We start from the raw sequence: 44,120 nt of genomic DNA on the forward strand, positions 1-44,120 counted from the left end.
CAGCGTCAAGCGGATGTCGAGAATGTCCTCCGCCAGCCACTCGCCGATCGCATCGCGCAGCAGCTCGAGCCCCTGGCCGTCACGTGCCGAGAGCCACACCACCTGCGGACGCCCCTGGCCGTCGCGCTCGATGCGCGGCGCGGTGTCCATCAGATCGATCTTGTTCATCACCAGCAGGCGCGGCACCGCTTCGGCATCGATCTCGGCCAGCACGCTGTCGACCTGGGCCACGTTGAGCTCGCGGTCGGGGTCGGCGGCATCAATCACATGCACCAGCAGGCTCGCCTCGGTGGCCTCCTGCAGGGTGGCCTGGAACGCCTCGACCAGCTTGTGCGGCAGGTGACGGATGAAGCCCACGGTATCGGCCAGCACCACCTCGCCCACATCGGGCACGTCGAGACGCCGCAGGGTCGGATCGAGGGTGGCGAAGAGCTGATCGGCAGCGTAGACCTCGGCCGCGGTGATGGCATTGAACAGCGTCGACTTGCCGGCGTTGGTGTAGCCCACCAGAGAGACGCTGGGCACCTCGGCCCGGGCCCGCGCACGGCGGTTCTGATCGCGCTGCTTGCGCACTTTCTCGAGGCGCTTGTGAATCGACTTGATGCGCGCGCGCAGCAGCCGGCGGTCGGTCTCGAGCTGGGTCTCACCCGGACCGCGCAGACCGATACCGCCCTTCTGCCGCTCCAGGTGGGTCCAGCCGCGCACCAGCCGGGTCGACATGTACTCGAGCTGAGCCAGTTCGACCTGCAGTTTGCCTTCGTGGGTCCGCGCGCGCTGCGCGAAGATATCCAGGATCAGCCCCGTGCGATCGAGCACACGGCAGTTGAGGCTGCGCTCGAGGTTGCGCTCCTGGGAGGGAGACAGGGCGTGGTTGAAGATGACCAGTTCGGCGTGGTGGGCTGCGAGAGCATGCTTGACCTCGTCGAGCTTGCCACTGCCGATGAAGGAACGAGGGTCGGGACGACGCCGGCTGCCCTGAATCAGGGTTGCCGGCACCGCACCAGCGGATCGCACCAGTTCCAGGAGTTCACCCGGATCTTCGCGATCCTGCTCGTCCTGAAAGTCCACATGGACCAGAATCGCCGTTTCGCCGGCGTCGGGACGTTCGAAAAACAATCACTACCTCTCGATCAATTGTCGAGCCCGGGCGCTGCATTGGGGTCCTGCGGCGGCAACCGGACGTTACGGGAGGGCACGACCGTGGAGATGGCGTGCTTGTAGACCATCTGACTCACGGTGTTGCGCAGCAGGATGACGAACTGATCGAAGGACTCGATCTGACCCTGCAGCTTGATGCCGTTGACGAGGAAGATGGAAACCGGGATGCGCTCCTTGCGCAGGATGTTCAGGTACGGGTCCTGAAGGGACTGCCCTTTGGACATGTTGCTCTCCCATAATGTGAAAACTCATCGCTTGGCGAGATGAGCCATACTGTTTTTGACTTGCTTTTCTGTTGTCGGCGACGCTGCGCTCGGTTCCGGCATCGTGGCGCGGCAGCGACCGCTGCTCGCCATCGTCGTGACGAAGCCTGCTATTTTACGCTAACTCCCATGGGCACGCACGATTTTCACGACCTGCTCGAGGGCATCGGGCGCGCTGCTGTCGACCCACTCAAGCCCGGGCCAGCGCCGCAACCAGGTCAGCTGACGCTTGGCCAGCTGGCGGGTGGCGGCCACCCCACGGGCCCGCAGGCCGTCGCGATCGTAGACGCCGTCGATATGCTCCCACGCCTGGCGATAACCGACACTGCGCATGGCGGGCAGATCGAGGTGCAGGTCACCACGCTGTTTCAATGTAGCCACTTCCTCGATGAATCCGCCATCCAGCATCGCCTCGAATCGCGTCGCGATGCGCCGGTGAAGGTCGGCACGATCAGCGGGCGCGAGAGCAATGGACAACAGCCGCCACGGAAAGTTTGCGCGCTGCTGCCGACGCCAGTGCTCACTCAGCGCGATCCCGCTCACCCGCTGCACCTCCAGCGCCCGGATCAGGCGCTGGCGGTTGTGCGGGTGGATCGCCGCCGCGGCCTCGGGGTCGACCGCCGCCAGCTCGGCGTGCAGCGCCGCGTAGCCGTGCGACTCACCGCGCTGGCGCAGCGCCTCGCGCAGCTCAGGGTCCGCCCCTGGCATCTCGGCCACGCCCTCTATCAGACGCTTGGCGTACATCATGGTGCCGCCGACCAGCAGCGGCGTTTTGCCGCAGGCGGAGATCGACGCCATGGCGGCCAGGGCATCCTCACGAAAGTCCGCCGCCGAGTAGCGCTCGGCCGGATCGCGGATATCGATCAGCCGGTGCGGCGCGCGCGCCAGCTCCTCGACACTGGGCTTGGCGGTACCGATATCCATGCCGCGATAGATCATTGCCGAGTCGACGCTGATCAACTCGCAGCCGCAGCGCTCGTGGAGCGCGATCGCGGTATCGGTCTTGCCGGCGGCGGTGGGCCCCAGCAGCAGGATCGCCGTCGGGCGGTCATCTCGGGTCACGTGTGTTCTCTACAAGGGTGTCTCACTGGCCGCGCAAGAACAGCTTGTCCAACTGCGCCATCGACATCTCGGTCCAGGTCGGGCGTCCGTGGTTGCACTGGCCACTGCGCTCGGTGCGCTCCATGTCACGCAGCAGCGCATTCATCTCCGGCAGGGTCAGCGCGCGGTTGGCGCGCACGCTGCCGTGGCAGGCCATGGTACCGAGCAGCTGGTTGATGTGTGTCTCGAAGCGGTCGGAGCGCCCGTAGCGCTCGAGATCGCCGAGCATGTCGCGGATCAGCGGCTCGATATCGGCATCGGCGAGCAACGCCGGCACCTGACGCACCAGCAGCGTCTCCGGCCCGGCGGCATCGAGCTCGACACCGAGCCGCGAAAACGCCTCGCGCTCGCGCTCGGCGGTCTCCGCCTCGGCCGCGCCGACCGCGATCGAGACCGGTACCAGCAGCGGCTGGGCGTCCAGTGCGCCGGCATGAATCTGCTGTTTCATGCGCTCATAGACGATGCGCTCGTGGGCGGCGTGCATGTCGACGACCACCATGCCGCGCTCGCTCTGGGCCAGGATATAGACCCCGTGCAGCTGCGCCACCGCATAGCCCAGCGGTGGCGCCTGGGTATCGTCGGGGGCGCCCAGCGTGGTGACATCCGGCGCCGGACGCTCGCGACTGGCGACCGCGGCGGCGCTGCCACCGGGCCCCTCTGCGACCGGTGTTGTCTCTACCCCACTACCATCCGCCGCCTGGCGCGGTGTCAGCAGGGTCGACTCATGATCCGGGTGCAGGGCGTGGTAGCCGGCCATGAACTCGCGGATACGCTGGGCCGGCGGCCGCGGGGCGCCGTCCTGACGGGGGGCGTAACCGCCGCCCGCGCCGCCGCGCTCGTGCTGGCCGGAGAGTGGCATGCGCTGCTGCTGCCACGCCGACGCCGCGGTGTCATCGGCCACCGGGGCCACGCTTTCCGGACTCGGAGTCTGCACCTCCCGGTCGTCTGCACTGCCCGACGCTTGCGCGTCGCCATCGGCCGCGCCCTGATGATTGGGCCGTACCTCGGCCAACGCCCGGTGCAGACTCGAGAACAGAAAGTCGTGGACCAGACGCCCGTCGCGGAAGCGTACCTCGTGCTTGGTCGGGTGGACGTTGACGTCGACCACCCGGGGGTCGAGTTCGAGATAGAGCACGAATACCGGGTGGCGGCCATGGAACAGCACGTCGCGGTAGGCTTGGCGGATGGCGTGGGCGACCAGGCGGTCGCGCACCACGCGCCCATTGACGAAGAAGTACTGCTGATCGGCCTGGGCACGCGAGTGGGTGGGCAGCCCCACCCAGCCCCACAGGCGCAGGCCGGAGGCCTCGATATCGAGATGCAGCGACTCGTCGATGAAGCGCTTGCCCAGCAGCGCGGCGATACGTCGCTCGTGGCCACGCTGATCGTCCGCCGCCGCCGGCAGCTGGTGAACCACTTTCTGGTTGTGGCGCAGCAGCCAGGTGATATCGAAGCGCGACAGCGCCAGACGCCGGAAGGCCTCCTCGACATGTCCGAACTCGGTCTTCTCGGTGCGCAGGAACTTGCGCCGCGCCGGGGTATTGAAGAACAGATCGCGCACCAGCACCGAGGTACCCCGGGGATGCGGCGCCGGAGTCACCCTCGGCGCCATCTCGCGCCCCTCGGCGACCACGCGCCAGCCGCCACTGGGGTCATCGGCGGCGTTGGAGATCAGCTCCAGTCGCGACACCGCGCTGATCGAGGCCAGCGCCTCGCCGCGGAAGCCCAGGCTGGCGACATCCTCGAGGTCGTCGAGCGAGGCGATCTTGCTGGTGGCATGGCGCGACAGCGCCAGCGGCAGATCCGTCTCGCCGATGCCGCTGCCGTCGTCGCGCACCCGGATCAGCCGCGTGCCGCCGGACTCCAGCTCGATCTCGATGCGCCGCCCACCGGCATCGATGGCGTTCTCGACGATCTCCTTGACCACCGAGGCGGGGCGCTCGACCACCTCCCCCGCCGCGATCTGGTTGGCCAGGCGTGGGTCGAGCACACGGATACGTGACGCCTCGCTCATCTCTCTGCTCTCCTCGTCGGATATGGCCGGCTCACGGAATCGTCAACACCTGACCCACGCGCAGGATGTCGCTGTCGAGGCCATTGGCCTGCTTCAGCGCCTGCATGCTGATACCGTGCCCCGCCGCCACCTGCGACAGGGTATCGCCGGCGCGCACGCGATACTCGTTGCTGGCACTGCCACGGCCCTGGTCGCGCTGCCACGCCAGCAGGCTGGCGGGCGGCGGATGCTGACGGAAGTGCGCCACGATCCCGGCATAGATCGCCTGGGCGAGCTCGGCCTGATGCCGCGGCGAACGCAGCTCCGCCTCCTCCTTGGGGTTGGAGATGAAGCCGGTCTCCACCAGCAGCGAGGGAATGTCCGGCGACTTCAGCACCACGAAACCGGCCTGCTCCACCTTGGACTTGTGCAACTTGTTGATCCGCCCCAGCTTGTCGAGCACCTGGCCGCCGGTGGCCAGCGAGTCGTTCATGGTCGCGGTCATGGTCAGGTCGAGCAGCACGCCGCGCAGCACCTCGTCCTTGTCGTCGAGGCTGAGATTGCCGTCGACACCACCGATCAGGTCCGACTGGTTCTCGCTCGCCGCCAGCCAGCGCGCCGTCTCGGAGGTCGCCCCGCCCTGGGAGAGCGCATACACCGAGCTGCCCGAGGGCTGCCGGCTGCGCACCGCATCGGCGTGGATCGAGACGAAGAAGTCCGCCTTCTGCTGACGCGCCAGCAGGGTGCGCTGGCGCAGGCCGACATAGTAGTCACCGTCGCGGGTCATGAAGGCCTTGAACCCCGGGGTCTGATCGAAGCGCTGCTTCAGCTTGCGCGCGATGCCCAGCACCACATCCTTCTCGCGCGTGCCGTGGGGGCCGGTCGCCCCCGGGTCCTCGCCGCCGTGCCCCGGGTCGACGGCGATGATGATGTCGCGCTTGGGATGCGGCTGCGCCTCCACCGTGGCGGCGACCGCATCGGCCTGCTCCGGCTTGCCTTCGGCCACGGCTTCCTTCTGCGCCCGCTGCGCGGCGATCTCCTGATCGCGGATCATCGCCTCGATCGGATCGATGGGATCGGCCACGGCACTGGCGCCGGGATAGTCGAGATCGACCACCAGACGATCGCTGTACTGCTCGTTGGGCGGCAGGGTGAAGCTCTTGGGCACCACCGCCCGATTGACGTCGAGCACCACGCGCAGCCCGCCGCTCTCGCGCACGCCGGTACGCACCTTGTCGATGGCGCTGGCGTCAAGATCGAGCTTGTCGATGTCGACATCGAGCTTGGTGCTGTCGAGATCGATCACCACCCGGCGCGGATTATCCAGGGTGAAGACATTGGCGCGTGCCGGCCCCGAGAGATCGAACACCAGGCGCACATGGTCCGGGGCCGACCACAGGCGCAGGTTGTTGACCGTGGCCGCCTGCGCCGCGGTCGTCAGCACCAGGCAGCAGAGTGCCACCAGCGCCAGCGCCACACTGGCGAACCGGCGCCGCCAGGCTCCGCCGATGAGGCTCTGTCCGGCCCCGGCACGCGGCCCGCGCGCTGCCATGTCCCTGTGTGCCACGTCTGTCAGCATGCATCTTCCTTGTCGCTCAACGCTGCCGGCAGCGAGGCCAGCACGTCACGTCCATGTTGGGTGTGTGCCACCGCGGCGATCCGGCGGCCCGCCTCGGCCAGGCTCAGGTGCAGCTCGAGATCGGGACGCGGCAGCCATCCTGCGCCGCGGCTGGGCCACTCGATCACGCTGAGGACGCTATCGTCCAGCATGTCGCGCGCGCCCATGAACTCGAGCTCTTCGGGATCGCCGAGGCGGTAGAGATCGAAATGGTAGACACGGTAACGGCCCAGATCGTAGGGCTCGACCAGCGTATAGGTGGGGCTCTTGACCGCTCCCGCGTGACCATAAGCGCGCAGAATGCCCCGCGTCAGCGTGGTCTTGCCGGCGCCCAGCTCACCGATCAGATGGATCTGGCCGCGCCCGGCGAGGGCGTGTCCCAGGGTTTCGCCGAAGGCCACCTGGGCGGCTTCGTCTTGCAGTAGGATCGGCATGATTGCACTAGCTTCATCAAAGGTCGGCCTGTATGACAGATCGGCCTCAAGTCAAAAAGCAGCCGCTGCCCCTATAACGGCACCGGCGCGGCCACGACGGATCGGCGGCAGCGTGGCCGTCACGGCTCGCGCTACCGGCCGTCAGGGGTTGGCCAAGCGTCGCGCATAGGATGCCAGATCGCTCGCCAGCAGACCACGCTGACCGCCGTCGGCGGCCGCCGCGTCCGCGGCCAGGGCATGGATCAGCACCCCCAGCCGCGCCGCTCGGGCGGGGTCACCGAGCTGACCCAGCAGGCCGGCGACGATTCCGGTCAGGGCATCGCCCATTCCGCCACTGGCCATTCCCGGGTTGCCGTAGGGGCACAGGTCGAGTCTTTCGCCGTCATAGATCAGCGTACCGGGACCCTTGAGCACCACGCAGCCGCCCCAGCGCTGTTGCAGCGCGATCACCGCACCACGCCGATCACGCTGCACCGCCGCCGTGGTCCAGCCGAGCAGTCGCCCGGCCTCGCCAGGATGCGGCGTCAGCACCCAGTCGTCACGCCGGGTCTCTGCCGCGTGGCTGGCAAGCAGATTGAGACCATCGGCATCGACCACGCAGGGCTTGCCGACGGCCAGTACCTGCTGCAGCGCGGCCTGTCCCCAGGCGCCGGTACCGATACCCGGCCCCACCGCGAGCACATCGGCGGCCGTCACCAGCGAGGCGAGATCGGCGCCACCGCGCACGCCGTGGGCCATGATCTCGGGAAAGCGGGTGAGACTCGCCGCCACGTGGGCGGCATCGGTCGCCAGGCTCACCTTGCCGGCACCGACCCGCGCCACCATTTCGCTGGTCATCAGCGCCGCCCCGCCCATGCCCGGCGCGCCCGCGACCACCAGCACGTGGCCCTGGGTGCCCTTGTGGGCGCTGGGCCGACGCCGCGGCAGGGATGCCGCCAGCTGCTGCGCATCCTGACGCCACCCCATCGGGACCAGATCGGTGAAGGCGCTTGCCTCGACCCCCAGGTCGGCCAGGGTCAGCTCCCCCACATGATCCAGCGCGGCGCCGGTATGCAGGCCGAGCTTGTCGGCGATGAAGGTGAGCGTGAGCGTGGCGTGCACTGCCGCCGCCTCGACGTGGCCGCTGTCGACATCGACCCCGGAGGGGACGTCCAGCGCCATCACCGGCTTGCCGGCGGCGTTGAGCTGCGCGATCGCCGTGGCGACGTCGCCGCGAGGTGCCCCGTGGGCCCCGGTCCCGAGCATCGCATCGACCATGATCTCGCCATCCAGGGTCAGCTCGTCGGCCCAGCCGAGCGCCTCGATCCCGGCTTCCGCGGCGAGCTCGAAGGCCCGCCTTGCATCGCCTTCGAGCCTCTCCGGCGGGGTGAGCGCGATCAGCTCCACGGCAACACCATCGGCGGCGGCCAGCGCCGCCAGCACATAACCGTCACCGCCGTTGTTGCCCCCGCCGCACAGCACGCACAACCGCCGCACTTCGGGCCAACGCGCCCGCAGCAGCGCATAGGCCGCCTCGCCCGCCTGGCGCATCAGCCAGAACCCCTCCCCTGCCGCGGCAATCACGCGGCGGTCCATCTCGCGTACCTGGGCCGCGAGGTAGAGCGGCCTCGCCTCGATCTGTGTCTGCATGTCGACTCCTGATGGGGGCCGTGGCCTGCCGTTGATCTCCAATCTGGTGTAGGGTAGCGCACCCGAGCACCGCTCGCGGCCCGAGCCCACCCGAGACGAGCAGGAAGACGCATGAGCGAGCAGCGCCCGTGCTCCGCGCGCACCCCGTCCGCCGAGATCGACCCCGCCGCCCTCGCCACCCAGATCAAGCAGTGGGGGCGCGAACTCGGTTTCCAGGCAGTGGGGATCACCGATACCGATCTCGCCACCCATGAGCGCTATCTGGCGCGCTGGCTAGAGGCCGGACACCACGGCGAGATGGCCTACATGGCCAAGCACGGTACCAAGCGCACCCGACCCGCCGAACTGGTCCCCGGCACCCTGCGGGTGATCAGCGCGCGCATGGACTATCTACCGCCGGAGGTTGAGACCACCCGCGTGCTGGGCCAGCCGCAGCGGGCCTATATCTCGCGCTACGCCCTCGGCCGCGACTATCACAAGCTGATCCGCAAGCGCCTCGACCAGCTGGCGCGGCTGATCGAGGCGGCGGTGGGACCCTTCGGCTATCGCGCCTTCGTCGACTCGGCCCCGGTGATGGAGCGCGCCCTGGCGCAGAAGGCCGGCATTGGCTGGTTCGGCAAGAACGCCATGCTGCTCGACCCCAAGGCCGGCTCGCTGTTCTTCCTCGGCGAGCTCTACACCGACCTGCCGCTACCGGTCGATGCGCCCTTCGAACGCGAGCACTGCGGCTCCTGCTCGAGCTGCCAGACCGCCTGCCCCACCGACGCCATCGTCGAGGACAAGGTGATCGATGCACGGCGCTGCATCTCGTATCTGACCATCGAACTGCATGGCGCCATTCCCGTCGAGTACCGCCGCGCCATGGGCAATCGCGTCTACGGCTGCGACGACTGCCAGCTGTTCTGCCCCTTCACCCGCTTCACCCGTGCCAGCCACGAGCCCGACTTCGCTCCGCGCCACGACCTCGATCGTGCCGAGCTGGTGACGCTGTTCGCCTGGAGCGAGACGGAGTTTCTCAAACGCACAGAAGGCAGTCCGATCCGACGGATCGGCTACGAACGCTGGCTACGCAATCTCGCCGTGGGACTGGGCAACGCGCCCTGGAGCGAGCGTGTCGAAAGCGCCCTGCGCGCACGGCTGGCCTACCCCTCGGATCTGGTGCGCGAGCACGTGCGCTGGGCGCTCGAGGAGCAACGCCACAAGCGTCAGACGCGGATCGCAAGCGCCTAGGTTTTGTACGAAAACTACCTGCGCTCGGCAATACGGCGTTAAAAATCGGCTGGATCGCCAGCCCGGTCCGTTTTCGCCGATTTTTGCCTTGGCTACGCGCCCCGGTCTGGCCTTCGCTCGCTGACTTTTCGTACAAACCCTTGTGTCTCTCCGGGCCTGTTGATTAGCTCCGGCGCTGGCTCACTCGGCCAGCTTGAGGAAGGTCTCGCGATAGTGCTTGAGCTCGGCCAGGGATTCGCGGATGTCATCCAGCGCCTGGTGGGTATTGCGCTTGCTGAAACCGCTGGCCGCGGCCGGATTCCAGCGCTTGGCCAGCTCCTTGAGCGTCGACACGTCGAGATTGCGGTAGTGGAAGAAGTCGTTGAGCGCCGGCATCTCGCGCTCGAGGAAACGGCGATCCTGATGGATGCTGTTGCCACACACCGGCGAGGTGCCCGGCGCCACATAGCGGCGAAGGAAGTCAAGGGTACGCTGCTCTGCCTCGGTGGTGTCGATCTCGCTGCGCTTCACCCGCTCGATCAGCCCGGAGTCGCCATGGGTCTTCTGATTCCAGGCATCCATGCCGTCGAGCAGTGCCTCGGGCTGGTGCACGGCGAGTACCGGGCCCTCGGCGATCAGTTCGAGGTCGCCATCGGTGATCAGCGTCGCCACCTCGATGATGCGCTCGCGGTTGGGATCGAGCCCGGTCATCTCGAGATCGATCCAGACCAGCAGATCGCTACGGGGGGAGGCTTCGGGGGTCGCCGACATGACTATCTCCAGTGGGGTACCGCCCTGGTGCCGACCGAGATGGGCGGACACGACGGATAGGGATGGCTACAATGCCGACCATTGTAAGCCCGCGCCGCCCGAGCGGCCATGACCCAAGGACCGACGCCACCGATGAGCCGACGCAAACTGACCCGCCAGCAACGCTGGCGCGTAGAGAAGGTCCAGGCCGAACGCGCCGCCCGCGTCGATCGCCGCGCGGCGCGCGATGAGCGCGCCCTCGAGGGCGGCGAATACGGCCCCGAACGCCCGGGCCGCGTGGCTGCCCACTTCGGCCGTACCCTGGAGGTCGAGGCAGTTGAAGGCGAGCAGACCTCGCGTCACCGCTGCCATCTGCGCGCCAACCTCGAAGGGCTGGTCACCGGTGACCGCGTGATATGGCGCGAGGCCCAGGACGGCAGTGGCGTAGTGGTCGCCCGCGGCGAACGGATCAGCGTGCTCGAGCGCCCCGACGCCCAGGGCCAGCTGCGCCCGGTGGCCGCCAACATCGATCAGATCCTGGTGGTGATCGCCGCCGAGCCCACGCCCTACGCCAACCTGGTCGACCGCTATCTGGTCGCCGCGGAGAGCACCGGCATCGCCCCGGTACTGGTGCTCAACAAGAGCGACCTGCTGCCGCCCAAGGCGGGCCCGGTGCGCGCGCTGCTGGCACGCTATGTCGACCTCGGCTACCCGCTGATCGAAGCCTCGGCCAAGCGCGATCACGGCCTGGCTGCCCTGCACGCCCGTCTCAAGGGACGCACGTCGGTCTTCGTCGGCCAGAGCGGCGTGGGCAAGTCATCGTTGATCGACCGCCTGCTGCCGGACGAGACCCTGCGCATCGGCGCCCTCTCGGAAGAGACCCGCAAGGGCAAGCACACCACCACCACCGCACGCCTCTACCCGCTGCCGGAGGATGGCGAGAGCGGCCGGCCACGCGAAGGCGACCTGATCGACTCGCCGGGCATCCGCGAATTCGGCCTCTGGCACCTCGACGAACGCGAGCTGGCCGAGGGCTTCATCGAGTTCCGCCCGCTGCTCGGCCGCTGCCGCTTCCGGGACTGCCGGCATCGCGAGGAGCCGGGCTGTGCGCTGCTCGGCGCCGTCGAGCGCGGCGAGATCCACCCCGAGCGCTTCGCCAGCTTTCAGCGTATCCGCGACGACATCGCCGCGGCCCGATGATGGGGTTGTCGATGCGTCCTTCGAACCGCTTGTTAACTTAACCAAGCGGGATCGAGCGCAGGCAGTCTGGATCAGCCCTCGAACAGCATCAGAATCGAGAGCAGGAACAGCACCCACATCGCCGGACGCACTTCGCGCGCTTTACCCACGCCGACCTTGACCACCACATAGGTGAGGAAGCCGAACACCACCCCGTGGGTGATCGAGTAGGTGAGCGGAATCAGCATCATCGCCACGAACGCCGGGATGGCATCGTCATACTGCTGCCAGTCGATGGTGCGGATCGGCGAGAGCATGAACACCCCGACCATGATCAGCGCTGGCGCAGTGGCGATCGCCGGCACCAGCGCCAGCAGTGGCGACAGGAACAGAAACGGCAGGAACAGCAGGCCGGAGACCACCGCAACCAGCCCCGAGCGACCACCCTGGCTGATACCGGCGGCGGACTCGACGTAGGCGTTGGCGGGGCTGGTACCCAGCGGCGCCGAGATCAGCGCGGAGAAGGCGTCGACCATCATCGAGCGGCGGATATTGCGCGGCTCGCCCTTCTCGTCGAGCAGATTGCCCGCCTGACACACGCCGATAAAGGTCGACATGGCGTCGAAGAAGGTGGTGAACAGGATGACGAAGATGAACGGCCAGTAGGCCACCGCCAGCGCGCCACCGAAGTCGACCTGCCCCAGCGCGCTGAAATCGGGCCAGGCGAAGATCCCCTGGAAGTTGACCAGCGTCGGGGTGGCGATCGCCTCGGGGAAGTAGGCGCTGCCGTCGCCCCACAGGCGCCCGATCGGTACCGCCGCTAGCGTGGTGAAGACGATGCCCAGGATCAGCGCGCCCTGGATGCGTCGTGCCACCAGCACCGCGGTCACGCCGAGACCGATCAGAAAGGTCACCAGCGCCGGCGTCATCTCACCCAGGCCGACCACGGTGGCCGGGTTGGAGACCAGCAGCCGCGCATTGACCAGCCCGATCACGGTGATGAAGAGCCCGATACCGCAGGCGATGGCATGGCGCAGTGTCGCCGGAATGGCGTCGACCACGTAGCGACGCACGTTGAACAGCGCCAGCACCGCGAACAGCACCCCCGACCAGAACACGCAGCCCAGGGCGGTCTGCCACGGGATGCCCGCCCCCATCACCATGGTGTAGGTGAACAGCGCGTTGATCCCCATCCCCGGTGCCACCAGGATCGGGTTGCGCGCGTAGAGGCCCATCATCACGCTGCCGAAGAAGCTGATCAGCACGGTGGCGGTCAGCGCCCCGGCGAAAGGCACGCCGGCGGCGGAGAGAATCGAAGGGTTGACCACGATGATGTACATCGCCGCCAGGAAGGTGGCCACGCCTGCCAGCACCTCGGTCTTGAAGCTGGTCCCCAGCGAGCGCAGAGAGAAGTATTTGTCGAGCACGCAGCAATCTCCTGGCAGAGTCGATTATTGTTGGCACGCGAACATATCGCGCTTGACAACTTGTATACAAAAAGCAGGGGCTTGGAAAGCCGTGAAGGGCTCGGGCGGGGGCCGAGCGGGGCGCAGTATATCGAATCCACCGCACGGCGCCATCCGCCGACCGCCAGCCGCTATGCCAGATTCCGACGGCTATGCCAGATTCCGACGGCTATGCCATGATGAAGGCATCCCGGCGTACCGATCGCCCCTCGACCCAGGCGCCGCTCTGCCAGAGCCAGGCGCCCTCTCAGCCAGGAGCCCCCATGAGCTCGGAACAACCGCAGCTACCGCTGATTCTGGAACCGGATACCCTCGCTGCTCACCTCGACGACCCGCATCTGCTGATCGTCGACGTGCCGCTCAAGGCCGAGAGCTATCGCGACGGCCACGTACCCGGCGCCTGCTTCCTCGATTATCGCCAACTGCTCGCCGGCAGCGGAGAGGTGCCCAATGACGTGCCCTCCCCCACGGCGCTCAGCGAGCTCTTCTCGGCGCTGGGGCTGACCCCGGAAACCCACGTGGTGGCCTACGACGACGAGGGCGGCGGCTGGGCCGGGCGCCTGCTGTGGACCCTGGAGCTGATCGGCCACGCCCGCTACTCCTATCTCAACGGCGGCATTCACGCCTGGCGCGCCGACGGCCATCCGCTGGAGACCACGCCCAACACCCCGACACCCAGCGATTACCAGGCGGAGTATCTCAACCCCAGGGTACAGATTCGCCGCGAGGAGCTGCTCGAACGCCTGGGTTCCCGCGACCTGGCGATCTGGGACGCCCGCTCCGACGCCGAGTATCGCGGCCTCAAGGGGGACAACCGCAAGCTCGGCCACCTGCCGGGGGCGGTCAATTTCGACTGGCTGGAGGTCATGGACAGCCAGCGCGACCTGCGCCTGCGCGACTACGCCGAACTGGTGGCGGAGCTCGAGGCGCGCGGCATCACCCCGGACAAGGAGATCGTCACCCACTGCCAGAGCCATCACCGTAGCGGGCTGACCTGGCTCGCCGCGCGCGCACTGGGCTACGACAAGGTGCGCGCCTATCCGGGGTCGTGGAAGGAGTGGGGTAATCGGGACGATACCCCCGTGGAGCATTAGACACTGTCCGACCGGTACGGCGCCGGTCGTCCTTCGCGCAGCAGCCGGGGGTCATATGCCGCCTCGGCCGCTGCCGCCGTGCGGTCGCCGCCACGGGCTATTGCGCCCGCGCGGTACGGCCGCTACCTTGTGCGCCTTTCCGACTCGAGGGGCAGTCATACCGTGGATCGCCAGGAACTCTTCGCCAACATTCAGTATCCGCTGCCCCAGCACGCGCTCTCGCGCCTGATCGGCAAGCTCGCCGAGAGCCGCGTCGGCTGGATCAAGGATCCCTTCATCCGCCACTTCATCAAGCACTACGGTGTCGACATGAGCCAGGCGCGCGAGCCCGATCCCGGTGCCTACGCCTGCTTCAACGACTTCTTCACCCGCGCACTCAAGCCCGATGCCCGCCCCCTAGGCGAGGGTCTGATCTCGCCCGCCGACGGCACCCTCTCTCGCTTCGGCCGCATCAACCACGGCACGCTGATCCAGGCCAAGGGGAAGAACTACTCGCTCAATGCCCTGCTCGGCGGCGACAGCGCCCGCGCGGCGCCGTTTCGTCAGGGCAGCTTCGCCACCGTCTACCTGTCGCCCAAGGACTATCACCGCGTGCACATGCCGCTCACCGGCACCCTGCGCGAGATGACCTATGTGCCGGGCCGGCTGTTCTCGGTCAACCAGGCGACCGCCAATCACGTTCCGGGGCTATTCGCACGCAACGAGCGTCTGGTCTGCGTGTTCGATACCGAGCGCGGCCCGCTGGCGATGGTGCTGGTCGGGGCGATGATCGTCGCCGCCATCGAGACCGTGTGGGCGGGCCAGATCACGCCGCTCAGCGGACGCGTCCAGACCACGTCTTTCGACACCCCGGTGGTGATCGAGAAAGGCGCAGAGATGGGCCGCTTCAAGCTCGGCTCCACGGTGGTGATGTGCCTCGGGCGCGAGGCCGAATTCCACGACTTCGATCCCACCGGCACCCCGATCCGCATGGGCCAGAGCCTCGGCGCCTGATGCCAAGCGCCTAGCCCAAGACGACGAACGCCGCGGTCGGCCGACCGCGGCGTTCGTCAATGCTAGTTCGTCTTCAATGCTATCTGCGCCTTTGTCGCGCCCCCGCCTCCCGCTCGCGTTACCGGCTCAGCTCGCACCTTCGGGCAAATAGGGGCCGAGCACCCGCATCACCACGGTCTCGACGAACTCACGGTCGATCTCGCTGAACGATACCGAGAGCCGATAGTAGATCGCCCCATAGATCAGATCCATGCTCAGCCCGGGATCGATATCGGCAGTCAGCTCGCCACGTACCACGGCGTGCTCGATCGCCTCACGCCCCATCTGCCGGCGCGGGCCGATCCAGCGCTCGACGAAGGCGCGGCTGAGCTCGGGGTCCGACTGGGCCGCCCCCAACAGATGCTGCAGCAGGCGTCCGTAGGGGCCGTTGAGCACCTCGGAGAGCCCGGCCACACTACGTCGGAAGTTGGCCACGATAGGCAGGCTGTCGTCATAGGCGATGGTTGGGCCGATGACGTCGAGGAACGCATCCATGAGGATCGCGCCCGCATTGGGCCAGCGCCGATAGATGGTCGACTTGGCGACCCCGGAAACACTGGCGATACGCTCGATGGTGGCGTAGGGCAACCCGCCCTCCAGCGCCAGCTCGAGCGCGGCGCGCGTCACCTTGGCCGAGGCCGCGGCACTGCGCGGTCGCCCGGGGCGAACAGGGGTATCGACTGACGATGTAGAAGTGGACATAGGAAACATCCTTGTCAAAAACAGCTCCTGAGAAATACGATACTATCTGATACGCAGCGACTCGTATCAATTTTCGGTCAGGAATTGTAAAACATTACCATGAATCGGTGTACGCCAACCTTACCGAAGCGGCACTCTACACTAGGTGTCGGCTCTTTCCATCTTTCGCCGCCGAGCGGCCGGAGGCCCCAGTGACATACTACGACAGCGTCATTGTCGGCGCCGGCCCTGCCGGGCTCGCCGCCGCCAGCCGCCTTTCGCATCGCGGGCTGCGCGTGCTGCTGCTCGACCAGGGTCATGCGATCGATCGCCGTGACCGCCACGCCGAGGCCGAGCTGACCCAGGGCCACGGCGGCGCCGGCCTCTACTCCGACGGCAAGTTCTCGTTCTACCCCTCCGCCACCGAGCTGTGGCGGTTACCGTATCGGGCGCCGCTGCGCCAGGCCTACGCCTGGACCCGCGAACTGCTCGCGGCCCACGGCATGACGACCCCGCCGTTTCCCGACCGCGCCGATGTCTATACGCCGTGCCACAACGCCTGGTCGCTCAAGCACTACCCCTCCTACTACCTGCCGCTCGAGCAGCGCGAGGCGATGATCGCCAACCTGGTCGACTCACTCGATGTCGAGATCGTCAGCGACACCCAGGTGATCAGCCAGCGCTACGACGAGGACGAGGCGCGCCACCACCTCCAACTGCGCGCCGCTGACGGCACGTCGAGCGCGCTCACCGCGACCACTCTGGTGTGGGCCGCAGGGCGCTTCGGACCGCTGGCGCTGGGCGACGGCATCCGCACGCGCTTCCGCCGGCTGGAAGTGGGCTTCCGAATCGAGCAGCCCAGCGAGCGCGCCTTCTTCCAGGACTTCGCCGATCTCGACCCCAAGCTGACCCTGCACGCCGCCGACAAGACGACCGAGTGGCGCACCTTCTGCGCCTGTCGCCACGGGCGCACCGTGCTGACGCAGACCCAGGGGCTGTGGACGGTCTCCGGACACTCGGACGGCCCGCCCACCGAGCGCTCCAACGTCGGCTTCAACACGCGGATTCTCGACGAGTCGCTGGCACGCGAGACCATCGCCGCGCTGACCCGCACGCTGGGCCGCGCGGACACGCATTTCGACCTCCCGCTCAGCGCCTGGCTCGCCGACGACCACGACGCCACGGCGGCCATGGAGCGGGTCTATGGGGCGCCGCTGGCACAGGCGATGCAGCGCGGGCTGCGTCAGCTGGTCGACAACTTCCCCCAGCTCGAGGCGGAGAGCACGCGCCTGATCGGCCCCACCCTGGAAGGTGTCGGCTGGTATCCGGAGGTCGATGAGAGCCTGCGTCTCGGCGACCGCCCCACCTGGGTGGTGGGAGACGCCTGCGGGCTGTTCCGCGGCATCGTCGCGGCCTTCGTCAGCGGCCACTACGCCGCCAGCGCCGTGGCCGAGGCGCTGACCCAGCCAGCCCGACTCCAGGAGCGCGCCTGATGCCAGCCCCCCGGTCACGCGTGGGCGTCGGCCTGATACTCACCCGCGGTGATGGCAAGCTCCTGCTGGGCTACCGCGTCAAGGCGGGGGAAACGCCCTGCTGGTGCATGCCCGGCGGCCATGTCGAACCGAACGAGACCTTCGCTGACGCGGCACGGCGGGAGCTGCACGAGGAGACCGGCATCCTCACCGACGCGACGATCGAGATCGGCGCCTTCCTGCATCAGCTGAACCCCGAGTGCACGGCCATCACCGTCGCTGCACGGCTCCAGCTGGCAGATCCGCCCACCCCAAGGGTCACCGAACCCGAGGTGTTCGCGCAGTGGCGCTGGTTCCCCCAAGATGACCTGCCCCAACCGCTGTTCCCCGCCAGCGCGGCGCTGTTGGCACAGGCCGCGGGCCAGCCACTACCGGATGGCTGGCACGCCTATCCGCTGGCGACTGGCTGACCCGGCTCGCTGCCGACCCTGACGGCAGCGAGCCCACCATCTCGGCCGCACCCGGCCGCCTCACCATCGCACCGCCTGTTGCACCCATCGGGGAGTGCCGCTACCGTATTTCGCCCCCTTGCCCGGTCATCGAGCGCATCGTGGAGCGCCAGCAGCGCATCGCCAGGCCAACCGCTGACGCAGCCTGCGATCCTGCGACCGATCGGCGGGGCTAAGCGTGCCGGCGGACGAGGTGCGCTCACGTGACGGGCGTCTCGCACAGCGCGTCTCGATGCAGGCCAAGCGGCCAGACCTCTGCGCTGGGTGGCGATAACGTCCTTCTTTCTCATTCCGTTCGACCTGCGGGGCTCCGACGATGGCACTAGAGATTTCGCGAAACGTCTCGATTCCCGACAACGAGATCGAACTCATCGCCGTCCGCGCCCAGGGCGCTGGTGGCCAGAACGTCAACAAGGTCTCCTCGGCGATTCATCTGCGCTTCGACATCCGCGCTTCCAGCCTGCACCCCGGGTTCAAGGAGAAACTGCTGGCCCTGAGTGACAAACGCATCACCCGCGACGGCATCGTCGTGATCAAGTCGCAGGAGCACCGCACTCAGGAGCTCAACCGGGAAGCGGCACTCGTCCGGCTGAAACAGCTGATCAAACCCGTGCTCTACGGCGACAAGCCGCGGCAGGCCACCAAGCCGAGCCGCAGCGCCAAACGCAAGCGCGTCGATCAGAAGACGAAACATGGCCAGAAGAAACGCCTGCGCGGGCGTATCGACGACTGAGACTCGGTCTGCCTCGCCGCACCGCATCGGTAGCCTTGCCATCGAAGCCGCCACTGGCGGCGTGGTGGCAACGCAATCGCCGGTCAGCAGCGTGGCGTCGGGAACGCCATGACTTCGGCCAGGGACGCCTTGCCCAGCGCCAGCTGAACCAGGCGGTCGATACCCAGCGCCACGCCGCTGCCCGCGGGCATGCCGTGCACCAGGGCGGCGACGAGCCGGCGGTCGACAGCGACAGCCGATTTGTACAGCGCCGCACGTTGACGATTGTCATCGTCGAACCGAGAGGCCTGCTCCTGGGCATCGGTCAGCTCGTCATAGCCGTTGGCGAGTTCGAGGCCCTGCAAATAGATCTCGAAGCGAGATGCCACCTCGTCGCCCTCCTCGTCGATCCGCTTGCGCGCCAGCGCCGCCTGGCTGGCGGGATAGTCGACCACCACATCGATGCCATCACGCCCCAGCGTCGGCTCGATGACCAGACTCATCAGCAGGTCGAGACAGCCGTCGCGATCACTGTCGGCCATATCGAGCCCGCCGCGCTCGCCCGCCACACGCTGCAGCTCGGCCAGTGGCGTGGTGAAGGGATCGAGCGCCAATGCATCACGAAACAGATCGCGATAGCGCCGCCGCCGTGCCGGACCGACCGCCGGTATCAGCGTGCGGATCAGCGACTCGCACTCGCTGATCAGCGCTGCCAGCGAAAAGCCCGGGCGGTACCACTCGAGCATGGTGAACTCGATATTGTGCCGACGCCCCACTTCACCATCGCGGAAGCTGCGGGCGAGCTGGAAGATCGGGCCGCTGCCCGCCGCCAGCAGGCGCTTCATGTGGAACTCCGGCGAGGTCTGCAGCCATAGCGTCTCGCGCCCGGCGGAGGTGGTCGCGCTGAGCGAGAGCGAATCGAGGTGCGGGTCGGTACTGCCGGCGTGACCGAGGATCGGGGTCTCCACCTCGAGCACGTCGCGGGCGGCGAAGAAAGCACGCACCGCCGCCAGCAGCCGCGCCCGCTGGCACAGCGTCTCGATCGTCGCCGAAGGTTGCCAGTCATCTGACCGGGGCATCGTCGTCACGTGTGATAGACCTGGCTGCGGCCACCGTCGATCAGGATATCGGTGGCATTGATGAAACGCGCCTCATCGCTGGCGAGGAACAGGGCCGTGTTGGCCACCTCCTCCGCCTCGCCGATACGCTGACACGGCAGCAGCGCAATCTGGCGCTGACGCTCGGCCGCGTCGAGGCCATCCAGCCACGCCTGGGCCGATGGGGTACGAATCAACCCCGGCGAGATCGAGTTGAAGCGCAGCCCGCGGGCGGCGTACTCGATCCCGAGCGCGCGGGTCAGCCCGATCAGGCCATGCTTGGCCACCGGATAGGGAAAGGCACCGGGAATGATCTTGTGGCCATGCACAGAAGCGATATTGACCACGTGGCCATAGCCGTTTGCCAGCATCTCCGGCAGCAGCGCCTGGATCACATGCCAGGCCCCCTCCAGATTGATCGCCAGGCAGCGCCGCCAGCTCGCCTCGTCGGTCGCCAGCGGATCGCTGAACACGTTGACCCCGGCGGCATTGACCACCAGCTGCAGCGCCCCCAGCGCCGCCCCGGCCTCGGCCACAGCGCGGGTGACGCTGTCGGCCTCGGCGACATCGGCCTCGACGCCCACCACCCGGCGGCCGCTCTCCTGCTCGATGCACTCGCGCGCCTGCGCCAGGGCGTACGGGGCGCGGTCGAGCAACGCCAGGTCGGCGCCCTCGGCGGCAAAGCGCCGCGCCGTGGCCAGGCCGATCCCGCTGGCCGCGCCGGTGATCAGGGCGGTTCGCCCTGCCAGTCTGCCCATCCCGATCTCCTCCGGTGGCGCCGCGGCGCTAGACGGCGCGAGCACGCAGTCAATTCGACCCCGCCGGCCGCGGCCGGCGGGAGAACGCAAAAGGCCACGCCGAAGCGTGGCCAACCTGGCTGAGACCCGACCTGCACCCGCGCGACTTCGAAGCCGGCACGACGCCAGCCTCAGGCGCGGGAGACGTACTCGCCGGTGCGGGTATCGATCTTGAGCACTTCACCCTGGTTGATGAACAGCGGCACGCGCACCGTGGCACCAGAGGAGAGCTTGGCCGGCTTGGAGCCGCCCTGGGCGGTGTCACCCTTGAGGCCCGGATCGGTCTCGACCACTTCGAGCTCGAGGAAGTTGGGCGGGCTGACGGCGATGGCGTTGTCGTTCCACAGGGTGACGGTGTAGACCGCCTGCTCCTTGAGCCACTTCTCGACGTCGCCGATCGCCTTGCGGTCCACCGCGTACTGCTCGAACGAGCCGTCGGTCTTCATGAAGTGCCACATGTCACCGTCGGTGTAGAGGTACTCCATGTCGAGATCCATGACGTCGGCGCCCTCGAGCGACTCGCCCGACTTGAAGGTCCGCTCCCAGACCCGACCGGTGATCAGGTTGCGCAGCTTGACGCGGTTGAACGCCTGTCCCTTGCCGGGTTTGACGAATTCGTTCTCGAGAATGTTACACGGGTCGCCATCCAGCATGACTTTCAGGCCGCCCTTGAATTCGTTGGTAGAATAGTTCGCCATGTTTCCTCACTAATGAACGATCGCGGGGCGTCCGCGACGAGAATTCCGTAACAGCGCTGCCAGGGCGCGTTCTAACTCAGGTGGTCCGCATGATAACCCGAACCCCGATCGCCGTGCATCGTGAAGCCGAACCGCGCGCGCCTGCCGCGTGGCAGCGTCAGCTGCAAGAGGTGATTCGCGACCCGCTGGTGCTGTGCCAGCGCCTCGGCCTCGACCCGGCGCTGCTGCCCGGCGCCAGCGCGGGCCATGCGCTGTTCCCGGTGCGGGTGCCCGAAGCCTACCTGGCGCGTATCCGCCACGCCGATCCTGACGACCCGCTGCTGCGTCAGGTATTGCCGCTGGCGGCGGAGCAGGAGGCGGTCGGCGGCTTCGTCGCCGACCCGCTGGTCGAACGCGAACACACCCCGCGACCCGGCCTGATCCACAAATACGCCGGGCGGGTACTGCTGATCGCCAGCCCGACCTGCGCGATCAACTGCCGCTACTGCTTCCGGCGCCACTTCCCCTACGCCGAGCACGCCCCCTCGATGCGCGAGTGGGATGCCAGCCTCGACTATCTGCGCGAGGATGCCTCGATCCGCGAGGTGATCCTCTCCGGCGGCGACCCACTGGCGTCACCGGACCGACGCCTCGCCGAACTGGTCGCCCGGCTGGAGACGATCCCCCACCTCCAGCGCCTGCGTATCCACACTCGTCTGCCGGTGGTGATTCCCGACCGGGTCGATGCCGCCCTGCTCGACTGGCTCGGCGGCACACGCCTGCAGAAGGTGATGGTGCTGCACATCAATCACGCCCAGGAGATCGACACCGCGGTGGTCGACGCCTGCCGGCGCCTGGCGGCGGCCGGCGTCACCCTGCTCAACCAGAGCGTACTGCTGCGTGGCGTCAACGATCAGGTGGATACCCTGGCCGAGCTGTCGGAACGGCTGTTCGCCGCCGGTGTGCTGCCCTACTACCTGCACGTGCTCGACCCGGTCAGCGGCGCGGCCCACTTCGATGTCGACGACAACAGCGCGCGGGCAATGGTGGCATCGCTGCGCCAACGCCTACCGGGCTTTCTGATGCCGCGGCTGGTGCGCGAAATTCCCGGGGAGCAGAGCAAGACCCCGCTATAAGGACGAGGACGTGTGCCTCGGCGCGGCGCGCCAGTCACGCCAGCCGCGCAGGGTGAGATAGGCCAGCGGCCCGGCCGAGCCGAAGCAGAAGGTGATGACGTAGAACACCAGCAGATAGGCCAGCCCGTGCCCCCGGCGCCGGGCATCGAAGAACATCCACACCGCCAGCATCAGCAGCGCCAGATAGACGTCGAACACCACCAGTGCGGTGGTGGGCCGGCGCATCAGCTCGCTGGCGAAAGCCCCCAGGCTCTGGTCGCTGGTCGCGATGGCATAGACGGTGTAGGCCGAAAAGGCGATCAGTGCCGTCAGCGGCACCCAGAAACGCAGCATCTCTCATCTCCCCGCTTGCGGGCCCGGCGGCCGTTATCGCATCGGCCGCCGCACCACCCTGACTGGTAACGGCGAGAACTCCCGCAGCGCTACCGCTCACGCTCAGGATAGCGGCAGATAGACGTGAACGCTGAGGCCGCTGGTCGCGGGCAGCGAAGTCTCGTCGAGACGAATCTCGCCATCCAGGCGCTCGACCAGCTCCTTGACGATCGACAGCCCCAGCCCCGAGCCGCTGGTCTTCTGCCCCGCCAGACGCACGAAGCGCTCGAACACCCGCTTACGCTCCTGGGGCGGGATACCCGGACCGGTATCGGCGATCTCGATATGCAGCTTCGACGCCTCAGCGGCCATGCGCAGGTGGACCTCACCGCCACTGGGGGTATAGCGCATGGCGTTGTCGAGCAGGTTGCGCAGCAGCACATAGAGGCCATTCTCGTAGCTCTGCACGCTGAGCCCCTCGGGCAACTCCTGGGTCAGGCGGATATCGCGCTGCTCGGCCAGCGGCTGGGTGTCGCGGGCCAGCTCGCTGCCCAGCCGCGCCAACCGCACCGTCTGACGGGTGATCGCCTGGCCGCTCTCCAGCCGCGACAGGGTGAGCAACTGCTCGACCACCCGGGTCATGCGATCGACACCGTTGATGATCGACTGCGCCGCGCGCCGAGCGCTCTCGGTATCGGTCTCGCTGAGCAGGTTCTGGGCATGGACCTTGACCGCCGCCAGCGGCGTACGCAGTTCGTGGGCGGCGTTGGCGGTGAAGCGGCGCTCCTTCTCGAGGGTCTCGGCCAGTCGCGCGAACAGGCCATTGAGCGCATCGACCATGCCGCGAATCTCATCCGGCACCTGGCTTGCGTCCAGCGGCTCGAGGAAGTTGGGCTGGCGCGCGGTGATCTGCCGGCTGACCCGCAGCAGGGGCGAAAAGCCGCGGGCGATGGCGAACGGGATCAGCAGCGCGATCAGCAGCACCCCGATGACCGGCGGCATCAGATTGCGCAGCGCGATCTGCCAGGTCAGCTCATCGCGTACGTCGTCGCGCTGGGCGGCGCTGGCCCACACCCCGCGGGCTTCGTCATGCAGGGTGAAGGTGCGCCAGTCGTGCCCGCCGCTACGCGCATGGGAGTAGCCGGGGCGCCGCTCGAGCGCCGGTAGCGCCCCGGTCGGCTGCATGCCGAACAGCGCCCGCCCCTGCTCGTCCCACACCTGGAACCCCAGCTTCTTCTCGTAGGGGTGGCCGAGGGCGGTCGGCGCGTCGGTGGCGTTGTCCGGCACCAGCGGCGCCCGGAGCTGAAGGTCCTCGGGCACGTCCTCGCCGTTCACCGACCCGGCGCGATAGGCGAAGTAGAGCGCCACCATGGTGCGCGTCGTCTGCGCCAGCTCGGCGTCGAACAGCTCGTCGATCTGATCGCGGGTGTCGTAGTAGCTCCACAGCGCCGCCACCGCGGTGATCGAGGTCACCGAGATCAGCAGCACACGCCGCAGATGGCGTCTGATCGAAATCAACCCGCTTCTCCCATGCGATAGCCGACATGGCGCACGGTGGCGACGACGCGGCTGCCGAACTTGCGCCGCAGATGATGGACATGCACTTCGATGACGTTGCTTTCGACCTCGGCATCCCAGCCGTAGAGCACCTCCACCAACTGGTCGCGGGAAAACACTTGGCCCGGGTGGGTCATCAGATAGGCCAGCAGATCGTGCTCCCGCCGTCCGAGGGGGATCAGCTCTCCTCCCAGACGCACCTCGTGGGCGGCCGGATCGAGACTGAGCAGACCATGGGTCACCTGCGGCGAGGCGCGCCCCGCGCTACGCCGGATCAGCGCACGCAGGCGCGCCAGCAGCTCGCCATTGTCGAACGGTTTGACCAGATAGTCGTCGCAGCCGCCGTCGAGCCCGCGGATCCGATCCTCGACCCCGTCCCGGGCGGTGAGCATCAGCACCGGTATCTGGCACTGCGCCTCGCGCAGCCGCTTGAGCACCTCGAAGCCGTCGATATCGGGCAGGCCGACATCGAGGATCAGGGCATCGAAGGTCGAGTGCGTCAGCGCCTCGCACACACCGTCACCTTCACTCAGCCACTCCGGCGTGATGTTCTCACGCCGCAGCACCTCGACCACTCCCTCGCCGAGCAGGGGGTCGTCCTCCACCAGCATTACCCGCATAGCTCTCTCTCGTCTTGCCACGGCTCGCCTTGAGCCGGCATCTCGCGTCTGGCACCTCGCCTCCCGGCGGCGCTCGGCGCGGTGTCAGCATGCATCGTTTCAGCATACAACGTCGTCTGCTCGCCTGTCCGGCGCAGTCATCGCCGCGTCATCGCCGCGTCATCGGCAGCGCGCAGCCTGGCGCCGCGGAGGTGGACCCGCGCATCCCAGGCCCGTTTCTAAGCCTGAGTTAAGGAAACCCTGTCACAGTCGATCTGGACCATGGCCAGGTCCGTCCAACGACCCGCTGCCGAATCAACCCACGCCCAGGGAGACCACGATGCTCGCACTGCCCAAGCTCTCGTTGATCGTCTTCGCGACCGCCCCCGCAGCGCAGATCGCGGCGCTGATCGAGGAGGCGTCGCGCGCACTGGTGCATGCCCGGGCACTGGAGTTTCTGATCCTCGACGGCGGGCGCGATGCACGTCTCGCACAGGCGCTCGGGGACCTGGCGCTCGACGTCGCCCGCGTACGGATTCTGCCATGGAGCGGCGATATCGATACGGCTCTGGGCCAGGCGGCGCGCCAGGCTCAGGGCGACTGGCTCGTGACCCTGGACAGCAGCGGCCGCGCCGACCCCCACGATCTTCCCGACATGCTCTGCGCGGCGCGGCATCAGGGATTGGCGCTGGTGCAGGGGCGAGCGCACCACGCCTCGGGCGCAAAGCGCTGGCTGGCGCGGCTGGCGACGCCATTCACCGCCGCCCACCAGCCCCCCCAGGGGCTATATGTGATCGAGCGCGAGGCACTGCGCGCCCTGCCGCCGCTGAAGGGCCTGATGCGCTTTCTGCCGATGCTGATCCGCCGCGGTGGCGGCCGCGTGGGCCAGCATCCGATCCTTTGGCGCACGCCGAGTGACGCCGTAGCACCCGCACCACGCCCCTCTCTCGGCGCACTCGGCGAGACCCTGATGCAGTGGCGTCAGGCCCGCCGCTGGCGTCCGCGCCAGGTCTCGCGCCGCCCGGCGTGAACGTCTGGCGTCAGCGCGAGTCCGTGTAAGTCAACTGACCTATAGCCCCTAGCGGTAACGCCGCCCGTGCCACTCGAGCCATCCGCCCGGGCGTTCGCCACGCGGGTCGCGGTGGGTCCAGTGCACCACGCCCCCCTTGGCATTCCAGACATACTCACCGCGGAAACGCACCGTATCCTCGCGCGCGAGCCCGTCGAGCCGCGGCGCCAGATCGATGTTGTGGGCGATCAGCAGCGTCTGGCCGCTCCTCAGGGCAAGCACGAAACGCTGATGCCGGCTGCCTTTGTCGTCATCGGGCAGCAGGCGCTGCACCTGTCCCTCACCCTCGACCCAGACGCCTTCCCGCTGGGCCTCGAAGGCCGCCTGCGGCGTCATCGCCGGTGCCTGCCAGTGAGCCAGCATCGGCACCACCAGTGCCGCCAACAGCAGTGCAATCACCGCACCGCCGATACCGCGCCTTGTCATTCGGGTCATGGTCTCTTCCCTTGCCAGGGAGACACTGTGACACCGGGCCGGTATGCGATAAAGCCCAAGGCTGGCTCGCCGCTACGCGCGCGCCAGCCCTGCCGGACACAGAACCGGACACAAAAAAAGAGGCCGAACCCAATACCGGGCTCGGCCTACGCTGTGTGCCCGTCCTGGGCTACTTAATCAGAGTACGATATGCCGATAGAGTTCCCTGAATGGGAAAATTAGGCGTTTGCGATTCAGGTATCCGGCTCGTCCAGCGCACCGGGGCCATGCTGCCATAGCCCCACCACACCGCGTGGCGCCTGCGTCTCGTCGAGCGCGCACTGCCAGCACTCCGCTTCCGGCTGCTCGAGAAACAGCCGGAAGACGCGCCGATCGGCCCCCGCCGCCGCCGGCTCGCCCGGGTCCAGGCGATCGATCTCCTCGAGCAACCGCTGCAACCTTTCACGCTGACGCTGGCTGAGCTTGCCGCACTCGATCCGCCGCGGACGCTCCAGTCCCGGCATGGCGGCAAAGCCCCCTTCGCGCACCACCGCCAGCACCGACGCCGGCGCCAGCCGGGGCACGCCGCGCGCGCTCACCGCAGGACTCCCACATCGACCCAGGCCTGGCGCACCGCATCCACCACCGGGCTGTCAGCGCCGAAACGCTGCTCGGCGCAGCGCACGGTGATCTCGGCGAAGGTGGCAAAATCCGCATCCCGCGCCAGACGCGGGTCACGTAGCGCATCGAACCACACCGGCCCGGCGGCCTCCCAGGCGAAGCCGCCGAGGCGCGTGGCGGCCAGATAGAAGGCGCGATTGGGAATGCCGGAGTTGATATGCACGCCGCCGTTGTCGGAGGCGGTGTTGACGAAGGCGTCCATGTGCCCCGGCTGCGGGTCCTTGCCCAGCACCGGATCGTCGTAGGCACTGCCGGGATGGGCCATGGAGCGCAGCGCCCGACCGTTGACGCGGTCGGTGAGCAGCCCCTCGCCGATCAGCCAATCGGCCTCCTCGGCCGCCTGCTCGAAGTGGTGCTGCTTGACCATGGCGCCGAACACATCGGCCAGGGATTCGTTGAGCGCGCCGGACTGATCGGCATAGATCAGCCCCGCTTCGCGCTCGATCACGCCGTGGGTCAGCTCGTGGGCGACCACGTCGAGGGCCACGGTGAAACGGTTGAACAGCTCACCGTCGCCATCGCCGAAGACCATCTGCGCGCCGTTCCAGAAGGCGTTGTCGTAGTCTTCACCGTAGTGAACGGTACCCAGCAGCGCCATGCCTTGGGCATCGATGGAGTCGCGGGCGAAGACCTCCCAGTAGAAGCGGTAGGTTGCGCCCAGCCAAAGATAGGCTTCGTCGACGGCGAGATCGCCGGTCTCCGGATCGCCCTCGCTGCGCACCCGCTCTCCCGGCAGGATCTCCTGCTGAGCGGCAGTGTAGATATAGCGCGCGGGCTCGCCGCCACGCTTGCCATCCGCGGGGCGCGCCGCGGCCTGACTGGCGTTGCGCAGACGAAACTGGGCGTCGGCCTTGAGCGTGGCCTGGGCAGAGCGCTGCAAGCGCGCGTTGCCGTGGGAGAGAATACGCTCCAGCACATGGGGCGGCATGAAACCGTGGGATTGACCTGGGCGCGTCGTCGCTGGCATCGGACACCTCCTGTGATGAGACCAAGATCACAGTCAGTGTGGCTCAGGCATGGCGGCGATGCCGTGGCGGACCTGTTGCGTTTTGTCACCGCCCCGGGTGGGGCGATGGGCTCAGCTCAGATGCAGGCCGTAACTCGCCTCGGGCAACACACCTTCGAATTTGCCGAGCTGGGCGATGTCTCCGTCATTGAGTATCTGATCGAGGCGCCGCTGGGGGCTCTTGGTATTGAGTACCAGATGCACCTGGGCCGGCCGCCCTTGATCATCGATACGCTGCACCCAGGCCAGCGCACCGCTGGAGAAGCGCGCCAGCGAGCCTACCGGCGCGGTACCGAAGCGGCGCACGTAGCGCTGCGCCCAGGTGGCATCGAACAGCGCCGGATGACCCAGCACATGGCGGTAGCGCTCGAGCAATGGCCAGGCGTCGCGATCCGCGCGGGGCTGTCCCAGCGCATCGATCACGTCGACCACCGCCATCATGCGCCCCAGTGGGCTCAACTGCGCATCCCCCAGCGCCGCCGGATAGCCGCTGCCGTCAAGCCGCTCGTTGGCCTCGCCGACGATGGCCCGGGCAATCTCCGGTGCCAGCCAGCGGCAGTGCTCGAGCTGGGTGAGCACTGCCGGTACGTGCTCGGCCAGACGCGCGCGCGCCTCGGCGTCGAGCGGCTCACGGCTGTCGAGGATCGATGCCGGCAGCTGGCACTTGCCCAGATCATGCACCAGTGCGCTGGCCGCCACCGCCTTGATCACATCCTCGGGATAGCCCTGCCAGCGAACCAGATCGGTGGCACGCACCGCGACACCGAGCGAATGCCGCACCAGCGGCGTCTCCTCGTGCAGGTAACCGAGCGCATAGAGCAGCGCGTCCTGCCCCTGACCGCTCAGGGTGACCAGGGTATCGGCGTGGCGCGAGAGCAGCGACGAAGCGATCGCGCCGCCATTCTGCAGTGTCAGGATCTGCGCACTGAGATAGTCGGCGATCTTCTTGAGCCGCCGCGCGGTGGCGTTGCCGACCGCCAACGCAGTTGTCTCCGCTGGCTTCGGGGCCGGACGCTGGCCGTCCGGCCCCCGGAACAGCGGCGAAGGTGAGAGTACCTTGTCGCGGGTCATCACGCTGCGCGCGCCCTCACGCTCGGCCTCCTTGACGCAGTACCACAGCAGACGCTCTTTATCGAGACTGGGATCATCGAACTCGCAGCCGATCAGTGCCTCGCGCCACCCCTCGTCGCTGCGCACATGGCGAATGGAACCGCTGAGGCGCAGCGACTGAAGACTGGGAAAATGCAGTTCGAGCGGCGCGAAGCGCTGACCCGAGGCCAGCGAGACGGCACGCCCCAGCGGCATCGCCAGCAGGCAGCCACCCAGGGAGAGATTGCGCAGCTCCACGGCCACGGGCGTCTCGTGCCCTTCCAGCACGAGACGCGCCTCGACGCCCATCTCCGCGCGGATCGGAGCCCGGAAGGTATTGCGTCGATGCACGGTACTCAGCAGCTCAGGGTAGCTGCAGCGCACACGCAGCCGGTCGCCATCGGTCTCGAGCCACTCGATCACCGCCAGGGTCGAGGTGCGCACCATGGCGCCGTTGACATGCCCGAAGAGGTGGAAGGCATCGCCCCGCTTCAGCTGCTCGGCCAGCGCCGGGACGGCACTGATATCGATGATCAGCGCATGATCGCGCTCGATATCGTCGAGCAGCACCGGCCACGACTCTTCGCCCTGGTCGAACGCCAGATTGACGCTACCCTGAATGCAGAGCGGATCGAGCCACTCCCACTTGGCCTTGGCATTGAGGATGTCGGTCGAAGCGGAGGTGCTCATGCGGGTTCTCGATACCGGCAGCAGATACTGAGATACAATTTACAACACTATATTTCAAAAATCTTCTATTGCTGTTACTAAAATACACCCGAGGTCGCATCGCAGTGACCAGCGCCTCACTGGTGCCAGCAGCTGCGCATGCCGTTCACTCTGGCACCAGCGCCCACTCCGGATACTCCAGCAGATAGAGCAAGCCATCCAGACCCAGGGTCGAAACCGACAGCGCGGCCTCACGGCGCACCAGCGGCTTGGCGTGGAAGGCAACGCCGAGCCCCGCCCGGGCCAGCATCTGGAGATCGTTGGCGCCATCTCCCACGGCCACGGTCTGGGCCAGATCGAGCCCCTCGCGGCTAGCGATCTGCTCGAGTAACTGCGCCTTGCGTGCGGCATCGACGATCGGCTCGGCGACCTCACCGGTCACCTTGCCGTCGCGAATCACCAGCTCGTTGGCATGGATCTCGTCGAATCCCAGGCGCTGCTGCAGATAGCGCGCGAAATAGGTAAAGCCGCCGGAGAGAATGGCGGTGCGGTAACCCAGACGCTTGAGATGGCGCATCAGACGCTCCGCCCCGGGCATCAGCGGTAGCGACTCGGCGATCTCGGCGAGGACCGATTCATCCAACCCCTCCAGCTTGCGCATGCGCTCGCGGAAGCTCTGCTGGAAGTCGAGCTCACCGCGCATCGCCCGTGCGGTGATCGCTGCCACCTCGTCGAACACCCCGTGGCGTCGGGCCAGCTCGTCGATCACCTCGGCCTGGATCAGGGTCGAATCCATGTCGAAGCAGACCAGACGGCGGTGCCGCGACCACAGCTCGGCGGGCTGCAGGGTGACGTCGACCGCAAAACGCTCGCTCAACGCCAGCATGCGCTCGCGCAGTGCCTGAAGATCGGCGGACTCGCCGCGCAGCCGCCACTGCAGGCAGGCACCATGGGGCAGCGCCTCGGGCGCGGCGTCGAGACTCGGCGGCGCCGAGAACCGCTTGATACGCTCGATGGTGAGCCCCTCACTGGCGGTCAGGGTGGCCACCTCGGCCACCACCTCGGCGCTGATGCGCGGCCCCAGCACGCTGAGCACCCACCGCGGTGCAGCGGCCTCCTCGGCCCAGCCGAGGGTCATCTCGGGGGTGACCGCCTCGACCCGGCAGTCGAGTCCGCAGATGTCGCCGGCACTCGGCAGCAGCGCGGCCACGTCGACCTCGTCGTCGGTCTCGACCAGCGCCTCCAGGCGGACCTGACCGAAGGCCACATGCTGATCCATGTCCAGCAGCTGCAGCCCTGCCGTCGCCAGCGCGGTGCTCAGGGTAGCGGTCTGCCCCGGGCGTGCCGGGCCGGTGGCTCTTATCACGAAACGTCGTGCCATGTTTTCCCCACGGGGCGCCGTCGACGCCCCTTTCGTCAGTGGCACGGCCGGCAGCGCCGGGCCGTGCGCTTGTCAGTCGGTGTCGTCTTCACAGGGTGGCGCGTGGCGGCGCGCTCAGCCCTCGACCTCGAGCCGGTCGACCTTCTGGAAACCGCGCGCCAGCTTGCTGCCGCGGCGCCCACGCTCGCCGGCATAGTAGTCGAGATCGGCCGCCTTGAGCGTCTGCTTGCGTTTGCCGGCATGCACCACCAGCGCCGCGCCCTCCGGCAGCAGCACCAGGTCGCGCACGAACTCCTCGCGATTGGCGGCGCGCTGGCCGGGAATCGCGATCATCTTGTTGCCCTTGCCCTTGGCCATCTCGGGCAGATCGGTGAGCGCGAACACCAGCAGCCGGCCCTCGTTGGAGACCACCGCCACGCGCAGCGTGTCAGCGGTCGGAATCCGCTGCGGCGGCAGCACGTTGCAGCCCTGGGGCACCGAGAGCACCGCCTTGCCGGCCTTGTTCTTGCCGAGCAGATCCTCGAGCTTGACCACGAAGCCGTAGCCGGCGTCGGTGGCGAGCAGGTAGCGCGCCTCGGGCACGTCGAGCATCAACCCGATCATGCTCGCCCCCGCCGGCGGATTGACCCGCCCGGTGATCGGCTCACCCTGCCCGCGCGCCGACGGCAGATTGTGGGCGCTCAGGGTGTAGCTGCGGCCGCTGTCGTCGAGCAGCACCAGCGGCTGGTTGGTCTTGCCGCGGGCGGCGAGATGGAACTTGTCGCCGGCCTTGTAGGAGAGTCCCGCCGGGTCGATGTCATGCCCCCGCGCGGCACGAATCCAGCCCTTCTCGGAGAGCACCACGGTGACCGGATCGGCGCCGAGCAGCTCGACCTCGGAGAGCGCCTTGGCCTCGCTGCGCTCGACCAGCGGCGAACGGCGTTCGTCGCCATAGGCCTTGGCGGCGTCGCGCAGCTCCTTCTCGATCAGCTTGGTCATGGCCGCCTCACTGCCCAGCAGCTTCTGCAGCCGCTGGCGTTCGGCCTCGAGCTCGTCCTGCTCGCCACGGATCTTCATCTCCTCGAGCTTGGCCAGGTGGCGCAGGCGCAGTTCGAGAATCGCTTCGGCCTGGCGCTCGCTGAGCCCGAACGCCGCCATCAGTGCCGGCTTGGGCTCGTCCTCCTCGCGGATGATGCGGATCACCTCGTCGATGCTGAGATAGGCCGCCAGCAAGCCTTCGAGGATGTGCAGGCGCTCCTCGACCTTGTCGAGACGGTGCTGACTGCGCCGGCGCACCGTCTCGCGGCGGAAGGTGAGCCACTCGCCAAGCATGTCGTTGAGCGGCATCACCCGCGGCCGGCCGTCGAGGGCGATCACGTTGAGATTGACGCGCACGTTCTTCTCGAGATCGGTGGTGGCGAACAGGTGCGCCATCAGCCCCTCGACATCGATGCGGTTGGAACGCGGTTCGATCACCAGACGGGTCGGCGTCTCGTGGGTCGACTCGTCACGCAGGTCGGCGACCATCGGCAGCTTCTTGGCCTGCATCTGAGCGGCGATCTGCTCGAGCACCTTGGCCCCGCTGACCTGATACGGCAGCGCGGTGATGACGATGTTGCCCTCTTCGCGCAGGTAGCGCCCGCGCAGCTTCACCGAGCCGCGGCCGCTCTCGTAGAGCTTGCGCAGGTCCGCGGCCGGCGAAATGATCTCGGCCTCGGTGGGGAAGTCCGGCGCCGGCACATAGGCCATCAGGTCGGCGACGCTGGCGCCGGGATGGCGCAGCAGGTGGCAGGTGGCATCCACCACTTCACGCACGTTGTGCGGCGGGATGTCGGTCGCCATGCCCACCGCGATCCCGGTACCGCCGTTGAGCAGCACGTGGGGCAGACGCGAGGGCAGCACCGACGGCTCGTTCAGGGTGCCGTCGAAGTTGGGGGTCCAGTCCACCGTACCCTGCCCCAGCTCGGCGAGCAGGGTCTCGGAGAAGCGCGACAACCGCGCCTCGGTGTAGCGCATCGCGGCGAACGACTTGGGATCGTCGGGACTACCCCAGTTGCCCTGGCCGTCGACCAGCGGATAGCGGTAGCTGAAAGGCTGCGCCATCAGCACCATCGCTTCGTAGCAGGCGCTGTCGCCGTGGGGGTGGAACTTGCCGAGCACGTCGCCGACGGTACGCGCCGACTTCTTGTACTTGGCGTTGGCGGTCAACGACAGCTCACGCATGGCGTAGACGATGCGCCGCTGCACCGGCTTCATGCCGTCACCGATGTGCGGCAGGGCGCGGTCGAGAATCACGTACATCGAATAGTCGAGGTACGCCTTCTCGGTGTACTCCTTGAGCGAAAGGCGTTCGACGTCGCCCTCCGCCACCTGGATATCCATGGTCATACGCTAAGCCCTTGGTCAGGGTTCAAGAATCATTGTCTGCCCTCTTCGCGGCTTACCCGGCGGCAGGTCTTCGCGGAGGCGCTGTGAACCCCTCCCTGGGCGCTACATTTGCCATCCCTGGCAAATGACCTCCGCTGAGACCTGCCCCCGGCGCCGCGCGCCCTGGCGCTACACTTCGATATCCGCCAGGTTGCCGTAGTCTTCCAGCCAGCTCTTGCGATCGCTCGCCCGCTTGCGCGCCAGCAGCATGTCCATCATCTCCAGCGTACCGTCGTCGAGCTCGCGGGTGAGCTGCACCAGCCGCCGCGTGTCCACCGCCATGGTGGTCTCGCGCAGCTGCAGCGGGCTCATCTCGCCCAGGCCCTTGAAGCGCTGGACATTGGGCGTGCCACGCTTCTTCTCCAGGCGCTTGAGGATCGAGGCCTTCTCGCTCTCGTCGAGGGCATAGTGGACCTCCTTGCCCAGGTCGATGCGGTAGAGCGGCGGCATGGCGACGAAGACATGGCCGGCATCCACCAGTGCCGGGAAGTGGCGAACGAACAGCGCGCACAGCAGCGTCGCGATGTGCAGGCCGTCGGAGTCGGCGTCAGCGAGGATGCACACCTTGTGGTAGCGCAGCTTGGAGAGGTCGTCGCTGCCGGGATCGAGACCGATCGCCACGGCGATGTCGTGGACCTCCTGGGAGCTGTAGATATCCCCCGACTCCACCTCCCAGGTGTTGAGGATCTTGCCGCGCAGCGGCAGGATCGCCTGGGTCTCGCGATTGCGCGCCTGCTTGGCGCTGCCGCCGGCGGAGTCGCCCTCGACCAGGAACAGCTCGCTGGCCACCGGGTCCTGGCCCGAGCAGTCGGCCAGCTTGCCCGGCAGCGCAGGACCGGAGGTGACCTTCTTGCGCGCCACCTTCTTGGCACTCTTCTGGCGCCGCTGGGCGGCGCTGACCACCAGCTCGGCCAGCGCTTCCGCCTGATCGGTATGGTGGTTGAGCCACAGCGAGAAGGCATCCTTGACCACCCCGGAGACGAAGCCGGCCACGGTACGCGACGACAACCGCTCCTTGGTCTGGCCGGCGAACTGCGGGTCGAGCATCTTCACCGAGAGCACGAACGAGACCCGCTCCCACAGATCCTCGGGGCTCAGCTTGACCCCCCGAGGCAGCAGGTTGCGGTACTCGCAGAACTCCCGCACGGCCTCGAGCAGCCCGCTGCGGAAGCCGTTGACGTGGGTCCCGCCGAGCGGCGTGGGGATCAGGTTGACGTAGGACTCGAGCAGCGGTTCGCCGCCCTCGGGCAGCCACTGGATCGCCCAGTCGACCGCCTGCTCGTCATCCTCGAAATGGCCGGTGAACGGCGCCGCCGGCAGCACCTCGAAGCCATCGGTGGCCTGGGCCAGATAGTCGCGCAGGCCGTCGGCGTACTGCCACACGCTCTCGTTGCCGTCACTCTCCTTGAGCGAGACCTTGAGCCCCGGACAGAGCACCGCCTTGGCCCGCAGCAGATGCTTCAGCCGCGGCAGCGACAGCTTGGGGCTGTCGAAGTAGCTGGCTTCCGGCCAGAACCGCACCACGGTACCGGTGGCGCGCTTGGCGCAGCTGCCGATCACCGCCAGCTCCTCGACCTTCTCGCCCTTCTCGAAGGCGATCCGGTAGCGGCTGCCGTCGCGGCACACCTCGACCTCGAGCCGGGTCGACAGCGCGTTGACCACCGAGACCCCGACCCCGTGCAGGCCGCCGGAGAAGCGGTAGCTCGACTGCGAGAACTTGCCGCCCGCATGCAGCCGGGTCAGGATCAGCTCCACCCCGGAGACCCCATGTTCGGGGTGCAGATCGATCGGCATGCCGCGGCCGTCGTCGGAGACCTCGATGCCGCCGTCGTCGAGCAGCACCACGCGGATATCGTGGGCGTGGCCCGCCAGCGCCTCGTCGACGCTGTTGTCGATCACCTCCTGCACCAGGTGGTTGGGGCGGGAGGTATCGGTGTACATGCCCGGCCGTTTGCGGACCGGATCGAGCCCCGAGAGGACCTCGATGGAGCTGGCACTGTATTGCGTCATGCAGTGTCTCGCCGTATTTGCAGAAACGAAGGGGTGATGCCGCAGCGGTCCCACGGCCTGGACGCCACCGATATCGAAAGCGTGACTATCGGCGGTATCCGTCACCGCGGCGGACATCATACACTACTGTTCAAATCATCAGTACCGGGTTGCGCCAGACGCGGGCATCTCACGTGTCAGCGGCCAGGGTCAGACCGCCGGCGGCAGCGTCCAGCCGCCGTGCGCGAACAGCGCCGGCAGATAGCGCGCCAGCTCGCTGAAGCCGTGATCACCACCGGGATGGATCAGCGTTCGGCAGCCGGCGTAGGCGTGTAGCGCATCGCGGCAATCGAGCGTCTCGTCGGCGCTGCCCAGCAGCAACAGATAGCGCTGGGGGTGCACCAGGCGCGACCACTGCAGCGCCAGCAGTTGCTCGTGATGGGCAGTGCCGATGGTGAAGGAGTCGCCGGTGTAGGCGTTGACCAGGTGCTGTCCCTGATAATCGGCCACGAAGCGCGCCGGCTGAACCGCAGGATTGATCAGCACCGCCGGCAGGCCGTGGCGCTCGGCCAGGCAGGTGGCGAGAAAGCCCCCCATGGAACTGCCCACCAGCAGCGTGGTACCGGGCAGCTCGTCCAGGCACGCCTCGGCGTGGTCGAGGGCGGCCTGGGGGTAGTGCGGCAGGTCCGGCGTGGCACAGGCCAGCTCGCGCCCGCCCTGCGCCGCCAGCGTCTCGCAGGCAGCAGCCACCAGCTGCGCCTTGGGCGAGGCACCGGCACTGTTGAAGCCGTGCAGGTAGAGCAGCGAATCCACCGGCGTAGAAACACCGGCGGACTCGCTCACCATCACGGCAGAGTGCGCAGGCACCCGCTCACGCCTGCTGCTGGCCGCGCCAGATCGCCTCGATCAGGCCGCGGCTGGAGTCGTCGAGGGTCTCGAGCCCGCTCTGGGTGGCGATGATCTCCTCGGTCTCGGTGGCGATCTTCTTGCCCAGCTCCACGCCCCACTGGTCGAAGGAGTCGATGTTCCAGATCACCCCCTGGACGAACACCTTGTGCTCGTAGAGCGCGATCAGCGCCCCCAGCGTGGCCGGGTTGAGGCTGTCGAAGAGCATCGTGGTCGAGGGCTGGTTGCCGCGGTAGCGCTTGTAGCTCGGCGGCGTGCTCTCGGACTTGATCGCATCGTCACCCAGCATCAGCACCCGCGACTGGGCAAAGCAGTTGGCCAGCGCCAGGCGGTGCTGGGCCATCAGATCGTCACGGAAGCGCACGTCCTCGACGTCGTTGTAGCGGTTGATCGGCGCCAGGAAGTCGCACGCCACCGGCTGGGTGCCCTGGTGCAAGAGCTGATAGAAGGCGTGCTGGCCATTGGGTCCGATCTCGCCCCAGATCACCGGGCAGGTGGAGTAGTCGACCACGGCGTCGTCGTTGGTCACCGACTTGCCGTTGGACTCCATCTCCAGCTGCTGGAAATAGCCCGGCAGATGCTTGAGCCGGCCATCGTAGGGCAGCACGGCGTGCGAGCGGATATCGAGGAAATTGACGTTCCAGATCCCGATCAGCGCCAGCTGCACCGGCAGGTTCTCGGCCAGCGGCGCGGTGCGGAAGTGCTCGTCCATGGCATGGGCGCCGGCGAGCAGACGCCGGAAGTTGTCCATGCCGACACGAATGGCGATCGGCAGGCCGATGGCACTCCACAGCGAGTAGCGCCCGCCGACCCAGTCCCAGAACAGAAGCTGGTTGGCCGGATCGATGCCCCACTCGCTCATCTTATCCGGCTTGGTCGAGACGCCGACGAAGTGGAAGCGCTTGATCAGCTTCTCGTCGCCACCCAGGCGCGAGGCGATCCAGTCCAGCGCGGTGGAAGCGTTGGAGAGCGTATCGATGGTGCCGAAGGACTTCGACGACAGGATGAACAGCGTGGTCTCGGGGTTGAGCCAGCCGAGGAAGTCCGCCAGCTGCGAGCCGTCCATGGTGGAGGCGAAGTGGGTCGCCACCTCGTGTGCGTGATCCGGCTCGAAGTCGGCCAGCGCCGAGGTCACCATCAAGGGGCCGAGGTCGGAGCCGCCGACGCCGAGGTTGACCACGTCGGTGATCGGCTTGCCGGTGGCACCGCGCCACTGCCCCTGCAGCAGCTTGCCGACCAGGGTCTCCATCTTGTCGAGGGTCGCGTGCACCTCGCCGACGACATCGACGCCCTCGACCTCCAGCTTGGCCTCCCGCGGCAGCCGCAGCGCGCTGTGCAGCGCCGGGCGATCCTCGGTCTGGTTGACCCGCTCACCGCGGAGCAGGCGCTGGATGGCCTCGGGGACCCGCGCCTCTTCCGCCAGCGCGATCAGCTGATCGCGCACCTCCGGCGTCCAGCGCTGCTTGGACAGATCGAGGTGAATACCCGCCGCCTCGAGGGCAAAGGTCTCGAAACGCGACGGCTGCTGGAACAGGGTCTTGAGGTGGACATCGCGCATGCCACCCTCGAGCTGCTGCTCGAGCGCCTGCCATGCCTGGGTCTCACGGATCGACATCGATTGACTCTCCTTGTATCGGGGAACTGGCGGCGAACGAGCGGCGTCGGGGCACGCTGGCGCGAAGGAAGCCGGCGTGGCCACCCGGTGCATCCCGGTCACGTGCAGCCCGGGCGCGCAAAACGTACACTACGCCTGGCGTGAGCCGTGCCCCGTCGCTCGCTTCACGCGATCCCGATGAAAATGATCTTCCACGATGAAACGGATCTTCCACGTAGTCTTCCGACAATGACTGACGCATCTTACCGTGACGCCATCTTTTCGACACCCCTCGATCGCGTGGCCAGTTTTTCGTTCGACGAGCAGGTCGTGGCGTGTTTTCCCGACATGGTGCGCCGCTCGATTCCCGGCTACGGCCAGATCCTGGGCATGCTCGGCCTGCTCGCCGAGCGTCACCTGCGCCACGGCGCCCACGTCTACGATCTCGGCTGCTCGCTGGGCGCGGTAGGGCTGTCGCTGGCCGGGCGCCTGGCACCGGAGGCGTTCGCGCTGACCGGGGTCGACCTGTCACCGGCGATGCTCGCCCGCGCCCGTGCCACCGCCGAGACCGAGGCCCCACGCCATCAGCTGGCATTCGTCGAGGGCGACATTCGTGAGCTCGACTATCGGGCCAGCGGCATGATCGTGCTCAACTTCACCCTGCAGTTCCTGCCGCCGGCGGATCGCGACGCGGTGATCGCGCGGCTCTTCGAGGCGCTCGAACCCGGCGGCATCCTGGTGTTGTCGGAGAAGATCGTCGCCCCCGACGAGCAGGAGAACGCCTGGCTGGTGGAGCGCTACCACGACTTCAAGCGCGCCAACGGTTACAGCGACATGGAGATCAGCCAGAAGCGTACCGCGCTGGAGAACGTGCTGATGCCCGATACCCTGGCGCAGCACCAGGCGCGTTTGCAAGCGGTCGGCTTCGCCCGCGTGACGACCTGGTTCCAGTATCTCAACTTCGCCTCGATGGTCGCCTTCAAGGAGCGCGCGGGCGGCGCCAGCACAGAGACCGCCGACACCAGCGCAGGTGGCGACCCCGCATGAGCCAGCCCTCCGCTCTGCCCGCAGACAGCCGCGACGCCGCCACCACCCTGGCCGAGGCCGAGCGCCGCCTCTACCTGGCCTTTCTCGACCAGGGGCTGACCCGCTGGCTGGCCGCCCTGCCCGAGCAGCTCGCCCGCGGGCTCGACCGCCAGCGCCACGGCGATCTGCCGGCGTGGGAGAAGGCGGTGGCCAAGCTGCCGCCACTGCCCGCCGCGCGTCGGGTCGATCTCGATGCCGATCAGGTCAGCGTCGAGGTCGACCTCGGCGACGCCAATCGCCGCCGCTGCGACAACCTGCTGCGCATTCTGATGCCGTGGCGCAAGGGGCCCTACCGGCTCGGCGACATCACCATCGACACCGAGTGGCGCTCGGACTGGAAGTGGCAGCGCGTGGCGCCGCACCTCTCGCCGCTGGCCGGGCGCCGGGTGCTCGACGTGGGCGGCGGCAACGGCTACCACGCCTGGCGCATGGCCGGCGCCGGGGCCGCCTTCGTGCTGGTGATCGACCCCTCGCCGCGCTTCTACTACCAGTTCCAGGCAGTGCGTCACTTCGTCGGCGACGCCGACGGCCACCGCACTCACTTCCTGCCGGTGGGCATCGAGGACGTACCGCCGCGCCTCGCCGCCTTCGACACGGTGTTCTCGATGGGCGTGCTCTATCACCGCGCCTCGCCGCTGGAGCATCTCCTGCAGCTCAAGGACGCCCTCGCCCCCGGCGGCGAGCTGGTGCTGGAGACCCTGGTGGTCGAGGGCGACGAACAGACCGTGTTCATGCCCGGCGAGCGCTACGCCAGCATGCCCAACGTCTACTTCCTGCCATCGTCGCGGGCGCTGGCACACTGGCTCGGACGCTGCGGCTTCGAGGCGATCCGCTGCGTCGACGAGACCGTCACCCGTCTCGACGAGCAGCGCGCCACCGAGTGGATGACCTTCCATTCGCTGGCCGATTTTCTCGATCCGCAGGACCGCAGCCGGACGATCGAAGGTTACCCCGCGCCGCGCAGGGCAACGCTGATCGCACGCAAGCCGCAACGCTGACCCTAGGGCCTCGTATAGATACCGGGGGGCACCCAGCCCGCGCGAAGCCCACCACAGAAGCGCTCCTCAAAAGAGAACGCCCGCGGGTCAGCGGGCGTTCTCGGTCATGGCGGCCAGGTGCATTCAGTCAGTCTGGACAGCCATTGGGATCTACCGCCTAGCGCTCTTCGAGCTTGTCCAGGTCGCGCACCGCGCCGCGGTCCGCCGAGGTCGCCAGCATGGCGTAGGCCTTGAGCGCCGCGGAGACCTTGCGCTCGCGCTGGATCGTTGGCTTCCACGCCTGGGCACCGCGATCCTCCATGGCCTGGCGGCGATGCGCCAGCTGCTCGGTGGAGAGCAGCACCTCGATGGTGCGGTTGGGGATGTCGATACGGATGGTGTCGCCGCTCTCGACCAGACCGATCGCGCCACCGGCAGCAGCCTCCGGCGAGACATGGCCGATCGAGAGCCCCGAGGTGCCGCCGGAGAAGCGGCCATCGGTCATCAGCGCGCACGCCTTGCCGAGCCCTTTCGACTTCAGGTAGGAGGTCGGGTAGAGCATCTCCTGCATGCCCGGGCCACCCTTCGGCCCCTCGTAGGTGATCACCACCACTTCACCCGCCTTCACCTGACCGGCGAGAATGCGCTCGACCGCCTGATCCTGGGACTCGACAACATGGGCCGGCCCCTCGAACACCAGGATGGCATCGTCGACGCCGGCCGTCTTCACCACGCAGCCGTTCTCGGCGATGTTGCCGTAGAGCACGGCCAGGCCGCCCTCGCGCGAGAAGGCGTGCTCCAGGCTGCGGATACAGCCCTCGGCGCGGTCGCCGTCCAGCGACGGCCAGCGCGCCGCCTGAGAGAAGGCCTGCTGAGTCGGCACGCCGCCGGGGCCGGCCTTGTAGAATTCGACCACTTCCGGGGTCGGGTTGCGCATGATGTCCCACTCGTCGAGCGCGACGGCCAGCGAGTCGCCATAGACGGTGGGCACCGACGTATCCAGCACCCCGGCGCGATCCAGCTCACCCAGAATCCCCATGATCCCGCCGGCGCGGTGGCAATCCTCGACATGGTACTTCTGGGTGTTGGGCGCCAGCTTGCACAGCTGCGGCACCTCCCGCGACAAGCGGTCGATGTCGGCCATGGTGAAGTCGACCTCCGCCTCCTGCGCCGCGGCCAGCAGGTGCAGGATGGTGTTGGTCGAACCGCCCATCGCGATGTCCAGCGTCATCGCATTGCGGAAGGCGCGCTTGGAGCCGATGGCGCGCGGCAGCAGGTGCGCCTCGTCACCCTCGTAGTAGCGCTTGGCCAGCGAGACGATGCGCTCGCCCGCGGTCTCGAACAGCCGGCGGCGGTCGGCGTGGGTCGCCAACATGGTGCCGTTGCCGGGCAGCGCCAGGCCCAGCGCCTCGGTCAGGCAGTTCATCGAGTTGGCGGTGAACATCCCCGAGCAGCTGCCGCAGGTCGGGCAGGCGCTGCGCTCGATCTCGGCGATCTCGTCGTCGCTGTACTTGTCGTCGGCGGCGGAGATCATGGCGTCGATCAGGTCGAGGCCATGGTCCAGCAGCTTGGTCTTGCCGGCCTCCATCGGCCCGCCGGAGACGAAGATGGTGGGCACGTTGAGGCGCATGGCCGCCATCAGCATGCCGGGGGTGATCTTGTCGCAGTTGGAGATACACACCAGCGCATCGGCGCAGTGGGCATTGACCATGTACTCGACGCTGTCGGCGATGATGTCGCGGCTCGGCAGCGAATAGAGCATGCCGTCGTGGCCCATGGCGATCCCGTCGTCGACCGCGATGGTATTGAACTCCTTGGCCACCCCGCCGGCCTTTTCGATTTCACGCGCCACCAGCTGGCCCATGTCCTTCAGGTGCACATGGCCGGGAACGAACTGGGTAAAGGAGTTGGCGACGGCGATGATCGGCTTATGGAAGTCGTCGTCCTTCATCCCGGTGGCGCGCCACAGGGCGCGGGCGCCGGCCATGTTGCGGCCCTGGGTAGTGGTACGTGAGCGATACTCGGGCATGCTGTCCTCATCTGTCTGGGTCGGGGCCGGCCTGGCCAGGCCCGGGTCGTGTCAGGGTCTCAGAGGGTGTTTACAAATTCGGCGAGCGAAGGCAAGACAAGGCAAAATCGGTCGAAAAAGCGGAGTTTACACGGGGTAAATGAGCATTTTGAGGCCGATTTTAACGCCGTATTGCCGAGCGCAGGCATTTTGTAAACACCCTCTCAGCGGCGGGCGTCGAGCACCCGCGCAGGACGACGCGGCGGCAGGGGTGCGCGTCGAAAGGTGTCGTTAAGGACACGGACCACTCTGGATGTTTGCCTGAGTGATGTTACTGCCGGGTTCCACGCTGCAGGTGAGCCAGACGTTGCCCCCGATGACCGATCCGCGGCCGACGGTGATACGGCCGAGAATCGTGGCGCCGGCATAGATCACCACGTCGTCTTCGACGATCGGGTGGCGCGGCAACCCCTTCTCCAGATGCCCCTTCTCGTCGGCCGGGAAGCGCTTGGCGCCGAGGGTCACCATCTGATAGAGGCGCACGCGGTCGCCGATGATCGCGGTCTCGCCGATCACCACGCCGGTGCCGTGATCGATGAAGAAGCCTTCACCGATCTGCGCGCCGGGGTGAATGTCGATCCCGGTGTCGGAGTGCGCCAGCTCGGCGATGATACGGGCCACCAGGCCGGCGCCGGCGCGATAGAAGTAGTGCGCGATCCGGTGGTAGATCACCGCATGGACACCGGGATAGCAGAGCAGTACCTCGTCGACGCTGCGCGCGGCGGGGTCGCCGTAGTAGGCCGCCATGACGTCGCCATCGAGGCGTCGACGCAGCCCCGGCAGGCTGTCGGCGAAGCCCTGCACGATCTGATTGGCGCGCTCGCTGGGGTCGCTGTCGCGATCACCGTCCAGACGTGCCATGTAGCGCAGTTCCAGGAGCACCTCTTCTTGCAGCGCGTTGAGCGCCCGGTCGAGGGTATGGCCGACGTAGAAGTCCTCGCTCTCCTTGCGCAGGTCCGAAGGCCCCAGACGCATCGGGAAGACCGCGCCACTGAGGACGTCGAGGGTATCGCGCAGGCGATGACGCGACGGCAGCTCCCGACAGCCGCGCTCTTTCTCACGACCGTTCTGGGCGCGCCACTGTTCGCGGGTCGCGCGAAGCTGAGTGACGATGCCATCGAGCTGCCAGTTGACGTGTTGCATGAGCGTGTCCTTTGAATCTGCGCACGGGCCGGAGCGATATCATACGACTCGACGCCGCGTTGACCAACCACGGCGAGGGTCGCGCGCCCCTGGGTGACGGCCTCGCCCACCCACGGGACGCAAAAAGGCGGCCCCGCTGCCGGGGCCGCCATCGTGAAAGAGAAGCGTCGCGCGAGCGCGTCTCAGCGCTTGAAAAGCTCCCGCACGTCCTTCGCTTCCCAGTGCGGGAAGTGCTTGCGGATCAGGGCGTTGAACTCGACCTCGAAGGCCTGCCAGTCGACCTCGCCACTCGCCTCGCGACCCGCCGCCGCGCCGCGGATCAGACCCGCGCCCACGGTGACGTTGCTCAGACGATCGATCACCACGAAGCTGCCGGTCCCCGGGCTGCGCCGGTAGTCGTCCAGCGGCACGCTCGCGGTCAGCTCCACCCGGCAGCGCCCGATGGCGTTCAGCGCAAGCGCCGCCGCCGGCATCTGCGCCAGGCTGTTGACGTCGATCTGGTAGTCGATCTCGACCACCCGTCCCGCTACCTCCTGGGTGCCCAGCTTGAAGTCGTAGAGCCGGCCGGGTTCGAGGGCGTTCTCGTGCATCCACACGATGTCCGCTTCCAGCGCGCTGGCCTGGGTCACCTCGGCATCCGCCGCCACCAGCCAGTCTCCGCGGGAAAGATCGATTTCGTCGGTCAGGGTCACCGTCACCGCCTGCCCCGGATACGCCTCTTCGAGGTCGCCGTCGAAGGTGACGATGCGTGCCACCTGCGAGCGCTTGCCCGAGGGCAGCGCCTTGACCGCCTGGCCGGGGCGCAGGATGCCGGCTTCGAGCGTGCCGCAGTAGCCGCGGAAGTCGAGGTGCGGGCGGTTGACGTACTGCACCGGCAAGCGCAGATCGGAGAGGTTGGCGTCGTGGGCGATCTCGACCGTCTCCAGCAGCTCGAGCAGCGGCGGGCCGGCGTACCAATCCATCTGCTCGCTGGGGTTGACGACGTTGTCGCCCTCCAGCGCCGAGAGCGGCACGAAACGGATGTCCGGGGCGTCGAGGTTTTCGGCGAAGGCGCGATACTCGGCGACGATCTCGTTGAAGCGCTCTTCGGAGTAGTCGACCAGATCCATCTTGTTGACCGCGATCACCAGGTGCTGGATACCCAGCAGATCAGCGATGAAGCTGTGC

The 44,120-nt window shown here is 67.6% G+C and carries 39 protein-coding genes (1 of these 39 cut by a window edge); 11 read left to right on the forward strand and 28 right to left on the reverse strand.

Annotation, left to right across the window (positions count from 1 at the left end; genetic code table 11):
* The 7 genes from hflX to DOM66_RS06455 all read right to left on the reverse strand — a co-directional run.
* A protein-coding gene (gene hflX, locus DOM66_RS06425; protein ID WP_110689573.1) for a ribosome rescue GTPase HflX crosses the window boundary here: on the reverse strand, window positions 1-1,116 show its 5' portion. Its footprint begins 207 nt before the window's first position; 1,116 of the gene's 1,323 nt are visible here — the first part of the coding sequence; it begins with the start codon at window positions 1,114-1,116; its stop codon lies beyond the left edge, outside the window.
* A 14-nt stretch (window positions 1,117-1,130) separates the two neighbouring features.
* Window positions 1,131-1,382 carry an RNA chaperone Hfq gene (gene hfq / locus DOM66_RS06430; RefSeq protein WP_035469968.1) on the reverse strand — a complete coding sequence of 84 codons (252 nt, stop codon included), beginning with the start codon at window positions 1,380-1,382 and terminating at the stop codon, window positions 1,131-1,133.
* A 159-nt stretch (window positions 1,383-1,541) separates the two neighbouring features.
* A complete protein-coding gene (gene miaA / locus DOM66_RS06435) occupies window positions 1,542-2,483 on the reverse strand; it encodes a tRNA (adenosine(37)-N6)-dimethylallyltransferase MiaA (protein WP_110689574.1) in 942 nt (313 codons plus the stop codon).
* Window positions 2,484-2,505: 22 nt separating this feature from the next.
* A complete protein-coding gene (gene mutL, locus DOM66_RS06440) occupies window positions 2,506-4,536 on the reverse strand; it encodes a DNA mismatch repair endonuclease MutL (protein WP_110689575.1) in 2,031 nt (676 codons plus the stop codon).
* A gap of 31 nt (window positions 4,537-4,567) precedes the next feature.
* Window positions 4,568-6,094, reverse strand: a complete 1,527-nt coding sequence (locus DOM66_RS06445) for an N-acetylmuramoyl-L-alanine amidase (RefSeq protein ID WP_245392367.1) — start codon at window positions 6,092-6,094, stop codon at window positions 4,568-4,570.
* Complete coding sequence (gene tsaE, locus DOM66_RS06450; protein ID WP_110674388.1) at window positions 6,088-6,567, reverse strand: tRNA (adenosine(37)-N6)-threonylcarbamoyltransferase complex ATPase subunit type 1 TsaE; 480 nt, start codon at window positions 6,565-6,567, stop codon at window positions 6,088-6,090. The genes DOM66_RS06445 and tsaE overlap by 7 nt, the downstream gene beginning before the upstream one ends.
* A 141-nt stretch (window positions 6,568-6,708) precedes the next feature.
* A complete protein-coding gene (locus DOM66_RS06455) occupies window positions 6,709-8,196 on the reverse strand; it encodes an NAD(P)H-hydrate dehydratase (protein WP_110689577.1) in 1,488 nt (495 codons plus the stop codon).
* Between the two features lie 111 nt (window positions 8,197-8,307).
* On the opposite strand from DOM66_RS06455, the gene queG reads away from it, so the two are divergent.
* Window positions 8,308-9,426: a tRNA epoxyqueuosine(34) reductase QueG gene (gene queG / locus DOM66_RS06460; protein ID WP_110674386.1), complete on the forward strand. Its 1,119-nt coding sequence runs from the start codon at window positions 8,308-8,310 to the stop codon at window positions 9,424-9,426.
* A 180-nt stretch (window positions 9,427-9,606) separates the two neighbouring features.
* Here the strand turns inward: queG and orn are convergent, their stop codons facing one another.
* Window positions 9,607-10,176 carry an oligoribonuclease gene (gene orn, locus DOM66_RS06465; RefSeq protein WP_110689578.1) on the reverse strand — a complete coding sequence of 190 codons (570 nt, stop codon included), beginning with the start codon at window positions 10,174-10,176 and terminating at the stop codon, window positions 9,607-9,609.
* A gap of 132 nt (window positions 10,177-10,308) precedes the next feature.
* On the opposite strand from orn, the gene rsgA reads away from it, so the two are divergent.
* Window positions 10,309-11,355: a small ribosomal subunit biogenesis GTPase RsgA gene (gene rsgA / locus DOM66_RS06470; RefSeq protein ID WP_110674384.1), complete on the forward strand. Its 1,047-nt coding sequence runs from the start codon at window positions 10,309-10,311 to the stop codon at window positions 11,353-11,355.
* Window positions 11,356-11,426: 71 nt separating this feature from the next.
* Here the strand turns inward: rsgA and DOM66_RS06475 are convergent, their stop codons facing one another.
* Entirely contained in the window at window positions 11,427-12,761 is a 1,335-nt protein-coding gene (locus DOM66_RS06475) for an NCS2 family permease (RefSeq protein WP_110674383.1), read from the reverse strand.
* Window positions 12,762-13,063: 302 nt separating this feature from the next.
* Between DOM66_RS06475 and DOM66_RS06480 the strand changes: the two genes are divergently transcribed.
* On the forward strand, window positions 13,064-13,894 hold the full coding sequence (locus DOM66_RS06480; RefSeq protein ID WP_110689579.1) for a sulfurtransferase: 831 nt from the start codon (window positions 13,064-13,066) through the stop codon (window positions 13,892-13,894).
* Window positions 13,895-14,056: 162 nt separating this feature from the next.
* Entirely contained in the window at window positions 14,057-14,887 is an 831-nt protein-coding gene (asd, locus tag DOM66_RS06485; protein WP_110689580.1) for an archaetidylserine decarboxylase, read from the forward strand.
* A gap of 126 nt (window positions 14,888-15,013) precedes the next feature.
* Here asd and DOM66_RS06490 read toward each other — a convergent pair whose 3' ends face one another.
* Entirely contained in the window at window positions 15,014-15,628 is a 615-nt protein-coding gene (locus tag DOM66_RS06490) for a TetR/AcrR family transcriptional regulator (RefSeq protein ID WP_188115146.1), read from the reverse strand.
* A gap of 191 nt (window positions 15,629-15,819) precedes the next feature.
* On the opposite strand from DOM66_RS06490, the gene DOM66_RS06495 reads away from it, so the two are divergent.
* The 3 genes from DOM66_RS06495 to arfB all read left to right on the forward strand — a co-directional run bounded on the left by DOM66_RS06495 (window position 15,820) and on the right by arfB (window position 18,321).
* Window positions 15,820-17,100 carry an NAD(P)-binding protein gene (locus DOM66_RS06495; protein ID WP_157959005.1) on the forward strand — a complete coding sequence of 427 codons (1,281 nt, stop codon included), beginning with the start codon at window positions 15,820-15,822 and terminating at the stop codon, window positions 17,098-17,100.
* Complete coding sequence (locus DOM66_RS06500; protein WP_110689583.1) at window positions 17,100-17,549, forward strand: nucleotide triphosphate diphosphatase NUDT15; 450 nt, start codon at window positions 17,100-17,102, stop codon at window positions 17,547-17,549. Before DOM66_RS06495 ends, DOM66_RS06500 begins: the two co-directional genes overlap by 1 nt.
* A gap of 355 nt (window positions 17,550-17,904) precedes the next feature.
* Entirely contained in the window at window positions 17,905-18,321 is a 417-nt protein-coding gene (arfB, locus tag DOM66_RS06505; RefSeq protein WP_110674377.1) for an alternative ribosome rescue aminoacyl-tRNA hydrolase ArfB, read from the forward strand.
* 83 nt (window positions 18,322-18,404) lie between these two features.
* Here arfB and epmA read toward each other — a convergent pair whose 3' ends face one another.
* The 3 genes from epmA to efp form a co-directional block, all read right to left on the reverse strand.
* On the reverse strand, window positions 18,405-19,379 hold the full coding sequence (gene epmA / locus DOM66_RS06510; protein ID WP_110689584.1) for an EF-P lysine aminoacylase EpmA: 975 nt from the start codon (window positions 19,377-19,379) through the stop codon (window positions 18,405-18,407).
* Between the two features lie 5 nt (window positions 19,380-19,384).
* Window positions 19,385-20,155 carry an SDR family oxidoreductase gene (locus DOM66_RS06515; protein ID WP_110674375.1) on the reverse strand — a complete coding sequence of 257 codons (771 nt, stop codon included), beginning with the start codon at window positions 20,153-20,155 and terminating at the stop codon, window positions 19,385-19,387.
* 170 nt (window positions 20,156-20,325) lie between these two features.
* Window positions 20,326-20,892, reverse strand: a complete 567-nt coding sequence (gene efp, locus DOM66_RS06520; RefSeq protein ID WP_110674374.1) for an elongation factor P — start codon at window positions 20,890-20,892, stop codon at window positions 20,326-20,328.
* A gap of 89 nt (window positions 20,893-20,981) precedes the next feature.
* Between efp and epmB the strand changes: the two genes are divergently transcribed.
* Entirely contained in the window at window positions 20,982-22,007 is a 1,026-nt protein-coding gene (epmB, locus tag DOM66_RS06525; RefSeq protein ID WP_110689585.1) for an EF-P beta-lysylation protein EpmB, read from the forward strand.
* Here epmB and DOM66_RS06530 read toward each other — a convergent pair.
* The 3 genes from DOM66_RS06530 to DOM66_RS06540 all read right to left on the reverse strand — a co-directional run bounded on the left by DOM66_RS06530 (window position 22,002) and on the right by DOM66_RS06540 (window position 24,496).
* Entirely contained in the window at window positions 22,002-22,340 is a 339-nt protein-coding gene (locus tag DOM66_RS06530) for a DUF2834 domain-containing protein (protein ID WP_110689586.1), read from the reverse strand. The genes epmB and DOM66_RS06530 overlap by 6 nt on opposite strands.
* 102 nt (window positions 22,341-22,442) lie before the next feature.
* Window positions 22,443-23,837: an ATP-binding protein gene (locus DOM66_RS06535; RefSeq protein ID WP_110689587.1), complete on the reverse strand. Its 1,395-nt coding sequence runs from the start codon at window positions 23,835-23,837 to the stop codon at window positions 22,443-22,445.
* Complete coding sequence (locus DOM66_RS06540) at window positions 23,834-24,496, reverse strand: response regulator transcription factor (protein WP_110674529.1); 663 nt, start codon at window positions 24,494-24,496, stop codon at window positions 23,834-23,836. Before DOM66_RS06540 ends, DOM66_RS06535 begins: the two co-directional genes overlap by 4 nt.
* 319 nt (window positions 24,497-24,815) lie before the next feature.
* Here DOM66_RS06540 and DOM66_RS19515 point away from each other — a divergent pair, with 319 nt between their 5' ends.
* Entirely contained in the window at window positions 24,816-25,505 is a 690-nt protein-coding gene (locus tag DOM66_RS19515; RefSeq protein WP_157959006.1) for a glycosyltransferase family 2 protein, read from the forward strand.
* 48 nt (window positions 25,506-25,553) lie between these two features.
* On the opposite strand, the gene DOM66_RS06550 is transcribed toward DOM66_RS19515, so the two are convergent.
* The 9 genes from DOM66_RS06550 to pgi all read right to left on the reverse strand — a co-directional run bounded on the left by DOM66_RS06550 (window position 25,554) and on the right by pgi (window position 37,700).
* Window positions 25,554-25,979, reverse strand: coding sequence for a DUF3465 domain-containing protein (locus tag DOM66_RS06550; RefSeq protein WP_223161906.1), 426 nt, complete (start codon window positions 25,977-25,979; stop codon window positions 25,554-25,556).
* A gap of 233 nt (window positions 25,980-26,212) precedes the next feature.
* Window positions 26,213-26,557, reverse strand: coding sequence for a protealysin inhibitor emfourin (locus DOM66_RS06555; RefSeq protein ID WP_110689588.1), 345 nt, complete (start codon window positions 26,555-26,557; stop codon window positions 26,213-26,215).
* Window positions 26,554-27,606, reverse strand: a complete 1,053-nt coding sequence (locus tag DOM66_RS06560) for a M4 family metallopeptidase (RefSeq protein WP_110689589.1) — start codon at window positions 27,604-27,606, stop codon at window positions 26,554-26,556. Before DOM66_RS06560 ends, DOM66_RS06555 begins: the two co-directional genes overlap by 4 nt.
* Window positions 27,607-27,717: 111 nt before the next feature.
* The gene (locus tag DOM66_RS06565; RefSeq protein WP_110689590.1) at window positions 27,718-29,424 is read right to left on the reverse strand and encodes an HD domain-containing phosphohydrolase; all 1,707 of its coding nucleotides are present in this window, start codon (window positions 29,422-29,424) and stop codon (window positions 27,718-27,720) included.
* Between the two features lie 145 nt (window positions 29,425-29,569).
* Window positions 29,570-30,784 carry a phosphoserine phosphatase SerB gene (gene serB, locus DOM66_RS06570; RefSeq protein WP_110689591.1) on the reverse strand — a complete coding sequence of 405 codons (1,215 nt, stop codon included), beginning with the start codon at window positions 30,782-30,784 and terminating at the stop codon, window positions 29,570-29,572.
* Window positions 30,785-30,898: 114 nt separating this feature from the next.
* Window positions 30,899-33,151 (reverse strand): DNA topoisomerase IV subunit A, encoded by a 2,253-nt coding sequence (gene parC / locus DOM66_RS06575; RefSeq protein WP_110689592.1) that lies wholly within the window; start codon window positions 33,149-33,151, stop codon window positions 30,899-30,901.
* A 168-nt stretch (window positions 33,152-33,319) separates the two neighbouring features.
* Window positions 33,320-35,200 (reverse strand): DNA topoisomerase IV subunit B, encoded by a 1,881-nt coding sequence (gene parE / locus DOM66_RS06580; protein WP_110689593.1) that lies wholly within the window; start codon window positions 35,198-35,200, stop codon window positions 33,320-33,322.
* Between the two features lie 189 nt (window positions 35,201-35,389).
* The gene (locus DOM66_RS06585; protein ID WP_245392368.1) at window positions 35,390-36,046 is read right to left on the reverse strand and encodes a YqiA/YcfP family alpha/beta fold hydrolase; all 657 of its coding nucleotides are present in this window, start codon (window positions 36,044-36,046) and stop codon (window positions 35,390-35,392) included.
* 4 nt (window positions 36,047-36,050) lie between these two features.
* Window positions 36,051-37,700: a glucose-6-phosphate isomerase gene (gene pgi / locus DOM66_RS06590; protein ID WP_110674361.1), complete on the reverse strand. Its 1,650-nt coding sequence runs from the start codon at window positions 37,698-37,700 to the stop codon at window positions 36,051-36,053.
* Window positions 37,701-37,928: 228 nt separating this feature from the next.
* Here pgi and cmoA point away from each other — a divergent pair, with 228 nt between their 5' ends.
* Window positions 37,929-38,726 (forward strand): carboxy-S-adenosyl-L-methionine synthase CmoA, encoded by a 798-nt coding sequence (gene cmoA, locus DOM66_RS06595; RefSeq protein WP_110674360.1) that lies wholly within the window; start codon window positions 37,929-37,931, stop codon window positions 38,724-38,726.
* Window positions 38,723-39,763 carry a tRNA 5-methoxyuridine(34)/uridine 5-oxyacetic acid(34) synthase CmoB gene (cmoB, locus tag DOM66_RS06600; RefSeq protein WP_110689595.1) on the forward strand — a complete coding sequence of 347 codons (1,041 nt, stop codon included), beginning with the start codon at window positions 38,723-38,725 and terminating at the stop codon, window positions 39,761-39,763. Before cmoA ends, cmoB begins: the two co-directional genes overlap by 4 nt.
* Window positions 39,764-39,920: 157 nt before the next feature.
* Here the strand turns inward: cmoB and ilvD are convergent, their stop codons facing one another.
* The 3 genes from ilvD to DOM66_RS06615 form a co-directional block, all read right to left on the reverse strand.
* Window positions 39,921-41,771 (reverse strand): dihydroxy-acid dehydratase, encoded by a 1,851-nt coding sequence (gene ilvD, locus DOM66_RS06605; RefSeq protein ID WP_110689596.1) that lies wholly within the window; start codon window positions 41,769-41,771, stop codon window positions 39,921-39,923.
* A 270-nt stretch (window positions 41,772-42,041) separates the two neighbouring features.
* Complete coding sequence (gene epsC, locus DOM66_RS06610; protein WP_110674357.1) at window positions 42,042-42,953, reverse strand: serine O-acetyltransferase EpsC; 912 nt, start codon at window positions 42,951-42,953, stop codon at window positions 42,042-42,044.
* A 182-nt stretch (window positions 42,954-43,135) separates the two neighbouring features.
* On the reverse strand, window positions 43,136-44,120 hold a 985-nt coding region (locus DOM66_RS06615; protein WP_245392369.1), incomplete at its 5' end, for an elongation factor 1-alpha C-terminal domain-related protein.

Source organism: Salinicola endophyticus, assembly GCF_003206575.1.
GTDB classification, from domain to species: domain Bacteria; phylum Pseudomonadota; class Gammaproteobacteria; order Pseudomonadales; family Halomonadaceae; genus Salinicola; species Salinicola endophyticus.

Excerpts from the sequence above, each read along its gene's own strand:
- hfq (WP_035469968.1), bottom strand. The coding sequence starts at position 1,382 with ATGTCCAAAGGGCAGTCCCTTCAGGACCCGTACCTGAACATCCTGCGC.
- mutL (WP_110689575.1), bottom strand. The coding sequence starts at position 4,536 with ATGAGCGAGGCGTCACGTATCCGTGTGCTCGACCCACGCCTGGCCAAC.
- DOM66_RS06445 (WP_245392367.1), bottom strand. The coding sequence starts at position 6,094 with ATGCTGACAGACGTGGCACACAGGGACATGGCAGCGCGCGGGCCGCGT.
- tsaE (WP_110674388.1), bottom strand. The coding sequence starts at position 6,567 with ATGCCGATCCTACTGCAAGACGAAGCCGCCCAGGTGGCCTTCGGCGAA.
- DOM66_RS06455 (WP_110689577.1), bottom strand. The coding sequence starts at position 8,196 with ATGCAGACACAGATCGAGGCGAGGCCGCTCTACCTCGCGGCCCAGGTA.
- queG (WP_110674386.1), top strand. The coding sequence starts at position 8,308 with ATGAGCGAGCAGCGCCCGTGCTCCGCGCGCACCCCGTCCGCCGAGATC.
- orn (WP_110689578.1), bottom strand. The coding sequence starts at position 10,176 with ATGTCGGCGACCCCCGAAGCCTCCCCCCGTAGCGATCTGCTGGTCTGG.
- rsgA (WP_110674384.1), top strand. The coding sequence starts at position 10,309 with ATGAGCCGACGCAAACTGACCCGCCAGCAACGCTGGCGCGTAGAGAAG.
- DOM66_RS06480 (WP_110689579.1), top strand. The coding sequence starts at position 13,064 with ATGAGCTCGGAACAACCGCAGCTACCGCTGATTCTGGAACCGGATACC.
- DOM66_RS06490 (WP_188115146.1), bottom strand. The coding sequence starts at position 15,628 with ATGTCCACTTCTACATCGTCAGTCGATACCCCTGTTCGCCCCGGGCGA.
- DOM66_RS06500 (WP_110689583.1), top strand. The coding sequence starts at position 17,100 with ATGCCAGCCCCCCGGTCACGCGTGGGCGTCGGCCTGATACTCACCCGC.
- arfB (WP_110674377.1), top strand. The coding sequence starts at position 17,905 with ATGGCACTAGAGATTTCGCGAAACGTCTCGATTCCCGACAACGAGATC.
- epmA (WP_110689584.1), bottom strand. The coding sequence starts at position 19,379 with ATGCCCCGGTCAGATGACTGGCAACCTTCGGCGACGATCGAGACGCTG.
- DOM66_RS06515 (WP_110674375.1), bottom strand. The coding sequence starts at position 20,155 with ATGGGCAGACTGGCAGGGCGAACCGCCCTGATCACCGGCGCGGCCAGC.
- efp (WP_110674374.1), bottom strand. The coding sequence starts at position 20,892 with ATGGCGAACTATTCTACCAACGAATTCAAGGGCGGCCTGAAAGTCATG.
- epmB (WP_110689585.1), top strand. The coding sequence starts at position 20,982 with ATGATAACCCGAACCCCGATCGCCGTGCATCGTGAAGCCGAACCGCGC.
- DOM66_RS06530 (WP_110689586.1), bottom strand. The coding sequence starts at position 22,340 with ATGCTGCGTTTCTGGGTGCCGCTGACGGCACTGATCGCCTTTTCGGCC.
- DOM66_RS06540 (WP_110674529.1), bottom strand. The coding sequence starts at position 24,496 with ATGCGGGTAATGCTGGTGGAGGACGACCCCCTGCTCGGCGAGGGAGTG.
- DOM66_RS19515 (WP_157959006.1), top strand. The coding sequence starts at position 24,816 with ATGCTCGCACTGCCCAAGCTCTCGTTGATCGTCTTCGCGACCGCCCCC.
- DOM66_RS06550 (WP_223161906.1), bottom strand. The coding sequence starts at position 25,979 with ATGACCCGAATGACAAGGCGCGGTATCGGCGGTGCGGTGATTGCACTG.
- DOM66_RS06560 (WP_110689589.1), bottom strand. The coding sequence starts at position 27,606 with ATGCCAGCGACGACGCGCCCAGGTCAATCCCACGGTTTCATGCCGCCC.
- DOM66_RS06565 (WP_110689590.1), bottom strand. The coding sequence starts at position 29,424 with ATGAGCACCTCCGCTTCGACCGACATCCTCAATGCCAAGGCCAAGTGG.
- serB (WP_110689591.1), bottom strand. The coding sequence starts at position 30,784 with ATGGCACGACGTTTCGTGATAAGAGCCACCGGCCCGGCACGCCCGGGG.
- parC (WP_110689592.1), bottom strand. The coding sequence starts at position 33,151 with ATGACCATGGATATCCAGGTGGCGGAGGGCGACGTCGAACGCCTTTCG.
- parE (WP_110689593.1), bottom strand. The coding sequence starts at position 35,200 with ATGACGCAATACAGTGCCAGCTCCATCGAGGTCCTCTCGGGGCTCGAT.
- pgi (WP_110674361.1), bottom strand. The coding sequence starts at position 37,700 with ATGTCGATCCGTGAGACCCAGGCATGGCAGGCGCTCGAGCAGCAGCTC.
- cmoA (WP_110674360.1), top strand. The coding sequence starts at position 37,929 with ATGACTGACGCATCTTACCGTGACGCCATCTTTTCGACACCCCTCGAT.
- cmoB (WP_110689595.1), top strand. The coding sequence starts at position 38,723 with ATGAGCCAGCCCTCCGCTCTGCCCGCAGACAGCCGCGACGCCGCCACC.
- ilvD (WP_110689596.1), bottom strand. The coding sequence starts at position 41,771 with ATGCCCGAGTATCGCTCACGTACCACTACCCAGGGCCGCAACATGGCC.
- epsC (WP_110674357.1), bottom strand. The coding sequence starts at position 42,953 with ATGCAACACGTCAACTGGCAGCTCGATGGCATCGTCACTCAGCTTCGC.